This window comes from Streptomyces sp. MI02-7b (assembly GCF_033793585.1).
GTDB lineage: Bacteria > Actinomycetota > Actinomycetes > Streptomycetales > Streptomycetaceae > Actinacidiphila.
The window spans coordinates 1-57,100 of the sequence record NZ_JARAWX010000010.1; the positions used below are offsets into that span (position 1 = coordinate 1).

Genomic DNA, 57,100 nt, shown 5'->3' on the forward strand with positions numbered 1-57,100 from the left:
GCGGCGGGCGCAGGCCCGTTCCGCCCCGTGAGGCGCACGCCCGCGGCAACCCCCCGCCCCGGCAGCGGGGGCGCCGTCCCGCGCCGCGGGGGCCGGTCTCGCCCTCCGGGACGGCGCTGCTGCGGCTGGGCAGGCCGCGTCCCCGGCTGCGGCTGGTGAGCCTGGCGCTCTCCCTGGTGATGATGACCTTCGTGATCCGGCTCTTCCAGGTGCAGGCCGTCGACGCGGCGACGTTCACCGCCAAGGCCGAGATCAACCGGAACTTCAAGGCCACGCTGCCCGCCGAACGGGGCACGGTCACCGACCGCAACGGCATCGACCTGGCCACCACCGTCGACGCGTACGACATCACCGCCGACCCGCTGCTGTTCACCCCCGAGTACGCCAAGGTCAAGGACGCCCCGCAGCGCGCGGCCGAACTGCTGGCGCCGATCGTCGACGGCGACGCGCAGACCATCGCCAAGCAGCTGGCGAACTACCCCAAGTCGCGCAACGAGATCATCGCCCGCCAGCAGTCGCCGCAGGTCTGGAACCAGATCAAGGACCTGCAGAACGCACTGGCCGACAAGGCCGCCAGGGGCGACGACGGCAACTACCTGGCCGGCGTCTTCCGGCTGCGGCACAGCAAGCGGGTCTACCCCGCGGGGGACCTCGCCGCCGGGGTCATCGGCTGGGTCAACGCCTCCGACGTGGGCGGCGGCGGGCTGGAGAACAGCCTGAACAAGCTCCTGGCGGGCAAGGACGGCACGATCACCTACGCCCAGTCGGGCGGCCGCCGGGTGCCCACGGCCAGTGTGCGCGAACAGGCCGCGGAGCCCGGCACGGACGTGGAGCTGACCCTCGACCGGGACATCCAGTGGGCGGCGCAGCGGGCCATCACCGACCAGGTCGCGCAGTCCGAAGCGGACCGCGGCTACGTCGTCGTCCAGGACACCCGCACCGGGCAGATCCTGGCCATGGCCAACTCGCCCGGCTTCGACGCCAACGACCTGTCCCGGGCGGACGCCTCGGCGCTGCACAACTTCGCGATCGAGGACGCCTACGAGCCCGGCAGCGTCAGCAAGCTGATGTCGATGGCCGCCGTCCTCGACGAGGGCGTGGCCACCCCGCAGACCCATGTGACCGTGCCGGGCACGCTGCCCCGCGCCGACCGGGTCTTCCACGACGACGTGGACCACGGCACCTGGTACCTGACGCTGAACGGCGTGCTCGCCAAGTCGAGCAACATCGGCACGATCCTCGCCGCCGAACAGCTCGGCAAGAACCAGAAACAGGCCAATCGCGTCCTCTACTCCTACTTGCACAGGTTCGGCATCGGGCGGCCCACCGGTCTCGACTTCCCCGGTGAGACGCCCGGCATCCTGGCGAAGCCGGACGACTGGAACGCGTCCCAGCAGTACACGATCCCGTTCGGGCAGGGCCTGTCGCTGAACGCCGTGCAGGCCACCTCGGTGTACTCGACGATCGCCAACGGAGGCGTCCGGGTGGAACCCAGCCTGGTGCGCGGGACGACCGGCCCCGACGGGCAGTTCGTGCCCGCCGCGGCGCCGAAGAAGACCCGGGTGGTCAGTACGAAGACCGCGCGGACGCTCGCCACGATGCTGGAGTCGGTCGTCGGCAGCGAGCAGGGCACCGGCGTCAAGGCCCGGATCGCCGGGTACCGCGTGGCGGGCAAGACCGGCACGGCCAACCGGGTGGACCCGGACACCGGCACCTACAGTGGCTACACCGCCTCCTTCATGGGCTTCGCGCCGGCGGACAAGCCGCGGCTGACCGTCTCCTGCGTGATCCAGAACCCCACGCGCGGCAGCTACTTCGGCGGCCAGATCTGCGGCCCGGTCTTCAAGCAGGTCATGGAGTTCGCCCTGAAGTCCCTGCGGGTGCCGCCGAGCGGTACGCGGACGCCGAGCCTGCCGGTCGAGTGGGACCCGTCGAAGTCGTGAAGGAGCATGAAGGGCGCGAAGAGTGCGAACGGCGCGAACCGCGCGAACCGCGCGGAGGGTACGACGGACGCGAACGACGTGAAGGCGGGAAGGGACGGCGGACATGACGCAGGACGGCCCCGCCGCGGCGGGCACGCACGGTCGCGCTGCGGACGCGGAACGTACCGGGCACCCGGACGGGCGAAGTGCCGTGCGGGAAGAGGCGCGGAGGCCTTTTGGCCCCGGGCCCGGCCCGGCGGGTACTCTCACCGCCGTGTCACTCGCTGATCAGTCCCCCACACCCGAACAGCCCCAGCCCGGCGCGCCCCGACCGTCCCGGGTCCACCCCAAGTCGCCCGCGGATCTGGCCGCGAGACTGGGCGCGCAGCCGCCCGCACAGGACGCCGCCCCGGTCACCGGGATCACCCATGACTCGCGTGCCGTCCGCCCCGGCGACCTCTACGCGGCCCTGCCCGGGGCCCGTTTCCACGGCGCCGACTTCGCCGCCCAGGCGGCCGATCTGGGCGCCGTCGCGATCCTCACCGACCCGGCGGGCGCCGAGCGCGCCGCCGCGACCGGACTGCCGGTCCTGACCGTCCCGGACCCCCGGTCCTCGATGGGCGAACTGGCCGCCGAGATCTACGACCGGCCGGGCGAGCACCTGCTGCAGATCGGCATCACCGGCACCTCCGGCAAGACCACGACCGCGTACCTCGTCGAGGGCGGTCTGCGCGCGGTGCACGGCACGCACACCGGCCTCATCGGCACCGTCGAGTCGCGGATCGGCGACGAGCGGATCAAGAGTGAGCGCACCACTCCCGAGGCCACCGACCTGCAGGCGCTGTTCGCGGTGATGCGCGAACGGGCCGTCGGCGCGGTCGTCATGGAGGTCTCCAGCCACGCCCTGGTGCTGGGGCGGGTGGACGGCGCGGTGTTCGACGTCGCCGTCTTCAACAACCTCAGCCCCGAGCACATGGAGTTCCACTCGGGGATGGAGGACTACTTCCAGGCCAAGGCGCAGTTGTTCACCCCGCGCCGTAGCCGGCTCGGTGTGGTCAACATCGACGACGAGTACGGCCGCCGGCTGGTCCGCGAGGCGGGGGTGCCGGTGACGACCTTCTCCGCGGAGGGCCACCCGGACGCCGACTGGCGCGCCGAGCACGTCGAGATCGGCGCGTCGCGCTCCACGTTCACCGTCGTGGGCCCCGGGGGACGGCGCGTGAGTGCCGTCTCGCCGCTGCCCGGCCCCTTCAACGTCGCCAACGCGCTCGCGGCGATCACCGCCCTCGCGGTGGCCGGGATCGACCCGCAGACGGCCGCCGACGGCGTGGCCGCCGTGCCGGGCGTGCCGGGCCGGCTGGAACGGGTGGACGCGGGCCAGCCGTATCTGGCGGTCGTGGACTACGCGCACAAGACCGACGCCGTCGAGTCGGTGCTGCGGGCGCTGCGCAAGGTCACCAAGGGCAGCCTGCACATCGTGCTGGGCTGCGGCGGCGACCGCGACCAGACCAAGCGCGGCCCGATGGGCGCCGCCGCCGCGCGGCTCGCCGACACCGTCGTGCTCACCTCCGACAACCCCCGCTCCGAGGACCCGCTCGTGATCCTCACCGCGATGCTGTCCGGTGCCGCCGGGGTGCCGGCGCACGAGCGGGGCCACGTCGTCGTCGAGCCGGAACGGGCGGCCGCCATCGCGACGGCCGTCGCCCTGGCCCGGCCCGGCGACACCGTACTGGTGGCCGGCAAGGGCCATGAGCAGGGTCAGGACATCGCCGGAGTGGTACGCCCCTTCGACGACCGAGAAGTGCTTCGCGCGGCCATCGGGCACGCCGCGGGCACGCCAGCGCAGGAGAAGGACCAGGACCAGCTGTGATCCCACTCACCCTCGCCGAGGTCGCCCAGGCGGTCGGCGGGAGCACGTACGACATACCGGACCCCGGCCTTCGGGTCACCGGGTCCGTGGAGATCGACTCCCGTCAGGTCCAGCCGGGCGGGCTGTTCGTCGCCTTCCAGGGCGAGCGCGTGGACGGTCACGACTACGCGGAGCGGGCCGTCGCGGCCGGCGCGGTCGCCGTACTGGCCGCCCGGCCGGTCGGTGTGCCCGCGATCGTCGTGGACGACGTCCAGATCGCCCTCGGACGGCTGGCCAAGCACGTCATCGAACGGCTCGGCGCGACCCTCGTGGCGCTGACCGGATCGGCGGGCAAGACCAGCACCAAGGACCTCATCGCCCAGGTGCTCCAGCGGCTCGCCCCGACCGTCTGGACGCCCGGCTCCCTCAACAACGAGATCGGGCTCCCCCTGACCGCGCTGCGGGCCGACGAGTCCACCCGGCACCTGGTGCTGGAAATGGGCGCCCGCGGCATCGGCCACATCCGCTACCTCACCGAGCTGACCCCGCCGCGCATCGGCCTGGTCCTCAACGTCGGGACCGCCCACATCGGCGAGTTCGGCGGCCGCGAGCAGATCGCCCAGGCCAAGGGCGAGATGGTCGAGGGGCTGCCGGAGGCCGCCGAGGGCGGCCTCGCCGTGCTGAACGCCGACGACCCCCTGGTGCGCGCCATGGAATCGCGCACCAAGGCGCGCGTCGTGCTGTTCGGCGAGGCCCCGGACGCCGATGTGCGTGCCGAGAACGTCCGTCTCAACGACCGAGGTCAGGCCGTCTTCACGCTCACAACACCTACCGGGTGCAGCGAAGTGACCTTGCGCCTGTACGGTGAGCACCACGTGTCGAACGCGCTCGCCGCGGCCGCCGTAGCCCGTGAACTCGGCATGCCCACAGACGAGATCGCCATCGCGCTCTCCGAAGCCGGGACGCTGTCGCGCTGGCGTATGGAGGTCGTCGAACGGCCGGACGGCGTGACGGTCGTCAACGACGCCTACAACGCGAACCCCGAGTCCATGCGGGCCGCCCTGCGCGCGCTCGCGGCGATGGGGCGTGCCGCCGAGGCGCGCGGGGGCCGCACGTGGGCGGTGCTGGGCGAGATGGCCGAGCTCGGCGGGGAGTCCCTCGCCGAACACGACGCGGTCGGACGGCTCGCCGTCCGGCTCAACGTCAGCAAGCTGGTGGCGGTCGGCGGCCAGGCGGCCGCCTGGGTGCAAATGGGCGCCTACAACGAGGGTTCGTGGGGTGAGGAGTCGGTGCACGTGTCCGACGCTGAGGCGGCGATCGACCTGTTGCGCAGTGAGCTGCGTCCGGGGGACGTCGTGCTGGTGAAGGCATCGAGGGCGGTCGGACTGGAACGGGTGGCGCTCGCGCTGCTCGACGGCGTCGAGGGTGGGGGCGCTCGGTAATGAACCAGATCCTGGTCTCGGGCGTCCTCGGTCTCTTCCTCTCCCTGATCGGCACTCCGATGCTGATCAAGCTGCTGGCCCGCAAGGGCTACGGCCAGTTCATCCGCGACGACGGCCCCAAGGAACACCACAGCAAGCGCGGTACGCCCACCATGGGTGGCATCGCCTTCATCCTGGCCACGCTCGTCGCGTACGCGCTCACCAAGGTGATCACCTCCGAGCGGCCGACGATCTCCGGCCTGCTGGTGCTCTTCCTCTTCGCCGGCCTCGGCGTCGTCGGCTTCCTCGACGACTACATCAAGATCGTCAAGCAGCGCAGCCTCGGTCTGCGCGCCAAGGCGAAGATGGCCGGCCAGCTGATCGTGGGCATCACCTTCGCGGTGCTGTCGCTGCAGTTCGCCGACTCCCGCGGGGTGACTCCCGCGTCCACGCGGCTGTCCTTCACGCAGGACTTCGGCTGGTCGCTCGGCCCGGTGATCTTCGTGATCTGGGCGCTGTTCATGATCCTCGCGATGTCGAACGGCGTGAACCTCACCGACGGCCTCGACGGCCTCGCCACCGGCGCCTCGGTGATGGTCTTCGCCTCGTACACCGTCATCGGCGTGTGGCAGTACGGCCAGTCCTGCTCCAACGTCGTCACCGCGGGGCCGGGCTGTTACGACGTGCCCCATCCGCTGGACCTCGCGGTGGTCGCCGCCGCGCTCATGGGCGCCTGCTTCGGCTTCCTGTGGTGGAACACTTCGCCGGCCAAGATCTTCATGGGCGACACGGGCTCGCTCGCACTCGGCGGCGCGCTGGCCGGTCTGGCCATCTGCTCGCGCACCGAGATGCTGCTCGCCATCCTCGGCGGCCTGTTCGTCCTCATCACCCTCTCCGTGGTCATCCAGGTCGGCTCCTTCCGCCTGACCGGCAAGCGCGTCTTCCGCATGGCCCCGCTGCAGCACCACTTCGAACTCAAGGGCTGGGGCGAGGTCCTGGTCGTCGTCCGCTTCTGGATCATCCAGGGCATGTGCATGGCCGTCGGTCTCGGCCTCTTCTACGCGGGCTGGGTGGCCGCGCAGTGACGCCGCCCTCCGGGCAGGGATCCGGCGCCGGGCGCGGCGGACCGCGCACGCTTCCCGCGCACGCCGTCGAGGCGGCCCGCGCGCTCGGGCTGCCGGGCCGCCGGGTCACGGTGGCCGGGCTCGGGGTCTCCGGCATCCCGGCCGCCGAGGTGCTCGCCGCGCTGGGCGCGCGGGTCACCGTGGTGGACGGCGGCGACGGCGAGCGGCACCGCGCGCAGGCCGCCGCCCTGGAGGCGCTCGGCGTCGCCGTGCGGCTCGGCGACGGCGCCACCCTGCCCGAGGGCACCGAACTGATCGTCACTTCCCCGGGCTGGAAGCCCACCAGCGCGCTGTTCACCGCCGCCGAGGCGGCCGGAGTCGCGATCTGGGGGGACGTGGAGCTGGCGTGGCGGCTGCGGGAGGCCCCCTCGGCGGGCACGGCGGCCCCCTGGCTCGCGGTCACCGGCACCAACGGCAAGACCACGACCGTGCAGATGCTGGCCTCGATCCTGCGCGCCGCGGGCCTGCGCACCGCGGCCGTGGGGAACATCGGCACCCCCGTCCTGGACGTCGTGCTCTCCGACGAGCCGTACGACGTGCTGGCGGTCGAGCTGTCCAGCTACCAGCTGCACTGGGCGCCCTCGGTGCGCCCGCACTCCGCCGCGGTGCTCAACCTCGCCCCGGACCACCTCGACTGGCACGGCTCGATGGCCGCCTACGCCGCCGACAAGGGCCGCATCTACGAGGGCAACACGGTCGCCTGCGTCTACAACCTCGCCGATCCCGCGACCGAGGCCCTGGTGCGCGAGGCCGACGTCGAGGAGGGCTGCCGCGCGATCGGCTTCGGCCTCGGCAGCCCCCGCCCCTCCGAACTCGGCGTCGTGGACGGCATCCTGGTCGACCGCGCCTTCGCCCCCGAGCGGCACACCACCGCCCAGGAGCTGGCGGAGGTCACCGACGTGAACCCGCCGGCCCCGCACAACATCGCCAACGCGCTGGCCGCCGCCGCCCTGGCCCGGGCCTTCGGCGTCGCGCCGGCCGCCGTCCGCGACGGCCTGCGCGCCTTCCGCCCGGACGCCCACCGCATCGCGCACGCCGGCACGGTCGACGACGTCACGTACATCGACGACTCCAAGGCCACCAACACGCACGCCGCCGAGGCGTCGCTGGCCGCCTACGAGCACATCGTCTGGATCGCCGGCGGCCTCGCCAAGGGCGCCACCTTCGACGAGCTCGTCACGGGCGCCGCCGAGCGGCTGCGCGGCGTCGTCCTGATCGGCGCCGACCGGGCCCTCATCGGCGAAGCGCTCGCGCGACACGCCCCCGAGGTCCCGGTCGTCGACCTCGACCGCACCGACACTGGGGCGATGGCGGCCGCCGTCCGCGCGGCGCGGGACCTGGCCCGCCCGGGCGACACGGTGCTCCTGGCCCCGGCCTGTGCCTCGATGGACATGTTCGCGAACTACAACGTCCGCGGCGACGCGTTCGCGGAGGCCGTACGGGACCTGCGGGTCCCCGGCACCGGGCAGTAGCCGCAGGCCGCTCCGGCACGCACCGCGACCAAGGAGGGGACATGACGGCAGCCGACCACGGTGGTGCCTCCGGTTCTCGTTCCCGCAACGCGCTCGGCGCCCCCGCCCGTCCGGCGCGCCCTGCGGCGGCACTGCCCCGGCCGGGACGCGCGGGGCCACCGGCGCCGCGCCCCCCGAGGGGCCCGTCGCGGGGGAGTGCCCTGCGCGGCGCCAAGGTGGTCTTCGACCGGGCCAAGCGGGCCTGGGACCGCCCGTTGACGGCCTACTACGTGATCCTCGGCAGCAGCCTGCTGATCACCGTCCTCGGCCTGGTGATGGTCTTCTCCGCCTCCCAGATCAAGGCCCTGGAGTACGGGCTGCCCTCCACCTACTACTTCCGCAAGCAGCTCTTCGCGGCCGTGCTGGGCACCGGGCTGCTCATCGTCGGATCCCGGATCCCCGTGCGGCTGCACCGGGCGCTGGCGTACCCGCTGCTGGTGGGCTCGGTCTTCCTGATGGCGCTGGTGCAGGTGCCGGGGATAGGGCAGTCGGTGCACGGCAACCAGAACTGGATCTACCTCGGCGGCCCGTTCCAGCTCCAGCCCAGTGAGTTCGGCAAGCTGGCCCTCGTTCTGTGGGGTGCCGACCTGCTGGCCCGCAAGGACGACAAGAAGCTGCTCGTCCAGTGGAAGCACCTGCTGATCCCGCTGGTGCCGATCGCCTTCCTGCTGCTGGGGCTCATCATGCTCGGCGGCGACATGGGCACCGCCATCATCCTGACCGCGATCCTGTTCGGCCTGCTGTGGATCGCCGGCGCCCCCACCCGGCTGTTCGCGGGCGTGCTGGCGGTGGCCGGCGTCATCGGTTTCCTGCTGATCAAGACCAGTGGCAACCGGATGGGCCGGCTCGCCTGCATCGGAGCCACCGACGTCACTCCCAGTGGCGGCTGCTGGCAGGCCGTGCACGGGATCTATGCGCTGGCCTCCGGCGGATGGTTCGGTTCCGGTCTCGGTGCCAGTGTGGAAAAATGGGGCCAACTGCCGGAACCGCACACCGACTTCATCTTCGCCGTGACCGGGGAGGAACTGGGCCTGGCGGGGACGCTGTCGGTGCTCGCCCTCTTCGCGGCTCTAGGCTATGCGGGTATCCGCGTGGCCGGTCGTACGGAGGACCGCTTCGTCAGGTTTGCCGCGGGTGGGGTGACGACGTGGATCACGGCGCAGTTCGTGGTCAACATCGGTGCGGTGCTCGGCCTGCTGCCGATCGCCGGCGTCCCGCTCCCGCTGTTCTCCTACGGAGGCTCGGCCCTCCTGCCGACCATGTTCGCGATCGGGCTGCTCATCTCCTTCGCGAGGAGTGAACCCGGGGCGCGGGCGGCACTCAAGGCGCGGGGGCCCGGCTACTGGCCGGGGGCAATGACACGGACAATGAGGCGGCTCGTCACACGGCGGCCGTCCAGGGAGCGGTGAATTTCGGTGCATGTCGTACTCGCCGGTGGGGGGACCGCCGGCCACATCGAGCCCGCGCTCGCGCTCGCCGATGCCCTGCGCAGGCAGGATCCGACCGTGGGGATCACCGCGCTGGGCACGGAACGGGGCCTGGAGACCCGGCTCGTGCCCGAGCGCGGTTACGAGCTGGCCCTGATCCCCGCTGTACCGCTGCCGCGCAAGCCCACCCCCGAGCTGATCACCGTACCCGGGCGGCTGCGCGGCACGATCAAGGCCGCGGAGCAGATCCTGGAGCGCACCAAGGCGGACGCGCTGGTCGGCTTCGGCGGCTACGTGGCGCTGCCCGGATACCTGGCCGCCAAGCGGCTCGGTGTGCCGATCGTGGTGCACGAGGCCAATGCCCGCCCCGGCCTGGCGAACAAGATCGGCTCGCGCTACACCGACTACGTCGCGGTGAGCACCCCCGACAGCAAGCTGCGGCACTCCCGTTACGTCGGCATCCCGCTGCGCCGGTCCATCGCCACGCTGGACCGCGTCGCGATGCGGGCCGAGGCGCGGGCCGCCTTCGGGCTCGACCAGGGCCTGCCGACGCTGCTGGTCTCCGGCGGTTCCCAGGGCGCCCGCAGGCTCAACGAGGTGATCGCCTCCGTCGCACCGCGCCTGCAGCAGTCCGGTGTGCAGATCCTGCACGCGGTCGGCCCGAAGAACGAACTCCCGCCGGCCGACAATATGCCCGGCATGCCGCAGTACATCCCGTTGCCCTACCTGGACCGGATGGATCTGGCCTACGCCGCCGCCGACATGATGCTCTGCCGCGCCGGCGCCATGACCGTCGCCGAGCTGTCAGCGGTGGGCCTGCCCGCGGCCTACGTCCCGCTGCCGATCGGCAACGGCGAGCAGCGCCTCAACGCCCAGCCGGTGGTCAAGGCCGGCGGCGGCGTCATCGTCGACGACGCCGAACTCACCGCCGAGTGGGTGCTGGGCCATGTGCTGCCGGTTCTGACCGATCCGCACCGACTGTATGAAATGTCCCGCGCCGCCGCCGAATTCGGCCGCCCGCACGCCGACGAACTGCTCGTCGGCATGGTGCGCGAGGCGATCGCCGCCCGTCGTCGCTGAGCCCGGTGGGTGGGCCCCGGCCCACCCACCGGCGTGCGCCCGCCGGAGAGCCGGGCGGGGCGGCTAGCCTGCTGCGCAGCGGACGAACCCACCCCCAACCCCCGGAGGCGAACGTGGCCGTACCGACGACCGCCGAGCCGGCCGCCGACCAGGACGACGACGAGATCCGGCCGTCGCCGCGATCGGCCCGCCGCCGGCGTGTGATCGCGCTCGCGGCGCTCACGGCCGCCGGCCTGCTGACGGGCACGTCCGCCTGGTTGCTCTACGGCTCGGCCTGGCTGCGGACGACGTCCGTCACCGTGACCGGCGCCGACGTCCTGAGCCCCGACGAAGTGCGGGACGCCGCCGAGGTGCCCGTGGGCGCCCCGTTGGTCTCCGTGGACACCGACGCGGTGGGCGGCCGGCTGCGTGAACGTCTTCCGCGGATCGCGAATGTGACAGTGGAACGTTCATGGCCGCACACGATCGTTCTTAAAGTGACGGAGCGAACTCCCGCCGCCCTGGTGAAAGATGGCGGGAACTTCATCGAAGTGGACGCCGACGGCGTACGGTTCGCGGAGATCCGCGACCTCATCAAGGGTGTCCCCGTCATCGAATTGAGCCCCGACCGCGACTCGGCGAGCTTTCGCCATTTCGGGACAAAGCGCCTCCTCGCCGCGGCCGTCCAGGTCGCCGCCGATCTCCCGAAAGCCGCCTACCAGCAGGCCCGTCTGATCGAAGTGCGCTCCTGGGACGACATCTCGGTGGAGTTGGCGGGCGGACGCACCGTGGTGTGGGGGAGCGTGGAGCGGGGCGAGGAAAAGGCGTTCGCGCTCGCCGCCCTGATGAAAGTCGAAGAGGGTGCGGTCTTCTACGACGTGAGTGCCCCAACAGCCCCTGCGGCGTCGGACGGTTGACGTCCCAGCCTTCAGTTCGACACCCTGGTTGGTCCGGCTCCTGCGTGATCACATAGGGTCAAAAGAAAAACGGGAGGTTCGGCGTGTTCGTTGAACGCGAACCGCTTGTCGATTTAGTGTCCTGTCCCAAAGAACGTGCGGGACAGACATACTGGTAACCCTAAACCTGAGGGTTAGGGTTCGGGTCGGCCGGCACCTCCCGACCGTCCCACAGGTATACGTAACTCGAGGCGAGAGGCCTTCGACGTGGCAGCACCGCAGAACTACCTCGCAGTCATCAAGGTCGTCGGCATCGGCGGCGGTGGCGTCAACGCCATCAACCGGATGATCGAGGTCGGTCTCAAGGGCGTCGAGTTCATCGCGATCAACACCGATGCACAGGCCCTGCTGATGAGCGACGCCGACGTGAAACTCGATGTCGGCCGCGAACTCACGCGCGGCCTCGGTGCCGGCGCCAACCCGGATGTCGGCCGCAAGGCCGCCGAGGACCACCGCGAGGAGATCGAAGAGGTGCTCAAGGGCGCCGACATGGTCTTCGTCACCGCGGGTGAGGGCGGCGGCACCGGCACCGGTGGCGCGCCTGTGGTCGCCAACATCGCCCGCTCGCTGGGCGCCCTCACGATCGGGGTGGTCACCCGCCCGTTCACCTTCGAGGGCCGCCGTCGCGCCAACCAGGCCGAGGACGGCATCGCCCAGCTGCGCGACGAGGTCGACACCCTCATCGTGATCCCCAACGACCGGTTGCTGTCCATCTCGGACCGCCAGGTGAGCGTGCTGGACGCCTTCCGGTCCGCTGACCAGGTGCTGCTCTCCGGTGTCCAGGGCATCACCGACCTGATCACCACACCGGGCCTGATCAACCTCGACTTCGCCGATGTGAAGTCGGTGATGTCCGAGGCGGGTTCCGCCCTCATGGGCATCGGCTCGGCCCGCGGCGACGACCGCGCCGTCGCCGCCGCGGAGATGGCCATCTCGTCCCCGCTGCTGGAGGCGTCCATCGACGGCGCGCGGGGCGTGCTGCTGTCCATCTCCGGCGGCTCCGACCTCGGCCTGTTCGAGATCAACGAGTCGGCCCAACTGGTCAGCGAGGCCGCGCATCCCGAGGCCAACATCATCTTCGGCGCCGTCATCGACGACGCCCTGGGCGACGAGGTCCGGGTCACCGTCATCGCGGCCGGTTTCGACGGCGGCCAGCCCCCGACCCGCAGCAACCGGGACAAGGTGCTCGGCGCGTACGGCAGCTCCCGCGACGAGAGCAGCGGCACCACGACGTCCCCGGTCCGCCCGGCCACCCCGCCGGCCGAGCCGTCGCGTCCGGCCTTCGCCGGCCTGGGCAGCGTCACCCAGCGTGACGAGGAGCCCGCCCAGCCCGAGCCGGTGGCCGAGGTCCCGGCCCAGCCGGCCGCCCCGCAGGTCCCCCCGGCGCGTCCCTACCAGGACACCAGCGCCGAGGAGCTCGACGTCCCCGACTTCCTCAAGTAAGCACAGTCTCACGTGATAACGCACAACCACGCACGTCCGGGCGGCGCCCACTTCGCCTTCACCGACAGGTGGGGCGGGGTGAGCGCCGCTCCGTACGACAGCCTCAATCTCGGCGGTGCGGTCGGCGACGACCCCGCCGCCGTCCTGTCCAACCGCGGCCTCGCCGCCCGTGAACTGGGCCTGGACCCGGCGCACGTGGTGTGGATGAAGCAGGTGCACGGCAACGACGTGGCCGTGGTCGCCGCTCCGTGGGATGAGCACCGGGTACCGGAGGTGGACGCGATCGTCACCACCCGGCCCGGCCTCGCGCTCGCGGTACTGGTCGCCGACTGCGTCCCCGTGCTGCTGGCCGACACCGAGGCCGGAGTCGTCGCCGCGGCGCACGCCGGCCGGCCGGGACTGGTCGCGGGGGTCGTCCCGGCGGCAGTCGAGGCGATGGTCGGACTCGGCGCCAGGCCGGAGCGGATCACCGCCGTCACCGGGCCGTCGGTCTGCGGAGCGTGCTACGAAGTGCCCGAGCAGATGCGGGAGGACGTCGCCTCGGCGGTCCCCGAGGCCCGGGCCACCACCAGCTGGGGCACCCCCTCCGTCGACGTCGCCGCCGGGGTGCACGCCCAACTCGTCCGTCTCGGCGTTCCCGCGGGTGAGAAATCACATATCTGCACCATGGAGTCGGGCGACCACTTCTCCTACCGCCGCGAGCGCACGACCGGGCGGCTCGCCGGATATGTCTGGCTGGACGGCGACCAGTGAGCGACGCACGCGATGACTGACCGAACGGAAGAACGACGGGCCGAACTCGCGGCGAATCTCGCCCGGGTCGAGCAGCGGATCGCCGCGGCGTGCGCGGCGGCCGGCCGGGCCCGGGACGAGGTGACCCTGATCGTGGTCACCAAGACCTATCCCGCCAGTGACGTCCGGATCCTGTCGGAACTCGGCGTCCGCCAGGTCGCCGAGAACCGCGACCAGGATGCCGCGCCCAAGGCCGGGGCCTGCGGGGACCTGCCGCTCACCTGGCACTTCGTGGGCCAGTTGCAGACCAACAAGGTGCGTTCGGTGGTCGGTTACGCCGATGTCGTGCACTCGGTGGACCGGGTCCGGCTGGTCGAGGCGCTGTCCGCCGCGGTCATGAAGTCGCCGCGGGCCGACCGTGAACTGGGCTGCCTGGTCCAGGTCGCGCTGGACGCCGAGTCGGGGGCCCAGGGTACCCGCGGCGGAATCGCACCGGATGCCGTCGAAGGGATCGCCGAAGCGGTGACTGCCGCTCCGGGCCTGCGACTTGACGGCCTGATGACGGTAGCGCCGCTGGCCGGGGCCTACGCCGGTCAACCGCGCGCCGCGTTCGACCGGCTGGCGGAAATCTCATCCTGCCTGCGCGAGATGCATCCTGCTGCGAACATGGTCTCGGCAGGGATGAGCGCGGACCTCGAAGAGGCCGTTGCCGCAGGTGCGACACACGTACGCATCGGTAGCGCGGTACTCGGAGTCCGGACCGGGCTCCGGTAACGTCACCAACCAAGTCGGACCACACAAAAAATATGGTCTTTCCCCGCTGAGAGGACGCAGAGCATGGCCGGCGCGATGCGCAAGATGGCGGTCTACCTCGGCCTCGTGGAGGACGACGGGTACGACGGCCCGGGATTCGACCCGGACGACGAGTTCGAGCCCGAGCCGGAGCCGGAGCGTCCCCGCCGGTCGCACCAGCCGCACCCGTCCCACCAGCCACCGCACCAGACGCAACCGGAAGAGCCGGCACGCCTCGTGCACCCGCCGGTCCCTCGGGAACCGCGGATCGCCCCAGTGGCATCCATCACACAAGAACGCCATAGCCTGGAGAAGAACGCACCGGTGATCATGCCTAAGGTCGTGTCCGAACGAGAGCCGTACCGGATCACGACACTCCACCCCCGGACGTACAACGAAGCCCGTACCATCGGGGAACACTTCCGCGAGGGCACCCCGGTGATCATGAATCTGACGGAGATGGACGACACGGACGCAAAGCGACTTGTCGACTTCGCCGCCGGTCTGGTCTTCGGTCTGCACGGGAGCATCGAGCGGGTGACGCAGAAGGTGTTTCTGCTGTCGCCTGCTAACGTCGATGTCACGGCGGAGGACAAGGCCCGCATCGCCGAGGGCGGGTTCTTCAATCAGAGCTGAGATACGCAACCGCACGAAACCGGCCGCGAGGCCCACGAACAGGCAGAGGAGAGGGACGCGCGATGGACATCGCACTCCAGGTGCTGTGGATCGCGTTGATGTGCTTCCTGCTTGTCCTGATCTTCCGGTTGGTGATGGACTATGTCTTCCAGTTCGCCCGATCGTGGCAGCCTGGGAAGCCCATGGTGGTCGTCCTGGAGACCACCTACACTGTCACCGATCCGCCACTCAAGCTTCTGCGGCGGTTCATTCCGCCGCTGCGTCTCGGGGGCGTGGCGCTCGACCTGTCCTTCTTCGTATTGATGATCATCGTGTACATCCTGCTCACCGTCGTGGGGGGCTTGAGATGACCGATGCGGGCTCCCGATATGTCGACGATCACGTTGAGGTGAAGAGATGCCACTGACCCCCGAGGACGTGCGGAACAAGCAGTTCACGACCGTCCGCCTCCGAGAAGGCTATGACGAGGACGAGGTGGACGCCTTCCTCGACGAGGTCGAGGCGGAACTGACCAGGCTGCTGCGCGAGAACGAGGACCTGCGGGCGAAGCTGGCGGCGGCCACCCGCGCCGCCGCCCAGAACCAGCAGCAGGGCATGCGCAAGCCCGAGCCGCAGGACGGCCGCGGCGGCCCCGGTGCCCCCGTGCCCGCCGCCATATCCGGACCGCAGCCGGTGCCGCCGCAGCAGATGGGCGGCCCCCAGGGACCCGGCAGTGGCCTCGCCCTGCCCGCCGGGCCCAGCGCTCAGCAGGGCCACATGGGGCAGCACCCCATGCAGCAGCAGGGCCCCATGCAGGGCGGCCACCCCATGCAGCAGCAGGGTCCCGGTCCGATGGGCCAGCACCCGATGCAGCAGCAGGGTCCCGGCCACATGGGGCAGCACCCCATGCAGCAGCAGGGCCCCATGCAGGGCGGCCACCCCATGCAGCAGCAGGGCCCCGGCGGCGACAGCGCCGCCCGTGTGCTCTCGCTCGCCCAGCAGACGGCCGACCAGGCGATCGCCGAGGCGCGCGCCGAGGCCAACAAGATCGTCGGCGAGGCCCGCAGCCGCGCCGAGGGTCTGGAACGCGACGCCCGCGCCAAGGCGGACGCGCTCGAGCGGGACGCGCAGGAGAAGCACCGCGTGGCGATGGGCTCCCTGGAGTCCGCCCGCGCCACGCTGGAGCGCAAGGTCGAGGACCTGCGCGGCTTCGAGCGCGAGTACCGCACCCGTCTGAAGTCGTACCTGGAGAGCCAGCTGCGCCAGCTGGAGAACCAGGCCGATGACTCGCTCGCCCCGCCGCGGACCTCCGCGGCCCCCTCCCTGTCCTCCGGTTCCGGCGGCATGGGCGGCGGTATGGGTGGCGGCACCATGGGCGGCGGCATGGCCACGGCCGGAGCCGGCACCATGGGCGGTGGCCAGAGCTACGGCGGTCAGGGCATGGGCGGCCACGGCGGCCCGAACCCCACCTACGGCGGCCAGCAGCAGATGTCCCCCGCCATGACCCAGCCGATGGCACCGGTCCGGCCGCAGGGGCCGGCTCCGCTGCAGCAGGCGCCCACGCCGATGCGCGGGTTCCTCATCGACGAGGACGACAACTAGTCGCGCACAGGCGCCGGCCGCTCGCACGACGCGCACCACGGCACCACACAGGGCCGGGCCCCCAGGGAATCGCTTCCCTCGGGGCCCGGCCCTTTTGTGCCTCCCGCAAGCCCCTGCCCGCGGACGTCGCGCGCACGAGGAAACCGCCCCCGCCCACGGTGACGTGGACGGGGGCGGTTCGGCCTTCCCGGTACCCGGATGGGCTAAGCGGGCCCGCCGGGCTTCCGGTGCATGCTCACCGCTTGCGCAGGTGGAAGGTGAGGCCGAGGGCCTCGTCGGTGAAGGCGGGCCCGTAGCCGTCCTCGGGGCCGCCGGAGGCGAAGTCCGTCGCGAGGACCTCGTCCGCGACGAGTCCCGCGTGCTCCTCCAGCGCCGAGACCAGCTCGGCGTCCGCGGCGGCCCAGCGCAGCGCGATGCGGTCGGCGACGTCCAGGCCGCTGTTCTTGCGCGCCTCCTGGACGAGCCGGATCACGTCACGGGCCAGTCCCGCCCGTCGCAGCTGCGGGGTGACCTCCAGGTCCAGCGCTACGGTCGCGCCGGAGTCGGAGGCGACCGACCAGCCCTCGCGCGGGGTCTCCGTGATGATCACTTCCTCGGCCGAGAGGGCGACCGGCTCGCCGTCCACCACGACGGTGGCCGTGCCCTCGCGCAGACCGAGCGAGAGCGCGGCCGCCTCGCACTCCGCGATGGCCTTGGCGACCGCCTGGACGCCCTTGCCGAAGCGCTTGCCCAGCGCGCGGAAGTTGGCCTTGGCCGTGGTGTCCACCAGGGAGCCGCCGACCTCGCTGAGGGACGCCAGGGAGACGACGTTCAGCTCCTCCGCGATCTGCGCCCGCAGTTCCCCGCCCAGCGACTCGAAGCCCGCCGCGGCCACGAGCGCCCGCGAGAGGGGCTGACGGGTCTTGACGCCGGATTCCGCCCGGGTGGCCCGGCCCAGCTCCACCAGACGCCGTACGAGGGCCATCTGCTCGGACAGGGCGGGGTCGACGAGCGCCTCGTCCACCGTCGGCCAGCTCGCCAGGTGCACGGACTCCGGTGCCCCCGGGGTGACCGGGACGACCAGGTCCTGCCAGACGCGCTCGGTGATGAACGGCACCAGGGGCGCCATCAGCCGGGTCACGGTCTCCACGACGTCGTGCAGCGTGCGCAGCGCCGCCGGGTCGCCCTGCCAGAAGCGGCGACGGGAGCGGCGGACGTACCAGTTGGACAGGTCGTCCACGAAGGAGGAGAGCAGCTTGCCGGCCCGCTGGGTGTCGTACGACTCGAGCGCGCCGGTGACATCCCGCACCAGGGTGCCGAGTTCGCCGAGCAGCCAGCGGTCGAGCAGCGGCCGGTCGGCGGGCGCCGGGTCGGCGCCGCCGGGGGCCCAGCCGGCGGTGCGGGCGTACAGCGCCTGGAAGGCGACGGTGTTCCAGTAGGTCAGCAGCGTCTTGCGGACGACCTCCTGGATCGTGCCGTGGCCGACCCGTCGCGCCGCCCAGGGCGAGCCGCCGGCCGCCATGAACCAGCGCACGGCGTCGGCGCCGTGCTGGTCCATGAGCGGGATGGGCTGCAGGATGTTGCCCAGGTGCTTGGACATCTTCCGGCCGTCCTCGGCGAGGATGTGGCCCAGGCAGACCACGTTCTCGTAGGCGTTCCGGTCGAAGACCAGGGTGCCGACCGCCATCAGCGTGTAGAACCAGCCGCGGGTCTGGTCGATCGCCTCGGAGATGAACTGCGCGGGGTATGCGCCCTCGAACACCTCCTTGTTGCGGTACGGGTAGCCCCACTGCGCGAACGGCATGGAGCCCGAGTCGTACCAGGCGTCGATGACCTCGGGCACGCGCTCGGAGGGGGCCGAGCACTGCGGGCAGGCGAAGGTGACGTCGTCGATGAAGGGCCGGTGCGGATCGAGGCCGGTCTGGTCGGCGCCGGTCAGTTCCGACAGCTCGGCCAGCGAGCCGACGCAGGTGAGGTGGCCCTCCGCGCAGCGCCAGATGGGCAGCGGGGTGCCCCAGTAGCGGTTCCGGGACAGCGCCCAGTCGATGTTGTTGTTCAGCCAGTCGCCGAAGCGGCCGTGCTTGACCGCCTCCGGGTACCAGTTGGTGCGCTCGTTCTCGCGCAGCAGCGCGTCCTTGACCGCGGTCGTGCGGATGTACCAGGACGGCTGCGCGTAGTAGAGCAGCGCGGTGTGGCAGCGCCAGCAGTGCGGGTAGCTGTGCTCGTACGGCAGGTGCCGGAAGAGCAGGCCGCGCTCCTGGAGGTCGGCCACCAGGGCCTCGTCGGCCTTCTTGAAGAACTGGCCGCCGACGAGCTCCAGTTCCTCCTCGAAGGTGCCGTCGGGGCGCACCGGGTTGACCACCGGCAGGCCGTAGGCGCGGCAGGTCCTGAGGTCGTCCTCACCGAACGCGGGCGACTGGTGGACCAGACCCGTTCCGTCCTCGGTCGTCACGTACTCGGCGTTGACGACGAAGTGGGCGCCCTCGATCTCCACGAGGCCGAAGGGCCGGTCGTACGTCCAGCGCTCCATCTCGCGGCCGGTGAAGGACTGCCCGGTGGCCTCCCAGCCCTCGCCGAGCGCCTTGCCGAGCAGCGGTTCGGCGACGACCAGCCGCTCCGTGCCGTCGGTCGCGACGACGTAGGTGACGTCGGGGTGGGCCGCGACAGCGGTGTTGGACACCAGCGTCCAGGGCGTGGTCGTCCACACCAGGAGCGCGGCGTCACCGGCCAGCGGACCGGACGTGAGCGGGAAGCGCACGAACACCGAGGGATCCACCACGGTCTCGTAGCCCTGGGCGAGTTCGTGGTCGGACAGGCCGGTGCCGCAGCGCGGGCACCAGGGCGCCACGCGGTGGTCCTGGACGAGCAGGCCCTTGTCGAAGATCTGCTTCAGCGACCACCAGACGGACTCGATGTACTCGGGGTCCATCGTGCGGTAGGCCTCGTCGAGGTCGACCCAGTAGCCCATACGGGTCGTCAACTCGGCGAAGGCGTCGGTGTGGCGGGTCACCGACTCCCGGCACTTGGCGTTGAACTCGGCGATGCCGTACGCCTCGATGTCCTTCTTGCCGGTGAAGCCGAGCTCCTTCTCGACGGCGAGCTCCACCGGGAGGCCGTGGCAGTCCCAGCCGGCCTTGCGGGTCACGTGGTGGCCCTGCATGGTCTTGAAGCGGGGGAAGACGTCCTTGAAGACGCGGGCCTCGATGTGGTGCGCGCCGGGCATGCCGTTGGCGGTCGGGGGGCCTTCGTAGAAGACCCATTCGGGCTTGCCCCGGGTCTGCTCCAGCGAGCGGGCGAAGACCTTGTTGTCCTGCCAGAACGCGAGCACGTCGTGCTCCAGCGCGGGCAGGTCGACCTGGGCGGGGACCTGGCGGTACTGCGTCATCGGATTCTGCCTCCGGCGGACACGTCATTGGTGCGTGCGTATTCCGTCGGAGGGACGAGAGCCGGTTGCTGCGCCGGTCCCGCGGTACCACCCTCCTTGGCGGCGGGCGGCCCCTCGCGGGGTCGTTCCGCAGCCCCCTCATTGGGGTCGCGCTGCCGGTTCTACTCGCCCTCGCGGGCTTTCTTCCGGCGGCTCGGGGGTGATCTTCACGTCGCGCACACCCCCGGGCTTCCACCGCCCCCGGGTCGCTATGGGCTGCGTGCGGCGCTACTCGTCCCCTTCCACGCCTTTCGCTCCGCCCAGTGTACGGGGCCGGGGGGCGCCGTGTCGGCCGGGTTTTCCGCGGGGCGGGAGTGACCCGAATGGCCCGGTGCGCACCTCGTTACCGGTTGGTACCGGAATACCTGGCGGAGAGCTGGGCACAACGGATGCAGACCTGCCTCCCGGCCGGGCAAGGCGGGCGAATCCGGCGGCGTGCCCCGTTGCCGCGGGTCCGGAGCCGATTTATCGTTCCGGCACGATTCGCGAGCAAGATCACAATATGTGAAGGGGCCGCGACCATGGTGGGGAAGAAGACCACCGCCACGAAGAAGGCGACGGCGAAGAAGGCGACACCTGTGGGCGCTTCCGCGGACCGCGGGAAGGCCGCACCCGGGGTCGCCCCCGAACGCCCCGCCCTCTCCGCGCCCGCACGCGGGAAGGCCGCCGCGGCCGGGAAGGCGGCCAGGGCCGGGAAGGCGGCCAGGGCCGGGAAGTCCGGCACGGCCGCGTCCCCGGCATCCCGCACCAAGGCACCGGCCGCTGTGCAGGCGCCCGCGAAGACCCCCGCGAAGAGCCGCGCGAAGCCACTGGCCACGACCGCCCCCACGACGGTTTCGCAGGGCGGCGGGAAAAAGGCGGCGTCCTCCGGAAAAGCGGAATCCGTCACAAAGGCGGCATCCTCGAAGGGGGCGTCCGTGAGGCCGCCCGCCAAGAAGACGGCGGGTGCCGTGAAGCAGACCGCGGAAGGCACGCGGAAGACCGCGGCTCAGGCCGCAGGGAAGAGAGCTGCCGTGGCGGAGGCTGACAAGACCACGACGACGGCGCCCGCACGCACCAAGGGCCAGTCGGGCAAGGCCGGTACGGCGACGGGACGCGCGGCGCGCAAGACCGCGCCCCCGGCGAAGAAGACCGCCCCCGCGGCGGAGAAGGCGCCGGCGGCCAAGAAGGCCGCCCCGCCGAAGAAGACCGTGAAGGCGGGCCGGACGGCCGAGCCCGCCGAGGAGTCCGGGCCGGCGAACGCCGGCACGACCGCGAAGGCCACGAAAAAGGGAGCCAAGAAGGTGGTAGCGAAGAAGACCGCGGCCGGTACGGCCGCAACAGGGGGACCCGCCTCCGCGGTGCCCACGGCGCGCATCGCCCGGCCGACCGGCGTCGTGGCCCCGGGCGACCTGGCGGTCCGGCCCGACGAGGAGCCCTGGTCCGCCGAGGAGGTGGACGCGGCGCGCGCCGAGCTGCTGGCCGAGATGGGCCGGCTGCGGACGGAGATCACGACCTCGGAGGACGCCATCACCGGCCTGCTGCGCGACTCCGGTGACGGCGCGGGGGACGACCAGGCCGACACCGGCACCAAGAACATCACCCGCGAGCACGAGATGGCGCTCACCGCCAACGCCCGCGAGATGCTCGCCCAGACCGAGCACGCACTGGAACGGCTCGACTCCGGCACGTACGGGCTCTGCGAGTCCTGCGGCAAGCCCATCGGCAAGGCGCGCATGCAGGCCTTCCCCAGGGCCACGCTCTGCGTCGACTGCAAGCAGCGACAGGAGCGTCGCTACTGAGTTTTCGCGGGGGCCGCGCCCGGCCGCCCCCGCTGTTCGGACGTGTGTGCCGTAACCTCGTCAGCGTCAGGATCAGGCCTGGCCGGGACATCGGGGCTGAAGGACTCACATGGCGAAGGCACAGGAGACGGCGACGGACACGGCGGACGAGCCGACCGGCGGCACGGACGTGACCGTCCCCAAGGGACCGCGGCGCATCGCCGTGCTGCTCGGCGTGGCGGCGCTGGCGTACGCCCTGGACCTGCTCTCCAAGATCTGGGTGGTGACGCGCCTGGAGGGGCATGAGCCGATCGACGTGATCGGCTCCTACCTGCGCCTGGAAGCGGTCCGCAACGCGGGCGCGGCCTTCGGCTTCGGGCAGGGCATGACGATCGTGTTCACCGTGATCGCGGTCACGGTGATCGTCGTGATCGCCCGCATCGCGCGGAAGCTGCACAGCGTGCCGTGGGCGATCGCGCTCGGGCTGCTCCTCGGCGGCGCCTTCGGCAACCTCACCGACCGGGTGTTCCGGGCGCCGGGCTTTCTGCAGGGGCACGTGGTCGACTTCGTAGCGCCCGCCCACTTCGCGGTCTTCAACCTCGCCGACTCGGCGATCGTCTGCGGCGGCATCCTGATCGTCCTGCTGTCCTTCCGCGGCCTCGACCCGGACGGCACCGTCCACAAGGACTGACGCGGCCGCCCGGCCGCCGGGAGGGGCCGGAACGCGTGAGCGGGAAAGCGCCGGTCACCCATCCGGCATACTCGACCAGGTGAGTATGTCTGCCGAAGTTCGGTCCCTCCCTGTTCCCGACGGTCTCGAAGGCGAACGTGTCGACGCCGCCATCGCCCGTATGTTCGGATTCTCCCGGACCAAGGCCGCCGAGCTGGCGGCGGCGGGGAAGGTGACGATCGACGGCAGCACCGCCGGGAAGTCCGACCGCGTCTCCGGCGGCGCCTGGCTGGAGGTCGAGCTGCCCGCCCCGCCGCGTCCCGTGGAGATCGTCGCGGAGCCGGTGCCGGGCATGCGCATCGTCCACGACGACGAGCACGTGGTCGTCATCGACAAGCCGGTCGGCGTGGCGGCGCACCCCAGCCCTGGCTGGACCGGCACCACCGTCATCGGCGGGCTGGCCGCGGCCGGCTACCGGATCTCCACCTCCGGCGCCGCCGAGCGCCAGGGCATCGTGCACCGGCTGGACGTCGGCACCTCCGGGCTCATGGCCGTGGCCAAGTCGGAGATCGCCTACAGCGACCTCAAGCAGCAGTTCCGCGAGCGCACCGTCGACAAGCGCTACCACGCCCTCGTCCAGGGCCACCCCGACCCGCTCAGCGGCACCATCGACGCGCCGATCGGCCGCCACCCCACCCACGACTACAAGTGGGCCGTCACCGCGGACGGCAAGCCCAGCGTCACGCACTACGACCTGGTCGAGGCGTTCCGCGCGGCCTCGCTGCTGGACATCAAGCTGGAGACCGGCCGCACCCACCAGATCCGCGTGCACATGGCCGCGCACCGCCACCCCTGTGTCGGCGACCTCACCTACGGCGCCGACCCGACGATCGCCAAACGGCTGGAGCTCGGGCGCCAGTGGCTGCACGCCGTGCGCCTGGGCTTCACGCACCCCGGGGACGGCCGCTGGGTCGAGTTCGAGAGCGACTACCCCGAGGACCTCCAGCACGCCCTCGACATCGTGCGGGGCGACAGTGCCTGAGGCGTACACGATCCGGGTGCCCGAGGGCCCCGACGACCTGAAGGCGTACTTCGCCGTACGGCACGAGGTCTTCGTGCTGGAGCAGAAGGTGCCCGCAGACCTGGAGTACGACGAGTTCGACGCGACCGCCGTCCATGTGGTGGCGATCGGTCCCGACGGCGCGCTGGGCGCCGGCCGGCTGCTCCCCGGCGCGGACGGCACCGGCGTCCTGGGCCGTCTCGCGGTGCTGTCGCGGGCCCGCGGGCTGGGCGTGGGAGCGGCACTGGTGCGGGCCGTGGAGGAGCAGGCCCGGCTGCTGGGGCTGCGCGTCGTCGAACTGCACGCGCAGGTCCACGCCCTCGGCTTCTACGAGCGCCTGGGCTACGAGCCCTTCGGCGAGGAGTACGAGGAGGCGGGCATCGCCCACCGTTCCATGAGGCGCGCGCTGTGACGCGCTGACCCGAGTGGGCTCCGCGGACATGTCACGCTAGGGGCGTGGATCAACTCGCGCTGTTCTTCGCCCTGATGCTCGCGGCCATCATCATGGTCCCGCTGGGCGACCGGCTGGGGCTGCCGTCGCCCGTTCTCATGACACTGCTCGGGGTCGTCCTGGCCCTGCTGCCGTTCGTGCCCAACGTGCAGATCAACCCGGCGCTCATCCTGCCGCTCGTGCTGCCGCCGCTGCTCTACGCCTCCGTGCAGCGCACCTCGTGGCGGCAGTTCGCCGCCAACAAGAGGGCGATCTTCCTGCTCGCCGTCGCCCTGGTGCTCATCACCACGGCGGCCGTGGGCGGCATCGCGAACGCCGTCCTCCCCGGGATCTCCCTGGCCGGCGCCGTCGCGCTCGGCGCGCTCGTCGCCCCTCCGGACCCCGTGGCGGCCACCGCCGTGGCCGGGCGGCTCGGCCTGCCCCGGCGCATGATCTCCACCCTGGAGGGCGAGGGGCTGTTCAACGACGTCACCGCGATCGTGGTCTACAACGTGGCCGTCGCCGCGGCCGTCACCGGCTCGTTCTCCTGGCCCGAGGCACTCGGCGAGCTGCTGCTGTCGGCGGTCGTCGCGGTCGTGGTCGGCTTCGCCCTGGGCTGGATGGCCTCCAAGCTGATGGGGGTCGTCGGCGACCCGACCCTCCAGATCGGGCTGTCGCTGCTGGTCCCCTTCGCGGCGTACGCCATCGCCGACGAGGCGCACGGCTCGGGCGTCCTCGCCGTGCTCACCACGGCGCTCTTCCTGGCCGAGCACGCCGTGGACGCCGACGACGTGACGGGGCGACTGGTCGGCGCCACCTTCTGGGAGGTCGTCGACACCCTGGTCACCGGCGTCGCCTTCGGCCTCATCGGCCTGGAGCTGCACAACGTCTTCGGAGTCGGGGCCGGCCGCTGGGGGACGATGGTCGGCCACGCGGCACTCGTCGTCGGCGCCGTGATCGTCGTCCGGCTCGCCTACCTGCTGCCCGCGGCATACGCCGCCAGGAAGCTGCACAAACGGCGCGACCTGGACGAGGACATCCCCATGAGCGGGCGGGAGACCGTCGTCATGTGGTGGTCCGGCATGCGCGGCGTGGCGTCCGTCGCGCTGGCCCTGGCCATCCCGCACACCATCGACAACGGCGACCCCTTCCCGGCCCGCGACGAGATCCTCTTCATCGCGTTCTCCGTCGTCCTGACCACCCTGGTCCTCCAGGGCCTCACCCTGCCGTGGGTCGTCAGACGGCTCGGGGTCAGCAGCGACACCCAGATCGAGCACGACATGGAGATGCTGCTCGCGCTGCGCGCCATGGCGGCGGCCAAGCAACGGCTGAAGGAGGTCGAGGCGACCGAGAGCTTCCCCGAGGAGGTCTCCGAACTCCTGCACCGCCGGGCCTTCGACGTCGGGGCGCGGATCTGCCCCGACATCGTCGACGACGACAAGCGCGACCGGCACACCGCGCGGGTGAGCCGCATCAGGACCCTCGAACGCGTCCAGCGGGACATGCTCTCCGCGGCCCGGCACGAGGTCCTCGCGGCGCGCAGCGAACCCGGCTACGACCCGGAGATCGTCGACCGGGTGCTGCGCCAGCTCGACGTCCGCAGCCTGCGGGTGTCCCGCTAGGGGTCGCGGGCGCCCCCCGGGGCCCGCTAGCGGGCCCCCGGACCCGGCCCGATGTCGCTCGCGCCCGGCGTCGCCTGCTGCCGGTCCGGAGCGTCGGCGAGCCCCGGCGCCGGGGCCGTGTTGATGCGGGGCAGGGCGTACGGGTGCTCGCGGCGCAGCCACTCGATCATCTGCTCGCGCACCACGCAGCGCACCGTCCAGATGTCGTCCGCGTCCTTCGCCGTGGCCAGCGCCCGCACCTGGATCGTGGACGGGGTGGTGTCCGTCACCACCAGCCCCCAGGCGCGGCCGTCCCACTGCTCGCACTCCTTGAGGACCTGCAGCAGCCGTTCGCGCATCAGGTCCACCGGAGTGGTGTGGTCCAGGTGGAAGTAGACGGTGCCCGTCATCCGGGCGGTGCCGCGCGACCAGTTCTCGAACGGCTTGCTGGTGAAGTACGACACCGGCATGGTGATCCGCCGCTCGTCCCAGGTGCGGACCACGAGGTAGGTGAGGGTGATCTCCTCGACCGTCCCCCACTCGCCCTCCACCACCACGGCGTCGCCGATCCGCACCATGTCGCCGAAGGCGATCTGCAGCCCGGCGAACAGGTTCCCCAGCGTCGACTGGGCGGCGATACCGGCGACGATGCCGATCAGACCCGCGGAGGCCAGCATGGAGGCGCCGAAGCCGCGCATCGCCGGGAACGTCAGCAGCATCGCCGCCACCGCGACGACACCCACCACCGCCGACACCACCCGCTGGATCAGCGACACCTGGGTGCGCACCCGGCGCACCCTCGCCGCGTCCTGCGCCCCGGAGGCGTACCGCGAGTACGAGGCCTCCACGACGGCCGCCGCCACCCGGACCACCAGCCAGGCGCAGGCCCCGATCAGTACCAGGGTCAGCACCTGGCCGATCGCCCGGGTGTGGCCGCGGGCGAGGTGCGCCTGCTCGTAGGAACCCCGCAGCAGCGAGCTGCAGATCACCAGTTGGAGCGGCAGCCGGGCGCGCCGCAGCAACTGCCACAGAGGGGTCTCGGGATGACGGGCGTCGGCGCGGCGCAGCGCGTGGTCGACGGCCCAGCCCACGGCCAGAGTCACGATGAGGGAGCCGCCCACCACGCCCAGCGGCCGTACGACGGAGTCCATGGTTTCGACGGTAACGGGCATGATGGAGCCCGTACCCCGATCGTGCGGCCCCTATGGGATGTGAATTGTGACCTCCGGCATGACCATCGTGCTCTTCCACTCGGCCTACGGGCTCCGCCCCGCCGTGCACGCCGCCGCCGACCGGCTGCGCGCAGCCGGGCACGAGGTGCACGTGCCCGACCTGTACGAGGGCCGCACCGCCGAAACCGTCGAAGAGGGCATGGCCATCAAGGACGAGATCGGCCGCGACGAGCTGCTGATGCGGGCCGTCACCGTCTCGGGACCGCTCTCCGAGCGCGGGCTGGTCTACGCGGGCTTCTCCCTCGGCGGCTCCATCGCGCAGAACCTCGCCCTCGCCGACGACAAGGCCCGCGGCCTCCTGCTGCTGCACGGCACCTCCGACATCGCCGACGACGCGGCCACCGACATGCCCGTCCAGCTGCACGTCGCCGAGCCGGACCCCTTCGAGCCCGACGACTGGCTGAACGCCTGGTACCTGCGCATGCGCAAGGCGGGCGCCGACGTGGAGGTCCACCGCTACCGCGGCGCGGGCCACCTGTTCACCGACCCCGGTCTCGACGACTACGACGCCGAGGCCGCCGAGCGTGCGTGGGCGATCGCCCTGGACTTCCTCGCCGACATCGCGGCGGACGCGGAGTGACCGGGGGCTGAGGGCTCGGGACGGGCAACTGCCCTGCTCGCACACGGCGTTGTCAGTGCCGGATGGGATCATCCGGCCATGGGTGTTCTCTACGGCTACTACTCCGCCGGTGACGACCGGGACGCGGTCCGCGCCGTGGTCCGTGCCGAGGTCCACGACGACGGCGCGGCCCTCGCCCCCGACTACGACCAGCTGGTGATCAAGGGTGTCGACCCGGTGCTCGAACTCCTCCCCGCCGAGGTGCTGATCACCGGCCGCGCCGCCGAGGACGTCCAGACAGACCCCCGCCGCGGCGCCCTCGTCGGCATGGCCGGGGACGGCCAGGTCGTCGCCGTCTCCCTCACCGACACCTTCCGCGACGCCCTCGCGGCCTTCGACCCCCGCCTCCTCGACGACGTCGCCGTCGGCTGGGCCCGCACCTCGCGCACCCCGGCCGTCTCCGGGTCCTCCCGCGGCGAGTTGGACCCCCACGCCCGCGGCCGCTTCCTCAAGGACCTGGCCGCCCTGGCCGGCCGCGCCTCGTCCGGCGGACGCCGCCTCTACTGCTGGATCTGCCCCTGACGCGCCGGGCGGCCCGGGCGGCCCGGGACCTGCGATGGGGCCACCAAGGGCTGACAGGGGGGAGAGCCGCTGTGGCCGGCGTTCTTCGGGACGTTTCCGGTCGTCGAGCTCCTGCGCCGCGGCGCCTCCCGCACGGAGAACGCCGACGGCCTCCTCATCGAACAGGCCCGCCGGGAGCAGGCCCACGGTGACCGCTTGTCGTACAACTCGCTCACGCCGCACAACATCCCCTACCCGTGGGGGGACTCGCCCCGCGGCCAGGCGTGGCCACGCGTGACCGGGCCGGGGGCGAACGTAGAGTCGGCGCGTGCTGATGACTCGCGAGAAGACCCACTTCGTCCTGGGCCCCGTTCCGTTGCTCCTGCTGGCCGAGGCCCCGATCCACGACGGCCTGCCGGTGCTGCACGCGCCCGAGGGCCGCATGCCGTCGTGTCCCGAGTGGCGGATCATGCCGCGGCTCACCATGTCGGTGGTGGACGGCCCCGGAGACGCGGGATGCCTCGTGCAGGGCGCCCGGTCGCAGGAGGAGGCCGAGGACATGGCCCGGTGGTGCGGCGCCGTGGAACAGGCCGGCGGAGCCGTCGTCGTCTCCCTCGACTCCTTCGACGCACTGCCCGGGGAGATCGACTGGGACGAGCTGTTCACCGGTGGCCGGTCCCGGGGCGGATTCGTCGCCATGGCGTGAGGGCGCCGTGTCCCGGGCCCCGGCGCCCGGCGACTCGGCTCCCGTCGGGAACCCGCGGACGCCCGGGCGGACAACGGCATCGTCCGGGATGCCGAGGGGGATGTCGTCCCGTTCCCCGATGCAGGAGCAGGCGGGTCGGTTCACCGGCGTCGGCCCTGGCCCCGGTGTGGAACTCGCCGATGCGGTCGGTGGTGGAGAACTGGCCCCTCGCCGGGCCGTGTGCTCAGCGACCGGCCAGTCGGGGAAGCCGGGTTCGGTCGCGTCGGTCGCGTCGGTCGCGTCGGTCGCGTCGGGCCCGACGGAAGACCGATGCGGCTGTGGGAGATCGTCCACGCGGCGACGGGCCCGGCCCCGAAGACCCCCTGCCGCAGGCCGAGCGCGTCCGCCGCCTCCTCGGGCCCGACGTCCCGGACCGCGCGCCACGACGTCTCGCAGCCGATGCCCAGGTTCCCCGCCCCCCCGCGCACGTTCTAGAGGTGCCGCATCCACAGATTGGTCTCGGCGTAGACGCCCTGGTCCCGCTCGCGATCGATCTCGACGGGATCGAGGGCGTCCGGAACGACATAGCGCCCGGTCTGGGGGAAGGCCATCGAGGTCCACTGCTCCCACTGCGCGACGGTCCCAGGGATGACCATGGAACGCGGGGCGGGGGCGAGAACGGTCGCCCCGAGGCGCTGGTGGGTGCGGATCCACGGATCGAGGTGCAGGCCGTCGTCACGCGTCCAGCGGGCGAAGTCCTCCATCGAGGTCAGGGGATACCTCGCCTTGAGGGCCGGCCGCACGGGAGCGATCACGCGTCGCAGCCCGGCTTCGACAGCGCGTCGGCGCAGCGCGGTGAGTGCCTCCCCGGCCAGCCCGCGGCCCGAGTGGCCGGGCAGCACGGTGGCGGCCATGATGCACAGAGTGTCGGGCGCGACGGACGCCTCGTCCTCCGTCACCGCCTGCTCCAGGGCGCCGTCGTAGCCGGACGGCAGCGTGTCCACGTTCCCGTCCCAGCGCAGGGCCACGCCCGCGGCGTTGGCGACCACCTTGCCGTCCTGCACCAGCAGCACGTCGAAACGGGGAAAGCAGGTCGTCGCACGACGCCGGTAGTTCTTCGAGAACGGGTCGTGCAGGACAAAAGTCGGCCAAACGTCGCGGAGCGCGGCCTTGGCCTGCTGATACAGGTCGGGTCGCTCACTGGTCGTCATGATCTCTGTCGTGGGCACCCGTGGATCCTAGAGCGACGGGTCGGGACGGGCGGGGAGTTGGGGCTCTCCGAGTGCGACGCTCCCGGGGGACGCCGTGGACGCGGTCGCCGATGTACCGTGCCCACGTGATCGTCTGTCCGCTCCGGCACGTCGGCCATCAGAACGAGGCCGGCCCCGACGGCGCCACGGTGCACGTCGACGAGAGCGGCAGCCTCCACATCGACGAGCAGGACGGCGATGACGTGAAGCTCCTGGGCATCTACCCGACCGAGCAGAGAGCCGAGGAGCGCGTCCGTCGCGCGCACGTCCTACCGGGGTTCCGCGGAGAACCTGAATGCTCCCTGATCGTCCCGTATCTCCTCGACGAGGACACGTGGACGGAGGGCTTCGTCCGCATCCCCCGCGGCGAGTAGTCGCGGCGGAACGAGCACATGGCCGGGCTCAGCTCCCACCGGCCGGGTGGCGGGCCGCGTCGCGCGCCTGCGTGATGCGGGTCTGCACTCCCATGACCACGTCGTGGAGGCGCCCCGGCCGGACGAGTTCGCGCGCCATCCACGCGTCGAGGCGAGGACGCAGATACCGGACCGCCCAAGCACCGTGGCGCCGCAGGACCGAGCGGCTGATCGAGATCTCCTCCTGGATCTCCCGACGCAGGTCGTCGGTCCAGCCCTGTTCGCGGTCGGCAGGGTCCAGCGGGGCTTTGAGGACGCTCACGGCCTCGGCGAGAAATTCCGGAAGATCCATCGGATGACGCCGGTCAGCCGGCGGCGAGGATCTCGGGGAGGCTCACCGCGGGGCAGCCGAGCAGCGCTGTCAACGCGCGCTGCTGACGGCCGCTCAAAGCGGCCACGAAGACCGCCGCATCGGCGTCCGCCCGCTCGCAGGCCTCGGCCACATCGAGGACCTTCCCGTGGCTCAGCAGGGTCCGCGAGGAAAAGGGCAGAGCCATCTTCTGCACCCCGCCGTCCGAGACCCCTCGTCGTTGCACGATCTGCCCGACGACCCGAGCGCCGCGAACCGCCAGTCCGGTGGCCGCCGTGTTCATGAGCGTGACGAAGTCCTTCTCCTTCGCGGAGAAGTAGCCGACCACCACGACATCGGCCCCCATGACCGTGAGCCGCGATGCCTGTCGCCGGATCGGCTCCGGTCGCGCGCGGCGCGCCGGGCGGCGGTCGCGTCGTGGGGGCTGATGCATGCGGCACAGGCTAGAGGTCCGGCCGTCCGCGGCGACACGTGATTTCCCCGCGGGCGGGCGCAGAGAGGAGGCGGACGCAGGGTACGAGAGTGCCGCACCGGGGAGGCCGGCATTCACGCGCGCGTGTCGACGCCGAGTTCGGTGAGCAGGCCCTTGATGCGCTGTTCGATCTGGTCGCGGATGGGGCGGACGGCGTCGACGCCCTGGCCGGCGGGGTCGTCGAGCGTCCAGTCGAGGTAGCGCTTGCCGGGGAAGACGGGGCAGGTGTCGCCGCAGCCCATGGTGACCACCACGTCGGAGGCCTGCACGGCTTCGGTGGTGAGCACCTTGGGCACTTCGGCGGAGATGTCGATGCCGGCCTCCTTCATGGCGTCGACCACCGCGGGGTTGACCGTGTCGGCGGGGGCGGAGCCGGCCGAGCGGACCTCGACGCGGTCGCCGGCGAGGTGGGTGAGGAAGGCGGCGGCCATCTGGGAGCGGCCGGCGTTGTGCACGCAGACGAACAGCACGGACGGGACGGCGGGAGTACTCACAAGTCTTCCTTGTTCAGTGGCTGGTGGTGAGGAGTTCGGGTTCGCCAGGGGACGCGGCGGCCGCCGCGGGTGCGGCCCGGGCGGAGGGGCCGAAGAGGACGGCGGCCAGCGCGAGGCCGATGGCGGCGCCCGCCAACTGGGCGGCGATGAAAGGCGTCACGGAGGTGGGGGCGATGCCGGCGAAGGTGTCGGAGAAGGCGCGGCCGATCGTCACGGCGGGATTGGCGAAGCTGGTGGAGGAGGTGAACCAGTAGGCCGCGCCGATGTAGCAGGCGACCGCGGCCGGGCCGACGCGCTGCTGCCCGGTACGGCCGAGACCGAGGACGAGCAGGACCAGACCCGCGGTCGCCACGACCTCGCCCAGCCACAGGTGCCCGGCGGACCGGTCATGGGTGGAGAAGCGCACCAGGGGTTCGGCGAACATCGCGTTCGCCAGCATGGACCCGCCGATGGCGCCGGCGGTCTGGGCGGACAGGTAGGCCGCGACATCGCGCGGGGCCGGTCCGTCGTCGGTGGCGCGGCCGGTCCACCAGGCGACGAGGGTGACCACCGGGTTGAAGTGCGCGCCGGAGACCGGACCCAGCAGCGCGACGAGCGCACCCAGGCCGAACACGGTGGCCAGCGAGTTGGCGAGCAGCTGCACGCCCACGTCGCGGGAGAGTTCGGTGGCCTGGATGCCGGAGCCCACCACGACCGCGACGAGAGCGGCCGTGCCGATGAACTCCCCGGCGGCACGGCGACCGAGTGGAGAACCTGAGTTCATCAGCAGGCCCCGGCCCCGGCCCCGGCCGACTCGGCCGGGGTCCGCAGGAGCGAGGACAGGCGTGCGAGCGCGACGGGCAGCACCCAGTAGTAGACCCAGGTCCCGCGCCGCTCCGAGCCCACGAGGCCTGCTTCCCGCAGCACCTTCAAGTGGTGCGAGATGGTCGGTTGGGACACGTCGAAGGGCCCGGTCAGGTCGCATACGCAGGCTTCGCCGCCCTCGTAGGAGGCGATCAGCGACAGCAGCCGCAGCCGCACCGGATCCGCCAGCGCCTTGAACATGCGCGCCAGATCGACGGCGTCCGCCTCGCCGAGCGGTTCCCGGACCATCGGCGAGCAGCACGCCGCTTGATCGTCCTGACCCAGCACGGTCAGCTCTGATTTCGACATGTGTCTATGTTGACGCTTGTCGAATCAGGTGGCAACCTCGGATCCGTCGAGCTGTATCGACAACTGTCGATACAGAACCTGATGAGGGAGATCGCCATGTCCCGTGTTCAGCTCGCCCTGCGCGTCCCCGACCTCGAGGGCTCCATCGCCTTCTACTCCCGGCTCTTCGGCGCCGAGCCCGCCAAACTCCGCCCCGGCTACGCCAACTTCGCCATCACCGAGCCCCCGCTCAAGCTCGTCCTGATCGAGGGCGGGGACGGCCGGGACACCCGGCTGGACCACCTCGGCGTCGAGGTCGAGTCCACCGGACAGGTTGCCGCGGCCACCGGCCGACTCCGGGAAGCGGGTCTGGCGACCTTCGAGGAGAACGACACCTCCTGCTGCTACGCCCTCCAGGACAAGGTCTGGGTCACCGGCCCCGGTAAGGAGCCCTGGGAGGTCTACGTCGTCAAGGCCGACGCCGACACCGCGCCGCCCGCTTGCTGCGGCGTCGACGAGCAGTCCGAGCCGGCGGCCGCCGCGTGCTCGTGCGGCAGCCGGCGCGACCGGCAGGACGCGCGGTAGGCGTCATCACCGTGTACGGGACGGGGATGCCCGTCGCCGGATGCGACCTCGGGTGCCGAAAATTAGGCTGGTGGGGGGATGCCCGACTATGTCGAGGTGAGTATCCGTGCCGACCTACATCTCGCTGCTGAACTGGACCGAGCAGGGCATTCGCGCCTGCAAGGACACGGCGACCCGTGCCGACGCGTTCGCGGCCGCGCTCGAAAGGCTCGGCGCCAGGCTCGTGACCATGTACTGGACCGTCGGTTCGTACGACCTCGTGGCGGTCCTTGAAGCACCCGACGACGAAACGGCAGCCGCCGCGCTCCTCCAGCTCGGCGAGGCGGGCAACGTCCGCAGCACGACCATGCGAGCGTTCGGCCGAGACGAGATCGAAGGCGTCATCGCCAGGGCATCCATGTGAGGCCCGTAGCGCCGTCCGTTCGTGTCGAGAGGGCCACGAGGGCGTCGCCCTGCCGCTCTCGTGGGGCGGGGGAGGAAGCGGGTGCCGCGGTTCTGGCCCTGCCGGGCGCCAGCGAGAAGGCACCGGACCGGTCACGGTCCGGTGCCTTCGGGCGGTGGTGATGTGGGGCTGCCGGGACGACCCTTTTGCCGCCAGCCTCCGCAGTGGTGGGGGGTCAGGCCGGGGTGCCGGCGTCCTGCGTGGAGGCCGTGAACGCCTCGGGGCCCTGCTCCGCCGCTGCCGGGTCCATCCACATGACCTGCCAGCCGTGGCCGTCGAGATCGAAGAAGCTGCGTGAGTACATGAAGCCGTAGTCCTCGGCGCCGTCCGCCTCGGAGCCGCCCGCCGCGAGCGCGGCGGCGCTGACCACGTCGACCTGGTCGCGGGACGACACGCTGAAGCAGTACAACGCCAGCGTGTGCGTGGTGGGGTCGGCCATCGGCAGTTTCGCGAACTCCGCGAACTTCTCGCGGCTCAGCAGCATGACGAAGGCATGCTCGCCGACCGGCATGCAGGCGGCGGTCTTGTCGGTGAAGTTCGGGTTGAAGCCGAACCCGAGCTCGGCGAAGAACGCCTTGCTGCGCTCGAGGTCCGCTACGGGGATGTTGACGAACAGCATGCGGCCGGGGTGTGCGGGAGTCGTCATGGTGGGTCTCCAGTCGGTGGCTCGACGGCGTACGTACGGAGGGACCGGCCCTACCGGCGGAACTCATCGGTGTACCTTCGCCGGCCACCCGAAACAGCGGACACCGTCGCCCGGATGTCCTCGTTGCCATCGCTGCCACGACGGCCGCCACTGCTGTCGGCAACGAGGAGCGGTGGCCCTACGATCTTGCGGTGAGCTACGACATCTACTTTCTGAGCCGACGCGACGGCCAGTCCTGGGATGAGGTCCTGGAGGCCATGGAGGACGCAGCCCAAGACAGCGGGCCCATCCCCGCTGAGCTCCTCGCAGCATGGCAGCGAATAGTGCCGCAGGCCCGAACCCTGCTCGGCGATGTGGAGATCGCGGAGGATGAGCAGGAGTCGCGGGACCTGAGCCACTCCGGTACTGGTGTCGACCTTTCAGTGTTCGGTGACGAGGTCAGCATCACCGTGCCCTACTGGCACGTCGGGGACGGTGCCGCAACGGTGCTCGGCAAGGTCTTTGGCCTCTCCGCGATCGTGGAGAAGGAGACCGGCCTGACTGCCTATGATCCCCAAGTGGAGATGCCATTGGCGGAGATGCCCCCGCAGCAGGCAACGGGCATCATGTCGCGGGTCACGTCGGACCTCCGAAACCGCTACGGGGGTTGAGGGCCCCGTGCCCGGTCCGTGCCCGCGGGAGCGGCAAGCCACGGTCAACAGCGGGTGTCAGGGAGAGCCTCCGCTACACCCTGGAACCCGTTCTCGCAGGTCAGGCTGTAGTCGAGGCCCAGAAGCCCGGTGATTCCCAAGCTCAGGTGAGATTCACCGCTGTGCCCGCCTGGCGGATCGGCTGCCCAAGAACCTTATCGACCTCCGTTGATACGGCGTCGAGGAGTGAATCGCTCCGGCCGTCGCCCGAGTCGTCGGCAGCAGGCAGCGTGGAGCCGGGCTGAACTTACAAGTCAGGGATCAGCAACGACGCTGGCCTCGGACCGGGCCACTGTCCTCTCGTGCCGATGGGAACGGTCGGGTGCGGCGCCGACGGGATTCGAACCCGCGCGCAAGGTAGGGCAAGGGCCGCCCGGACCCGCACTGGAGTCGTCGCAGGAGGGACCTCCCCTACGACGATCGCAATCGACCGCTCTGCCACGGCGCCGCAACCTACGGGACCGCGCGATCCCGCTTCGGCGAGCGTAGAGGCAGTCTCGTGCAATGGGCGACCACATTATTCGCGGATGCCGGCCCAGCTCAGAGAACGCGAACGTGCGATCCTCGCTGAGGGGCGCGCAGGACTTGTTCTGTGCCGCATCGGGCGGTCAGTAGGCCGCTCCAATAGGAGCCTTCCGACAGGTCGCACCCGGGCTTGGCCAGAACTGACAAGGCAGGTGTCGGCGGCGACGTTGGGGGCCCCAGACGCCATGCAGGCCGGCGCGGCGGCCCGGTGAACGACATCTGCAGGCAACGTGTCAGCCGCGAGGTTCGGCCAGGACGCATGCCAGCAGATCCGAGGGTGGGACGCTTGCGCCATGACGAATGCCACCGCCGACGATTACCGCTGGTTCGAAGCGGACTTTGCCCGTCTTGCCGAGGCGTACTGCATCACGCTGGTCCGCGGGATCACGCCAGTGAAGGTGCTCCAAGTACTTAGGGCTGAGGTGCGAGGGCACGGCATTGGAGTGGCAACGCTGGACGAGCACGCCTACGAAACGGCCCAGGTGCACGAGGGCACCCATGGTTACCTCGGAGTGGCGCCCCTCCACGGCTGGACGGTGATGGTGGAACCCAACGGCTACATAGGGACGCTCGACGGAGCCCTGTCGCATCTGTCGGCCGGGGGCACGGTGGTGTCCCACTTTCGGAACGTCAACGCGGTCGATCATTTCAACTGGTTCGAGCACGGCAAGCTAAGGCTGCACTTCGAGCCGCTGTTTGCCTACTACCGAGACGGCAGCGACCCCGAGAGCTTGGTGACAGCCATGCGCGAGGTGGGCTTCGCCACGGAGGAAGGAAGCTCAGATGGCCTGGACGTGGTCACCGCTGCCACCTTCGCTCTCGCCGAGCGCGTCACCGGGATCCGACTGACTCCGGAATTTCTGGAGAGCACCCAGTTCATCGAGGGCCTGGCGCCGATACCCAGCGGCTGACCAGATCTGGCCAGCCCGAACGGGATGCGGGTGCTCTGTGGCTCCTGACGGCAGAAGATGACGGCAACAGTGCCGTACACATGAGGACCTTGGCGGCAACAGGGGACCAGCGCAGAGCCGGTTCAGTGTCAACGCGCCAGCGCCCACGTGGCCACGAACGAACTCCTAAAGGGGTGTCGCCCTGCAAGTTGAGCATCGTCGCCGGGCCGTCCCTGGGCCGTGGAAGGTGGACCAGCGCTGACCAACGTTGACAACCAGTGACAGCGCCACCGCTGATCGGCGGGCCGTTCCGTCCGGAGCAGCGGCCCACCCGGCAGGCGGCTCAGTAGACCGATATGTGCACGTGGTCGAAGTGGTTCTGGGTGATGGAGCCGCGGTCCTCCATGAGCTTCCAGCCCTGCTGGGGGAGGCGGCTGGACCATATGTGCTGTTCGTAGATCACGTACCATATGCCGAATTCGTCCGCGTGCTCGCGGACCCAGGCGACGATGTCGTCGCCGAGGGCCTCGGGTCTGCCGGTGACCTTGTGGCCGGCGGGCATGAGCATGAAGTCGCAGGCACGGCCCAGGGGGTGTTCGCCGCCGCCGGCGATGCCGCCGTCCTCGCGGTAGCAGCCGGGGGCGCCGCGGAGGCCGCGGGGGCCGAACTCCTTGACGACGGCGTCGCGGACGGCCTTCATGCGCGCGGTGATGTGGTCGGGGCCCTGGGGGGCCTCCTCGGGCCAGTTGGCCGCCCGCACTTGGGCGGAGAGCGTGGGCCAGGCCACGGCCGCCAGTACGAGGGCGCCGATCACGAGCAGCCCGAAAACGGTGCGGCGGACGCTGCGGCCGCGTGTGGTGTCCCGCCCCCTGGTGGTGTTCATCGCCCCCCACAACGCCCGGCGCGAGCGGTAAGTGCCCGGCTGGACCAGCGGCGTCGGTGACGCGAATATCACGTCCCGCCGGGGGCCCGGCCCGGTGACGCGGGCGTACGCTCCTGCGTTGACCCGTCGACGGGGAGCCGACACACGTACAGCCAGGAGGCGCAGGACAGATGGCCACAGGTCTCACGAGTGACGAGCAGCGCGGGGAGCGGATCGTCGAGGTCTTCGGGACCGCCTTCGGCGAGCTGCTCGCGGCGGATCCGGCGGCCTTCCGGGTCAAGTTCCGCAAGATGGCGGCCTCGGCGTTCGCGTTCTACCGCGGCACGGCCTGCCTGTACTACGCCGACCTCGCCGAGGAGAAGGACGGCAGCCCCTTCGTGGACGAGCGCACCTCCCGGGTGTGGATCCACGGGGACCTGCACGCCGAGAACTTCGGCACCTACCTGGACGCCAACGGCCGGCTGATCTTCAACGTCAACGACTTCGACGAGGCCTACGTCGGCCCCTTCACCTGGGACCTGCAGCGCTTCGCCGCCTCCATCGCGCTGATCGGCTACAGCAAGGCGCTGGCCGACGACGTGATCTCCGGCCTGGTGCGCACCTATGCCACCGCCTACCGCGAGCGCATCCGTGCCCTCGCCCAGGACGAGGCCGTGCCCTCGCTCACCCTGGACACCGCGGAGGGCACGTTGCTGGACGCACTGCGCCACGCGCGCGCCCAGACCCGGGTGGGCCTGCTGGACTCGATGACCGAGATCCGCGAGTGGGACCGCCGCTTCACCCCCGACGGCGGCGCCGTCGAGCTGGACGAGGCGACCCGCGCCAAGGTGCTGCGGGCCTTCGAGGGGTACCTGGAGACGCTGCCGGAGACCAGCCTGATCAACCCCGACAGCCACCGGGTCAAGGACGTGGTCGGCCGCCGCGGCGTCGGCATCGGCAGCGCGGGCCTGCCCTCGTACAACCTCCTCCTCGAGGGGCACACCGACGCCCTGGAGAACGACGTCGTGATCTACATGAAGCAGGGCCAGACCCCCGCGGTCTCCCGGCACATCACCGACGAGGCGGTCCGCTCCTACTTCCGGCACGAGGGCCACCGCACGGTGATCTCGCAGCGCGCGCTCCAGGCGCACGCCGACCCGTACCTGGGCTGGACGGAGCTGGACGGTGTCGGCCAACTGGTCGCCGAGGTGTCGCCGTACGCCGTGGACCTGGACTGGTCGGACATCGACGACCCCGCCCAGATCGAGGCGGTCGTGGCCGACCTCGGCCGGGCGACGGCCGCCATGCACGCGGCGGCGGACGACGAGAGCGGCCACTCCCTGGTGCCGTTCTCGACGGAGGACGCGATCGACGAGGCCATCGCGCGCGACGAGGAGGGCTTCCCCGGGATGCTGGTGGACTTCGCCCACTCCTACGGGGCGCGGGCCCGCGAGGACCACCAGATCTTCGTGGACCTGTTCCGCAACGGCCGTTTCCCGGGGCTGTGATCGGGGCTGCGATCCCGGGTTTTCGGGGCTTTAGGCATTGCTTACCCACCGGCATGGCACACTCAGCGCCATGGATGGGACCGGGCCTCAGCTGAGGGCGTTGCGCGCGGCGTGTTTCGCCGCGCTGTGCGTCACGCTGTCCGCGACCGCCCACATCCTGCTCTCGCACGAGCCCCTGCCGCTGGTGACCACGGCGGGGGCGGCCGTCGGCGTCTTCGCCGTCGCCTACGCCCTCGGTGGCCGGGAGCGCGGCTACTGGCCGATCGCCGGCCTCCTCGTCCCGCTCGAACTGGCCGTGGACACGCTGTTCACGGCCGGACAGCAGACCTGTTACGGCCCGGCCGGCGGGCCCGTCACGGGCTCGTGGCGCTCGATCAACGAGGCCCTGGCCTGCCACGGCGGTGACGTCGGCGGCCCGCTCGCCGGCGCCGCCGGGAGCCCCGGCCACTCGGCCTCGCCCTGGCTGCTGCTCGTCGTGCACGTCGCCGTGGGCCTGGCCGCCGCCTGGTGGCTGCGGCGCGGCGAGGCCGCGCTGCACGGCCTGCTGCGCATCGTCTTCCGGCCGCTGATCGTCGCGGTCGCCGCCTTCCGCGGCACCGCCCGGCCGCGGGCCGCCGCCCGCCGCTTCGTGCCCGCGGCCGCCGTCGCGCCCGCGCTGCCGCTGCTGCTCCACACCGTCGTACGCCGAGGGCCCCCGGTCGTCGCCGCCGCTCGCTGAGCCGCGCCGCGCACGACCCGTCCCACCCCCGCACATCCCCTCACGCATGTCACGACGACACGGAGAACCCACCACCATGAGCAAGAGGAACAGCCAGACCGCCAAGACCGCCGCCCGCGAGCGTCTGCGCGCGGAGCGGGAGCGCCAGGCGAAGCGCGACAAGGTCCGCCGCCAGTTCATCGTCGGCGGCGCCGTGGTCGGCGTTCTGGCGCTCGGCGCCGGCATAGCCGTGGCCGTGGTCAAGATGAACGCGCCCTCCTACTGGGAGAAGGCCGCTGACCAGAAGCTGGTGGCGCCGGCGAACTCCACGGGCAAGAACGGCACGTCCATCGAGATCGGCGACGCGAACGCCAAGCACACGCTGAAGGTGTACGAGGACCTGCGCTGCCCGGTCTGCGCGCAGTTCGAGCAGACCTCCGGCGAGGAGGTCCAGAAGGACGCCAAGGACGGCAAGTACAAGATCTCGTACACCATGGGCGCCTTCCTGGACGACGCCCTCAAGCAGGGCCAGGGCTCGAAGAACGCGCTGAGCGCGCTCGGCGCGGCGCTGAACGTCAGCAAGGACGCGTTCGTCCAGTACCACGCGCTGCTGTACTCCAAGGACGTCCACCCCGAGGAGACCAAGGACGACTTCGGCAGTGACGCCAAGCTGATCGAGATCGCGCAGAAGGTCGACGCCCTCAAGGGCAACAAGACCTTCGAGAACGCCGTCCGCAACGGCACCTACGACAAGTGGGCGCTGACGATGGCCAAGCAGTTCGACACGGACGGCATCCAGGGCACGCCGACCGTGAAGCTGGACGGCAAGACGATCGAGAACGTGCAGACCATGACGCCGCAGCAGTTCACGGCGGCGGTGGACGCGCAGATCGGCGCCAAGCAGTAGGCGGCGCACGGCACTTGATCGCCCCCCGGTCCCCGGCGACGTGCCGGGGACCGGGGGGCGAAGTCTTCGCCAACAGTTGCCGGGAGGGGTGCCGGAGAGCGGTTACTGACGCGTAATCTGATCCGCCGTGACCGAGACCTCTGCATCCTCACAGACCTCTCCGAGAACACCGAGCCGCCGTTCGGTGGTCAAGGCCGGCGCCGTCGTGACGGGCGCCGCGCTCATACCGCTCGCCGCCACCGCCGGCCAGGCGCAGGCGGCGTCCGCGGCCGCCTTCCTGCACGGTGTGGCCTCCGGCGACCCGCTGCCCGACGGCATCCTGCTGTGGACCCGCGTGACCCCGGTCCCCGAGGCGGTCCCCGGCTCCGGGCTCGGCCCGGCGACCGAGGTGACCTGGACCGTCGCCACGGACAAGGCGCTCACCTCCGTCGTCGCCAGTGGCACGGCCACCGCGACCGCGGCGTGCGACCACACCGTCAAGGCCGATGTGCGCGGCCTGCGGCCGGCTACGGACTACTGGTACCGCTTCACCGCGGGCGGCGTGGACTCGCCGGTCGCCCGGACCCGTACCGCCCCGGCCGACAACGCCACCGCCGCCCGCCTGCGCTTCGGCGTGGTGTCCTGCTCGAACTGGGAGGCGGGGTACTTCGCCTCCTACCGGCACCTGGCCGCGCGCGGCGACCTGGACGCCTGGCTGCACCTGGGCGACTACATCTACGAGTACGCCAGCGGCGGCTTCGCCGCCCGCGGCACCGTCGTCCGCCCGCACGCGCCGGCGCACGAGATCACCACGCTGGCCGACTACCGCACCCGGCACGGCCGCTACAAGACCGATGCCGACCTCCAGGCGCTGCACGCCGCCGCCCCGGTGGTCGCGATCTGGGACGACCACGAGTTCGCCAACGACGCCTGGTCCGGCGGTGCCGAGAACCACACCGAGGGCGCCGAGGGCACCTGGACCGCCCGGGTGGCGGCCGCCAAGCAGGCCTACTTCGAGTGGATGCCGGTGCGCCCCTCGATCGCGGGGACGACCTACCGCCGGCTGCGCTTCGGCAGGCTCGCCGACCTGTCGCTGCTCGACCTGCGCTCCTTCCGCTCGCAGCAGGCCGCTGTCGGCAGCGGCTCGGTGGACGACCCCAACCGCTCGATCACCGGCCGGGCACAGCTGGACTGGCTCAAGGCGGGGCTGAAGGCCTCGGACACCACCTGGCGGCTGATCGGCAACTCGGTCATGATCTCGCCGGTCGCCTTCGGCGCGCTGCCCGACTACCTGCTCGCGCCGCTGGCGAAGCTGCTCGGCCTGCCCGGCGAAGGTCTGGCGATCAACCCCGACCAGTGGGACGGCTACACCGACGACCGCCGTGAGCTGCTGGCGCACCTGCGGGACAACGGCATCCGCAACACCGTCTTCCTGACCGGCGACATCCACATGGCGTGGGCCAACGACGTCCCGGTCAAGGCGGCCACGTACCCGCTGTCGGCGTCGGCGGCGACCGAGTTCGTGGTCACCTCCGTCACCTCGGACAACCTGGACGACATCCTCAAGGTCGCACCGCGCACCGTCTCCCCGATCGCCGAGGCCGCCGTCAAGGTCGCCAACCGGCACGTGAAGTGGGTGGACATGGACTCGCACGGCTACGGCGTGCTGGACATCACCGCCGAGCGGGCGCAGATGGACTACTACGTCCTGTCCGACCGGACCGACGCCGGCGCCACGTCCACCTGGGAGCGTTCGTACCGCACGCTGTCCGGCACCCAGAGGGTGGAGCGGGCCGACTCGCCGGTGCGCTGAGCGGCTCAGGGCGCCGCTCACCGGCAGGCGTCCCGCGGTGCGCGCCGCGCAGCGCGGGACGCCGCCCTGCCCGGTCCGGGTACGCCCCGTGGCGCGGGACCGGGTCCGCCGTCGCACGGACATCGGCTACGACTCGCGGAGGCGCCGGAACCCCGCCGGCCGGGCGTGTCGCGGGGGGAGCACCCGGGCCGCCCGCCCGGCGCGCCGGTGCCGGCCGGCGGGCCGGCCGCGGTCACCCGCCCGGCATGGACCGTCCCGGCCGTGGTTGTCGGACCCCCGGCGTAGGATTCCCCTCGCCGCCAGATGACCACCGATGCCGGAGGTGTCGCTTCCCGTGACCACGCCCTTCACCCATCTGCATGTTCACACCCAGTACTCGCTGCTGGACGGAGCGGCGCGGCTGAAGGACATGTTCAAGGCCTGCGGTGAAATGGGCATGACGCACATCGCCATGACCGACCACGGCAACCTGCACGGCGCCTACGACTTCTTCCACCAGGCCAAGGGCGCCGGGGTCACGCCGATCATCGGCATCGAGGCGTACGTCGCCCCCGAGTCGCGGCGGAACAAACGCAAGATCACCTGGGGCCAGCCGCACCAGAAGCGGGACGACGTCTCGGCCTCCGGTTCGTACCTGCACAAGACGATCTGGGCGGCGAACCGGACGGGCCTGCACAACCTCTTCCGGCTCTCCTCCGACGCCTACGCCGAGGGCTGGTTGACGAAGTACCCCCGGATGGACAAGGAGACCATCGCCCAGTGGTCCGAGGGCCTGATGGCCTCCACGGGGTGCCCCTCCGGCGAGGTGCAGACCCGGCTGCGGCTCGGCCACTTCGACGAGGCGCTCAAGGCGGCGGCGGAGTACCAGGACATCTTCGGCAAGGAGCGCTACTTCCTGGAGCTGATGGACCACGGCATCGAGATCGAGCGCCGGGTCCGCGACGGGCTGCTGGAGATCGGCAAGAAGCTCGGCATCCCGCCGGTCGTGACCAACGACTCGCACTACACGTACGCCAGCGAGGCCGACGCCCACGACGCCCTGCTGTGCATCCAGACCGGCAAGAACGTCTCCGACCCGGACCGCTTCCGCTTCGACGGCACGGGCTACTACCTCAAGACGACGGAGGAGATGCTCGCCATCGATTCCTCCGACGCCTGGCAGGAGGGCTGCCGCAACACCACGCTGCTGGTCGCCCAGCAGGTCGACACCGAGGGCTGGTTCCAGGAGAAGAACCTGATGCCCCGCTTCGACGTGCCCGACGGGTACACCGAGGTCACCTGGTTCCGCGAGGAGACCCTGCGGGGCATGCACCGCCGCTACCCCGGCGGGATCCCGGACGACCGGATGAAGCAGGCCGAGTACGAGATGGACACCATCATCCAGATGGGGTTCCCCGGCTACTTCCTCGTCGTCGCCGACTTCATCATGTGGGCCAAGAACAACGGCATCGCCGTCGGCCCCGGCCGCGGCTCCGCGGCCGGCTCGATCGTGGCGTACGCCATGGGCATCACCGACCTCGACCCGATCGAGCACGGCCTGATCTTCGAGCGCTTCCTCAACCCCGAGCGCGTCTCCATGCCCGATGTCGACATCGACTTCGACGAGCGCCGGCGCGCCGAGGTGATCCGGTACGTCACCGAGAAGTACGGCGCCGACAAGGTCGCCATGATCGGCACCTACGGCACCATCAAGGCCAAGAACGCGATCAAGGACTCGGCCCGGGTGCTGGGCTACCCCTACGCGGTCGGCGACCGGCTCACCAAGGCGATGCCCGCCGACGTCCTGGGCAAGGGCATCCCGCTCAACGGCATCACCGACCCGACGCACCCGCGCTACAGCGAGGCCGGCGAGATCCGCGGGATGTACGAGAACGAGCCGGATGCCAAGAAGGTCATCGACCTCGCCCGCGGCGTGGAGGGCCTGGTCCGGCAGATGGGCGTGCACGCGGCCGGCGTGATCATGTCCAGCGAGACGATCACCGACCACGTTCCGGTCTGGGTACGGCACTCCGACGGAGTCACCATCACCCAGTGGGACTACCCGAGTTGCGAGTCGCTCGGCCTGCTGAAGATGGACTTCCTCGGCCTGCGCAACCTCACGATCATGGACGACGCCGTCAAGCTCGTGAAGACCAACAAGGGCATCGACATCGAGCTGCTCGCGCTGCCGCTGGACGACCCCAAGACCTTCGAACTGCTCGGCCGCGGTGACACCCTCGGCGTCTTCCAGTTCGACGGCGGCCCCATGCGCTCCCTGCTGCGCATGATGAAGCCCGACAACTTCGAGGACATCTCCGCCGTCTCGGCCCTGTACCGGCCGGGCCCGATGGGCATGAACTCGCACATCAACTACGCCCTGCGCAAGAACAAGCAGCAGGAGATCACCCCGATCCACCCGGAGCTGGAGGAGCCGCTCAGGGAGGTCCTCGACATCACCTACGGCCTGATCGTGTACCAGGAGCAGGTGCAGAAGGCCGCCCAGGTGCTCGCCGGTTACTCGCTCGGCCAGGCCGACCTGCTGCGCCGCGCGATGGGCAAGAAGAAGCAGGAGGTCCTCGACAAGGAGTTCATCCCCTTCCAGAAGGGCGCGCGCGAGCGCGGCTACTCCGACGAGGCCATCCAGGCGGTGTGGGACGTGCTGGTCCCCTTCGCCGGCTACGCCTTCAACAAGGCGCACTCCTCGGCCTACGGCCTGGTCTCCTACTGGACCGCCTACCTCAAGGCCAACTACCCGGCCGAGTACATGGCCGCGCTGCTCACCTCGGTGCGCGACGACAAGGACAAGTCGGCGATCTACCTCAACGAGTGCCGCCGCATGGGTATCAAGGTGCTCCCGCCGAACGTGAACGAGTCGGACGCCAACTTCACCGCGCAGGGCGACGACGTGATCCTCTTCGGCCTGACCGCCGTCCGCAACGTCGGCCAGAACGTGGTGGACTCGATCATCCGCTGCCGCAAGGCCAAGGGGAAGTACACCGCCTTCCCCGACTTCCTCGACAAGGTCGAGGCGGTCGTCTGCAACAAGCGCACCATCGAATCGCTGATCAAGGCGGGCGCCTTCGACGAGATGGGCCACACCCGCAAGGGCCTGACCGAGCACTACGAGCCGATGATCGACAACGTGGTCGCGGTCAAGCGCAAGGAGGCCGAGGGGCAGTTCGACCTCTTCGGCGGCATGGGCGACGACGCCGCGGCCGACGAACCGGGCTTCGGGCTCGACGTCGTCTTCTCCGACGTCGAGTGGGACAAGACGTATCTGCTCGCGCAGGAGCGGGAGATGCTCGGTCTCTATGTCTCCGACCACCCGCTCTTCGGCATCGAGCACGTCCTCAACGACAAGGCGGACGCGGCCATCGCGGCCCTCGCCGGCGACTACGCCGACGGCTCGATCGTCACCATCGGCGGCATCATCTCCGGTCTGCAGCGCAAGATGACCAAGCAGGGCAACGCCTGGGCGATCGCCACCGTCGAGGACCTCGGCGGCTCCATCGACTGCATGTTCTTCCCGGCTACTTACCAGCTGGTATCGACGCAGCTGATCGACGACGCCGTGGTCTTCGTCAAGGGCCGCCTGGACAAGCGCGAGGACATCCCGCGGCTGGTCGCCATGGAGTTGATGGTCCCCGACCTCAGCGACGCGGGCACCAACGCACCCGTGACGATCTCCATCCCGACGGTCAAGGTGACCCCGCCGCTGGTCGCCCGGCTCGGTGAGGTGCTGGCCAGCCACAAGGGCAGCACCGAGGTGCGGGTGCGGTTGCAGGGCGCCCGCTCGACCACCGTGCTGCGGCTGGACCGCCATCGGGTCACTCCCGACCCGGCACTCTTCGGTGACCTCAAGGCCCTCCTGGGCCCCGCCTGTCTCGGCGCGGCCCAGCAGCAGGCGAGCTGATCGCCCGCCCTGCCCTCTCCCTCCCGATCCCTGCGATCACCCTCCGTGCACAGGGGAGATACGCATCAAGGGTGGCACCCCCGAGCGGGATGCCACCCTTGATCGCTGCCGTCCGGCGCTAGTTGTGGCCGAACTTCTTCTGCCGCTTCTGCGACACGTGCGGCTCGGCCCCCGGGGCCGTCATGATGTGCTCGCGTCCGGCGCTCTTCGCGTGCTCTTCGGTGGTCGCGGAGGTGCCCCGCTCGGATCGCTGGCCGGTGCGCTCGCCCCGGTTCTTGTTCTTGCCCACGATGTTCCTCCTTGGGGGAAATCACGGAATGGGCCGCACTCAGGCTTGCACGGGAGTACGAAGGTCGCATTTCGGGCAGTTGCCCAGTGTGGCGCGCCGGTGATCGCCCAACAGGTCACAACGAGCCGGTGTTCGGGCAGACTCGGGGAAACGTCGGGGGGACGGACGACAGGACTCCGGAAAAGAGGGTGAGACCGATGGACCGCTGCGTCGTCCTGGTGGACGCCGGTTATCTGCTCGGCGCCGCCGCGAGCCTGCTGGCCGGAGAGCCCTCGCGCTCCCGGATCCTGGTCGACCACGCGGAGATCGTCGCGGGCCTGCGTGAACGGGCCGAGAAGGAGACCGGGCAGCCGCTGCTGCGGATCTACTGGTTCGACGGCGCCCCCGACCGCGTACCGCAGCCGGAACACCGGCGGTTGCGGGTCATGCCACGTGTCACCGTGCGGCTCGGCGCGCTCACCCGTACCGACGGACGCTGGGCCCAGAAGGGCGTGGACGCGGCCATGCACGCCGAACTGTCCGAGCTCGCCCGCAACCGGGCCTGCTCCGACGTGGTGCTCGTCACCGGCGACGGCGATCTGCTGCCCGGCATGATGTCGGCCAAGGAGCACGGCGTCGCCGTCCACCTGTGGGCCGTCCAGGCCGCCGACGGGGACTTCAACCAGTCCGAGGACCTGGTCGCCGAGGCCGACGAACGCCGGGTGCTGGACCGCGAGTGGATCACCCGGGCGATCCGGGTCCGGGAGCCCGCCGGGGTCTGCGCCCCGCCCACCCCGCGCCCCGAGATCGCCGCCATCCTCTCCGCCCCGCTGCCCGAACCCGCCCCGGCCAAGCCGCAGCCCGTCGCGGCGGAGGAGCCGACCGCGGCCGAGCCCGTCGTGGCCACCGCCGCGCAGAACGGCTCCGGCCTCCTCGCCGATCCCCCCGCGGCCGCCGGCAAGGGCCTGGTGCCCACCCCCAAGGACCTGGCCGGGATCGTGCACCGCGGCCACTCCGCCCCGCACCCCTCCTCCGCCGCGGCAGGCGCCACACTGCGCTGGTCCTCCGACCGCGGCATGGTCGGCGGCAGCGACGCCGTGGACGCCGGGCTGCCCACCCTGGCCCAGCTCACCAGCGCCGAGCAGCGCTGGGCCGACCGCGAGGAGGACATCACCGACGTCAGCGGCGACCCGTACGAGGTCGGGCAGGTCTTCGCCCGGCGCTGGATCGGCCGGCTCACCGAGGGCCTGCACCTGCAGCTGCTCTCCGCCGAGTACCCGCGCGTGCCGCACCGCATCGACGGCGAGCTGCTGCGCTACGCCGCCCGCTTCGGACTCCTCGCCCACAAGGACGACCAGATCGACGAGCACGACCGTTACGCCATCCGGGCGGGCTTCTGGCGCGAGGTCGACGCCCGCGCGGTCGTCGCACGGCCGCCCGCGGCGGAGTGAACGCGCCCCGGACCGACCCTGAGGCGCATACCGGCCGGGATGGAGCGTAGTCTCGACCCTCGTGAGTACGGGCACGGGACAGGACACCGCCGCGCGCACGGCGGTGGTCGTGACCGTGCGCGGGCTCGTCAAGACCTATCCGGCCGGGCGCGGACGCCGCGCGGCGGCGAAACCGGCCGTGCGGGCCAACGACGGCATCGACCTCGACGTCCGCGGCGGCGAGATCTTCGGGCTGCTCGGCCCCAACGGCGCCGGGAAGACCACCCTGGTGCGGCAGTTGACCGGGCTGCTGCGCCCGGACGCCGGGAGCGTCGACCTCCTCGGCCACGACCTGGTACGCCACCCCGAGCGGGCCTCGCGCCTCGTCGGCTACCTCGGACAGGAGTCCAGCGCGCTGGACGAGCTCACCGTCGCCCTCGCCGCCGAGACCACCGGGCGGCTGCGCGGACTGGACGTGCGGTCCGCGCGGGCCGAACGGGACGCCGTCCTGGAGGAGCTGGGGCTGACCGGGCTCGCCTCGCACCCGCTGCGCAAGCTCTCCGGCGGGCAGCGCCGGCTGGCCTGCCTCGCCACCGCGTTGGTGGGGGAGCGGCCGGTGCTGGTGCTGGACGAGCCGACGACCTCCATGGACCCGGTCGCCCGGCGTGCTGTGTGGGCGGCGATCGACCGGCGGCGCGCGGAGCGCGGCGTCACCGTCCTGCTGGTCACCCACAACGTGCTGGAGGCCGAGACCGTACTGGACCGCGTCGCGGTCATCGACGAGGGCCGGGTCATCGCCTGCGACACCCCGGCCGGCCTCAAGGCGCTTGTCGCCGACGAGGTGCGGCTGGACCTGGTCTGGCGGGACGAGCCCCCGCTGTCGGTGCCAGGCATCGCGGGGCTGCGCGAGAGCGCGCGGATCACCGGGCGCCGCTGGACGCTGCGGCTGCCCCAGGAGCGCGCCCGCGCGGTGGTCGCCGAGGTGACCGGCGGACCGGCCTTCGCCGCGCTCGACGACTTCACGCTGGCGACACCGAGCCTGGAGGATGTCTACCTGGCCCTCGGCGGCCGCCGGAGGGGACTGGTCAAGGCGTGAACGGCGGCAACGGCGGCAACGGAGCCATGAGGGGAACGGCCGTGAACGAGATCCTGGACGCCATCGCGGGGGAACGGGGCGGCGCGGCGTGACCATCGTCTCCGCGGGAGCGGACACCACCGCGGCGGCGGCCCCGACGACGGCCCCCGCCGGACCCTTCACCGGCGCGGCCGCGCCGCTCGCGCCCCGCGCCCGGCTGCTGCCGGCGATGATCGCGGTCTACCGGGCGCAGCTGTCGCGCGCGCGGGTCGCGCGCATCCCGCTGCTCTTCGTCGCGACGTTCCAGTCGGTCGGGATCATGGTGCTCATGCGCGGTGTCGTGCACGGCGGCCCGGCCGCCCGCGCGGTGGTCGCCGGCTCCAGCGTCCTCGTCGTCGCCTTCGTCGCGCTCAACCTGCTCGCCCAGTACTTCGGCCAGCTGCGCGCCTCCGGGGGCCTCGACCACTACGCGACGCTGCCGGTGCCGCCCGCGGCGGTGGTGCTCGGCGCGGCGGGCGCGTACGCGTCCTTCACGGTGCCCGGGACGCTGGTGACCGCCGGCATCGGCTGCGGCCTCTTCCAGCTCCCGTTCACCCATCTGTGGGTACTGGCCGCCGTCATCCCGCTGGCCGGTGCCGCCCTGTCCGGTCTCGGGGCGGCGCTCGGGCTGCTCGCCCCGCGCCAGGAGCTGGCCACGCTCGCCGGACAGCTCGGCATGTCGGCCGCGCTGCTCCTGGGCGTCCTCCCGGCGGGCAATCTGCCCGCGCCGATCGGGTACGTGCGCGACCTGCTGCCGTCCACGTACGGCGTCGAGGCGTTCATCCGCAGCTTCGACGCCCACCCGGACTGGCTGGCCGTGATCGCGGACCTGTCGGTGTGCGCCGCCGTCGGCCTCGTCTCGCTGGCCGTGGCCACGTGGGCGTACCGCAGGGCGGCCTCCCGGTGAGGGGCCGGTGGGGCGGGTGCGAGGTGCCGGTGGCGCGTCCCGCGGGTGTACCTGGCACGATGGCAGGGTGACCGCACCTCTGACGCCGCACGATCACTGGCCCTCCATGCCACTGCCGTCGCCCCAGGGCGACGACGCGCGCATGGCCCCCGCGCAGGAGCTCAAGAACGGCGCGCTGACCGCCGTGCTCGTGGCGGTGGCGGGGGTGCTGCTGGGGCTTCTGTGGCTCTGGCTGGCGCCGCGGGTGCCGCTGATCTCCGACGGCAAAGCGGTCTACCTCAAGGACACCGAGGGCGAGCAGGCCGTCGGCGGCGACGGCACCTTCGTGCTGCTCGGGCTGGGCATGGGCGTCCTGACCGGCGCGCTGGCCTTCTGGCGGGTGAAGCGCGGGGGAGTGGGCGTGGTGCTCGGCCTCGCCCTGGGCGCGGTGGTCGGTTCCGTGATCGCCTGGCGGCTGGGGATCTCGCTCGGCCCGACCTCCGACCTGATCGCGCACGCCAAGGCCGTCGGCCCGAAGAAGGTCTTCGACGGCCCCCTCCAGCTCCAGGCCAAGGGCGCCCTGCTGGCCTGGCCCGTGGGCGCCGTGCTCACGCACCTGCTGCTGACCCTGGGCCTCGGCCCGCGCGACCCCGAGCCGCCGCTGCTGCCGTACTGGGACACCCCGGCTTCGCACCTGCCCCCGAAGGGCTGACGCGGGCGCTCAGCCGCGGCCGATCGGCGCCGTGACCGCGTCCGTCAGCCTGACCAGGTCCTGCGGGGCCAGCTCGACCTCCAGGCCGCGCTTGCCCGCCGAGACGAAGACCGTGGTGTGGTCCAGGGCGGAGGCGTCCACCACGGTGCGCAGCCGCTTGCGCTGTCCCAGCGGGGAGATCCCGCCCCGTACGTAACCGGTCGTGCGCTCGGCGGCCGCCGGGTCGGCCATCGCCGCCCGCTTGCCGCCCGCCGCGGTCGCCAGCGCCTTGAGATCCAGCGAACCGGCGACCGGGACGACCGCGACGGTCAGCGCGCCGTCCACGTCGGCGACGAGGGTCTTGAACACCCGGTCGGGAGAGGTGCCGAGCGCCTGCGCGGCCTCCTCGCCGTAGCCGAGTTCCGAGGCGGGGTCGTGTGTGTAGGCGTGCACGGTGAAGGCGGCTCCCGCCTTCTCCAGGACGACGGTGGCGGGCGTACCGCCGGACGGTGACTGCTTCTTCTTGGCCATCAGTGAATTGACTATCCGTCAGTTGAGGCTCGGAGCCTGGCGGGTGAGGTCCACGGCGGGCAGGGTCTGCAGCTTGTCGATGACGGCGGCCTCCCGGCGCAGCAGCCGCAGCTCCCGCTCCAGCCGGGTCGCGGTGTCCGCGGCCTCCAGCAGTTGCTGCTTGGCCGGGGTGTCGACGACGGCCGCCGCGGCCACGAGGTACGACAGCACGGTCGGGTCGTCCGGGAGCTCCCGGGCGCCCGCGATGCTGGACTCGCGTGCCCCGGCCAGCCGCTTCTGGTACGTGCGGAAGGCCCGCGCGACGCCGGCCGCCAGCGCGCCGGAGCCGCTGCCGCTCTCCTCCGGCACGTCCTCGACCTCGCCGACGAGGTACGGGCCCGTGGTGTCCACCGACACCAGCCGGAAGCGGGTCGTCCCGGTCGCCACGACCTGGAAGCCGCCGCCCTCGCGCTCCCCGATCGTGGCCGCCTCCGCGGTGCAGCCCATCGTGAACAGCGACGCCGCCAGGTCCGGGGCGAAGCCCGCCGCCGCTCCGTCCTCCCCGCCCGCGGGCGCCACCTCGTGACCGTCCCGGATCGCCACGACCCCGAACCGGCGCGGTGCCTCCTCCGGCAGTTCGAGCAGGTCGCGGAAGAGGGCGCGGTACCGCTCCTCGAAGACGTTCAGGGGCAGGACGAGGCCGGGGAAGAGCACCGAGCTCAGGGGGAACAGCGGAAGGCGAGCGGTCACGTCGAGCAAGCCTAGGGCCTGGCGGCCCGGCCTTTCGTGGGGGTGCGGCTCCGCTGCGCTTGCTGTACCGGGTTTTTTCCCCGCCCGCCCTCCCGGGTGCCCTGTGAAGTCAGTGACCCCGGCGCGCGTGTGGGGTGGGCCGGGTGCGGGGCCTCCGGGGCTGCACGTCCTGGACTGGGATATTTACGCGCGTTTCCAGCACCTGCTCATCCCGTCCCTGCCCGGATGGTGCGCACAAATATCCCGCAGCGTCCAGAACATCCACCCCTCCGACCCCGCCCCTCCGTCTCCATATGCGCCTGATCCCCGGTGGGGGGTGTGGGGGCGGTCCGGGGTGACCGCGGTTGCCTGACTCCACCCCTTCGGCCTGCCGCGCGAGGGCTGGCCCCTCGGACCGCGCCGGTGGGGGGGTGGGGGGCGGTCCGGGTGACCCCAGTCGCCTCACTCTTGCCCCCGAGGCCTGCCGCGCGAGCGCTGGCCCCGCGGACCGCGCCGGTGGGGGGTGTGGGGGCGGTGCGGGTGACCCCGGTTGCCTCACTCCACCCCGGCGGCCTGCCGCGAGACAGCGGGCCCCCTCGGACCGCGCTGCGCCAACGGGCGGCCCCAGGCACGGTGCCGCCACTACCCCCCACCGGGGATCAGGCGCGATACGAAACGGAGGGGGCGGGGTCGTAGGGGTGGGTGTTCTGGACTGTGGAGCATATTTGGGTGCATGACCCGGGGTGATCAGTTGAGGGTGCTTGAGGCACCTAAATGTGCTGTCCAGAATGGCCGGCCCCGGAGGCCCCGCACCCGGCCCCCACGAAACGCGCGTCGGGGGTGACTGACCGCGCCGGGCTGGGGGCACTCCCGGCCGAAGGTTGAGGGAGGGAGGGCGGGAGGGCGGGAAAGGATCTTGCCTGGTCGGGACGCGAAGCGTCAGCCGCGGCGGAGGAGGCGCGACGCACCCGCGGCGACCGTCGTCGCGAGGATCCAGCCGAGCATCGTGAGGAACGCGGCAGCCCACTGCGCGTCGCCGGCCAGGCGCCACGCGTTGTCCTGCCCGAGATTGATGACCGGGAGCAGCAGGTCGAGGGCGAACAGCGGCGCGTTCCAGTTCGGGAAGGCACCGCCGTCGACCGGCTTCGGCTCGCCGTGGATCTGGAAGAAGACCGCCCCGAGCGCCCAGAGCAGGGCCATCCAGATCGCCGCGCGGCCGGGCCGGTAGCCGTAGCCGACGGTGATGTCCTGGAGGAAGCCCCAGAGCTTGCCGGCGATCGGGAGGGTCTCGCGGCGCCGTCGCTGCTTGGCCAGCTGGACCTCGCGGGCGTCGGCGTCCTCGCCGCTCGCGCGCAGGGCGGCGGACAGGTGCTCGTAGGGCTCGGGGCTGTACTCGGGGGTCGCCGCCGCGAGCCAGGCGATGCGGGCGCGGAGCGGGAAGGAGCCCTCGGGGCTGAGCGAGCCGTAGCTGAAACCGGTCAGGTCCATGCCGCCCGTGCCGGGCCAGCAGGCGTGGTTGTCGGTGAGGTTGCCGACCCGCGCGCCGGCCAGGGAGATCGCGCCGGTCGGCGGCTGGTCGAGGGTGAGCCGCAGTTCCGGGGTCTGGACGCGGCGCAGGGACAGCTGCTGGCCGTCGGCGAGCCGGAACCGGGCCCGGTGGATGATCACGCCGTTGCCGAAGCGCCCGTCGTCCAGCCGGACCCCGCCGTCGCTGCTGAAGGGCCGGACCCCGCCGGAGCTGAGGTACAGCGTGTGCTCGACGGTCACCCGGGCCGCGTTGAGCGCGTAGCGCCCCTCCGGATTGCGCAGCCGGCTGCCGCGCAGGCTGAGGCGGCCGCCGATGCGCGCGCTGCGCAGGCTGATCTCGCCGGTCGCCTCCATCAGTTCGGCCTCGACGTCCTGGGCGACGCTCAGCCCGTCGGCGGCGAGCGCCCGGCCGTGCCGGTCCTTGCGCAGGGTGATCTGGTTGAGCAGCAGGTCCGTGCCGATGTGGGCGTCGGTGAGCCGGACTCCGCCCTCGATCGTGCACTGGGGCAGGTGCAGGTCGCCGGAGGTGTGCAGCCGGGCGGCCTCCAGCCGCGGTATGGCGCAGCGCACCATGCGCAGCGTGGTGAAGCTGCACTCCGCGAGCAGCACCTGCTCCTCGAAGCGGCAGTCGTGCAGCTCCACGTACGGCACTACCGTGCCGCCGGAGAGGTTGAGCTGCCCGCTGATCTGCGCGCCCGACAGCTTCACGCACGAGACACGCCCGGACGCGGCCTGCGGTCCGTCCAGCAGCAGCCGGGCGATCGTGTCGGCGCGCACGGTGCGGTCCGGGCCCCAGAAGAGGTCGGCGGCCGGGTCGTCCCGCTCGGGTATTCCGGTGCGCAGGTCGTACAGCTCGCCGAGGCGGAAGGCCCGCCACAGGCCCTGTTCCACCGGGGTCCAGTCGTGCGGCGGCGCGATGTCCGGCGGCTCGGTCACCGAGATCCCTCCCCTGGCTGGCGACGACGACGGAAACGCTAGCGGGGATGATCAGCGCTGGGGAACCGTAGGCGTATCAGGGACTGATACTCGGCGGAGCCGCCGTGGGCGGTTCTCTACACTTGGGAGGGTGATCTCCCGAATCGATCTGCGCGGCGACGCCTTCCCCGAGGACGGCATCGACCGCGATCTGCTGCCCCGTGCCGAGCTCGACGTCGAGGCCGCCCTGGAGAAGGTGCGCCCGATCTGCGACGACGTGAAGCATCGTGGCACGGCGGCACTGATCGACTACGCGGAGAAGTTCGACGGCGTCGCCATCGACCGGGTGCGCGTCCCCGCCGAGGCGCTGACCCGGGCCCTGGCGGAGCTCGACCCGAGGGTCCGGGCCGCGCTGGAGGAGTCGATCCGCCGCGCGCGGCTCGTCCACCGGGAGCAGCGCCGCGCCGACCACACCACGCAGGTCGTGCCGGGCGGCACGGTCACCGAGCGCTGGGTGCCGGTGGAGCGCGTGGGCCTGTACGTGCCCGGCGGCCGCTCGGTCTACCCGTCGTCCGTGGTGATGAACGTGGTGCCCGCGCAGGAGGCCGAGGTCGGCTCGATGGCCGTCGCCTCGCCGCCGCAGAAGGAGTTCGGCGGGCTCCCGCACCCGACGATCCTCGCCGCGTGCGAACTGCTCGGCGTGGACGAGGTCTACGCCGCGGGCGGCGCCCAGGCCGTCGCGATGTTCGCGTACGGCACCGAGGAGTGCCGTCCGGTGAGCATGGTCACCGGCCCCGGCAACATCTACGTCGCCGCGGCCAAGCGCCTGCTCAAGGGCCGCATCGGCATCGACGCGGAGGCCGGCCCCACCGAGATCGCCATCCTCGCCGACGCCACCGCCGACCCGGTGCACGTCGCCGCCGACCTGATCAGCCAGGCCGAGCACGACCCGCTGGCCGCGGCCGTCCTGGTCACCGACTCCGTCGACCTCGCCGAGGCGGTGGAGAAGGAGCTCCAGACGCAGGTGGCGGCCACCAAGCACGTCGAGGACCGGATCGCCCCGGCCCTGTCCGGCCGCCAGTCCGGCATCGTGCTGGTCGACGGGATCGAGCAGGGCCTGCGGGTCGTGGACGCCTACGCGGCCGAGCACCTGGAGATCCAGACCGAGAACGCGAGCGCCGTCGCCGCCCGGGTGCGCAACGCGGGCGCGATCTTCGTCGGCGCCTACGCCCCGGTCTCGCTGGGCGACTACGCGGCCGGCTCCAACCACGTCCTGCCCACCGGCGGTTGCGCCTGCCACTCCTCGGGCCTGTCCGTGCAGTCCTTCCTGCGCGGCGTCCACGTCGTCGACTACACCCGCGAGGCGCTGGCGGAGGTCGCCGGCCACGTGGTGACCCTCGCCGACGCCGAGGACCTGCCGGCGCACGGTGCGGCGGTGCGGGCACGATTCGATTGGACGGTACCGGGTTCGTGACCGGCATCGACGACCTGCCCATCCGGGACGAGCTGCGCGGCAAGTCCCCGTACGGGGCGCCGCAACTCGACGTCCCCGTACGGCTGAACACCAACGAGAACCCGTACCCGCTGCCCGAGGCGCTGGTCGAGCGGATCGCCGAGCGGGTCCGCGAGGCCGCCCGCGACCTCAACCGCTACCCCGACCGGGACGCGGTGGAGCTGCGCACCGCTCTGGCGGCCTACCTGACCCGCACCGCCGGGCATCCGGTGGGCCTGGCCAACGTGTGGGCGGCCAACGGCTCCAACGAGGTCATCCAGCAGCTGCTGCAGACCTTCGGCGGCCCCGGCCGCACCGCGATCGGCTTCGAGCCCTCGTACTCGATGCACGGCCTGATCTCGCGCGGCACCGGTACCGCCTGGCTCCCCGGCCCCCGCAGGGACGACTTCACCATCGACGTGGCCGCCGCCGGGCGGGCCATCGCCGAGCACCGGCCGCACGTGGTCTTCATCACCTCGCCGAACAACCCCACCGGCACCGCGGTCGCGGCCGACACCGTCCTGGCCCTCTACGAGGCCGCGCAGGCCGCCCGGCCCTCGCTGGTCGTGGTCGACGAGGCGTACGGCGAGTTCAGCCACTCGCCCTCGCTGCTGCCGCTCATCGAGGGCCGGCCCAACATGGTGGTCAGCCGGACCATGTCCAAGGCCTTCGGCGCCGCCGGCCTGCGGCTGGGCTATCTCGCCGCGCACCCGGCGGTCGTGGACGCCGTGCAGCTGGTGCGCCTGCCGTACCACCTGTCGGCCGTCACCCAGGCCACCGCGCTCGCGGCCCTGGAGCACACCGATACGCTGCTCGGGTACGTCGAACAGCTGAAGGCCGAGCGGGACCGCCTGGTCGCGGAGCTGCGCGCGATCGGGTACGAGGTCACCGACTCGGACGCCAATTTCGTGCAGTTCGGCCGCTTCGAGGACAGCCACCGCGCCTGGCAGGCGATCCTCGACCGCGGCGTCCTCGTCCGCGACAACGGCGTACCGGGCTGGCTGCGGGTGACCGCGGGCACCCCGGCCGAGAACGACGCGTTCCTCGAAGCGGTGCGCGAGCTGAAGAAGGAGCGGTAACCACATGACACGCGTCGGCCGCGTGGAGCGCACGACCAAGGAGACGTCCGTCGTCGTCGAACTCGACCTCGACGGCACCGGCAGGACCGAGATCTCCACCGGAGTCGGCTTCTACGACCACATGCTCGACCAGCTCGGCCGCCACGGCCTCTTCGACCTCACGGTCAAGACCGAGGGCGACCTGCACATCGACACCCACCACACCATCGAGGACACCGCCCTCGCGCTCGGTGCCGCCTTCAAGCAGGCGCTCGGCGACAAGGTGGGCATCTACCGCTTCGGCAACTGCACGGTGCCGCTGGACGAGTCCCTCGCCCAGGTCACCGTGGACCTCTCCGGCCGCCCCTACCTGGTGCACACCGAACCGGAGAACATGGCGCCGATGATCGGCTCCTACGACACGACGATGACCCGGCACATCCTGGAGTCCTTCGTCGCCCAGGCGCAGATCGCGCTGCATGTCCACGTGCCGTACGGGCGCAACGCCCATCACATCGTGGAGTGCCAGTTCAAGGCGCTGGCCCGGGCCCTGCGCTACGC

Annotated in this window: 54 protein-coding genes and 1 tRNA gene (1 of these 55 cut by a window edge); 39 read left to right on the forward strand and 16 right to left on the reverse strand. The window is 71.6% G+C overall.

Annotated features, from left to right (window positions below; translation table 11 throughout):
- The 14 genes from PV364_RS17940 to PV364_RS18005 all read left to right on the forward strand — a co-directional run.
- On the forward strand, positions 1 to 1,943 hold a 1,943-nt coding region (locus PV364_RS17940), incomplete at its 5' end, for a penicillin-binding protein 2 (protein ID WP_319661038.1).
- A gap of 103 nt (positions 1,944 to 2,046) precedes the next feature.
- Complete coding sequence (locus tag PV364_RS17945) at positions 2,047 to 3,792, forward strand: UDP-N-acetylmuramoyl-L-alanyl-D-glutamate--2,6-diaminopimelate ligase (protein WP_401974720.1); 1,746 nt, start codon at positions 2,047 to 2,049, stop codon at positions 3,790 to 3,792.
- Positions 3,789 to 5,213 (forward strand): UDP-N-acetylmuramoyl-tripeptide--D-alanyl-D-alanine ligase, encoded by a 1,425-nt coding sequence (locus PV364_RS17950; RefSeq protein WP_319661040.1) that lies wholly within the window; start codon positions 3,789 to 3,791, stop codon positions 5,211 to 5,213. The genes PV364_RS17945 and PV364_RS17950 overlap by 4 nt, the downstream gene beginning before the upstream one ends.
- Positions 5,213 to 6,277, forward strand: a complete 1,065-nt coding sequence (gene mraY / locus PV364_RS17955; RefSeq protein ID WP_319661041.1) for a phospho-N-acetylmuramoyl-pentapeptide-transferase — start codon at positions 5,213 to 5,215, stop codon at positions 6,275 to 6,277. The genes PV364_RS17950 and mraY overlap by 1 nt, the downstream gene beginning before the upstream one ends.
- 89 nt (positions 6,278 to 6,366) lie before the next feature.
- Entirely contained in the window at positions 6,367 to 7,788 is a 1,422-nt protein-coding gene (gene murD / locus PV364_RS17960; RefSeq protein ID WP_319661308.1) for a UDP-N-acetylmuramoyl-L-alanine--D-glutamate ligase, read from the forward strand.
- A 41-nt stretch (positions 7,789 to 7,829) separates the two neighbouring features.
- Positions 7,830 to 9,236 (forward strand): putative lipid II flippase FtsW, encoded by a 1,407-nt coding sequence (gene ftsW / locus PV364_RS17965; protein ID WP_319661042.1) that lies wholly within the window; start codon positions 7,830 to 7,832, stop codon positions 9,234 to 9,236.
- A 6-nt stretch (positions 9,237 to 9,242) separates the two neighbouring features.
- Positions 9,243 to 10,334, forward strand: coding sequence for an undecaprenyldiphospho-muramoylpentapeptide beta-N-acetylglucosaminyltransferase (murG, locus tag PV364_RS17970; protein ID WP_319661043.1), 1,092 nt, complete (start codon positions 9,243 to 9,245; stop codon positions 10,332 to 10,334).
- Between the two features lie 113 nt (positions 10,335 to 10,447).
- Complete coding sequence (locus PV364_RS17975; protein WP_401974714.1) at positions 10,448 to 11,230, forward strand: cell division protein FtsQ/DivIB; 783 nt, start codon at positions 10,448 to 10,450, stop codon at positions 11,228 to 11,230.
- A 246-nt stretch (positions 11,231 to 11,476) separates the two neighbouring features.
- Entirely contained in the window at positions 11,477 to 12,712 is a 1,236-nt protein-coding gene (gene ftsZ / locus PV364_RS17980; RefSeq protein WP_319661045.1) for a cell division protein FtsZ, read from the forward strand.
- A 15-nt stretch (positions 12,713 to 12,727) separates the two neighbouring features.
- On the forward strand, positions 12,728 to 13,465 hold the full coding sequence (gene pgeF, locus PV364_RS17985) for a peptidoglycan editing factor PgeF (protein ID WP_319661309.1): 738 nt from the start codon (positions 12,728 to 12,730) through the stop codon (positions 13,463 to 13,465).
- 12 nt (positions 13,466 to 13,477) lie between these two features.
- On the forward strand, positions 13,478 to 14,218 hold the full coding sequence (locus tag PV364_RS17990; RefSeq protein WP_319661046.1) for a YggS family pyridoxal phosphate-dependent enzyme: 741 nt from the start codon (positions 13,478 to 13,480) through the stop codon (positions 14,216 to 14,218).
- Between the two features lie 63 nt (positions 14,219 to 14,281).
- On the forward strand, positions 14,282 to 14,872 hold the full coding sequence (locus PV364_RS17995) for a cell division protein SepF (protein WP_319661047.1): 591 nt from the start codon (positions 14,282 to 14,284) through the stop codon (positions 14,870 to 14,872).
- 62 nt (positions 14,873 to 14,934) lie between these two features.
- On the forward strand, positions 14,935 to 15,222 hold the full coding sequence (locus PV364_RS18000) for a YggT family protein (RefSeq protein ID WP_319661048.1): 288 nt from the start codon (positions 14,935 to 14,937) through the stop codon (positions 15,220 to 15,222).
- 46 nt (positions 15,223 to 15,268) lie between these two features.
- Entirely contained in the window at positions 15,269 to 16,453 is a 1,185-nt protein-coding gene (locus PV364_RS18005; RefSeq protein ID WP_319661049.1) for a DivIVA domain-containing protein, read from the forward strand.
- A gap of 235 nt (positions 16,454 to 16,688) precedes the next feature.
- On the opposite strand, the gene ileS is transcribed toward PV364_RS18005, so the two are convergent.
- Both ileS and PV364_RS18015 read right to left on the reverse strand, forming a co-directional pair.
- The gene (gene ileS, locus PV364_RS18010; RefSeq protein ID WP_319661050.1) at positions 16,689 to 19,817 is read right to left on the reverse strand and encodes an isoleucine--tRNA ligase; all 3,129 of its coding nucleotides are present in this window, start codon (positions 19,815 to 19,817) and stop codon (positions 16,689 to 16,691) included.
- Positions 19,818 to 20,199: 382 nt separating this feature from the next.
- Positions 20,200 to 20,829, reverse strand: a complete 630-nt coding sequence (locus PV364_RS18015; protein WP_319661051.1) for a hypothetical protein — start codon at positions 20,827 to 20,829, stop codon at positions 20,200 to 20,202.
- A 40-nt stretch (positions 20,830 to 20,869) separates the two neighbouring features.
- On the opposite strand from PV364_RS18015, the gene PV364_RS18020 reads away from it, so the two are divergent.
- The 5 genes from PV364_RS18020 (at position 20,870) to PV364_RS18040 (ending at position 25,398) form a co-directional block, all read left to right on the forward strand.
- Positions 20,870 to 21,637, forward strand: a complete 768-nt coding sequence (locus PV364_RS18020) for a TraR/DksA family transcriptional regulator (protein ID WP_319661052.1) — start codon at positions 20,870 to 20,872, stop codon at positions 21,635 to 21,637.
- 109 nt (positions 21,638 to 21,746) lie between these two features.
- Positions 21,747 to 22,307: a signal peptidase II gene (gene lspA, locus PV364_RS18025; protein ID WP_319661053.1), complete on the forward strand. Its 561-nt coding sequence runs from the start codon at positions 21,747 to 21,749 to the stop codon at positions 22,305 to 22,307.
- A gap of 85 nt (positions 22,308 to 22,392) precedes the next feature.
- On the forward strand, positions 22,393 to 23,328 hold the full coding sequence (locus PV364_RS18030) for an RluA family pseudouridine synthase (protein ID WP_401974705.1): 936 nt from the start codon (positions 22,393 to 22,395) through the stop codon (positions 23,326 to 23,328).
- On the forward strand, positions 23,321 to 23,758 hold the full coding sequence (locus PV364_RS18035) for a GNAT family N-acetyltransferase (RefSeq protein ID WP_319661056.1): 438 nt from the start codon (positions 23,321 to 23,323) through the stop codon (positions 23,756 to 23,758). The genes PV364_RS18030 and PV364_RS18035 overlap by 8 nt, the downstream gene beginning before the upstream one ends.
- Positions 23,759 to 23,802: 44 nt before the next feature.
- Positions 23,803 to 25,398 carry a Na+/H+ antiporter gene (locus PV364_RS18040; protein WP_319661057.1) on the forward strand — a complete coding sequence of 532 codons (1,596 nt, stop codon included), beginning with the start codon at positions 23,803 to 23,805 and terminating at the stop codon, positions 25,396 to 25,398.
- Between the two features lie 26 nt (positions 25,399 to 25,424).
- Here the strand turns inward: PV364_RS18040 and PV364_RS18045 are convergent, their stop codons facing one another.
- Positions 25,425 to 26,528 (reverse strand): mechanosensitive ion channel family protein, encoded by a 1,104-nt coding sequence (locus PV364_RS18045; RefSeq protein WP_319661058.1) that lies wholly within the window; start codon positions 26,526 to 26,528, stop codon positions 25,425 to 25,427.
- Between the two features lie 79 nt (positions 26,529 to 26,607).
- Here PV364_RS18045 and PV364_RS18050 point away from each other — a divergent pair, with 79 nt between their 5' ends.
- The 3 genes from PV364_RS18050 to PV364_RS18060 all read left to right on the forward strand — a co-directional run bounded on the left by PV364_RS18050 (position 26,608) and on the right by PV364_RS18060 (position 28,435).
- Complete coding sequence (locus tag PV364_RS18050; RefSeq protein WP_319661059.1) at positions 26,608 to 27,189, forward strand: dienelactone hydrolase family protein; 582 nt, start codon at positions 26,608 to 26,610, stop codon at positions 27,187 to 27,189.
- 78 nt (positions 27,190 to 27,267) lie between these two features.
- The gene (locus PV364_RS18055; protein ID WP_319661060.1) at positions 27,268 to 27,750 is read left to right on the forward strand and encodes a hypothetical protein; all 483 of its coding nucleotides are present in this window, start codon (positions 27,268 to 27,270) and stop codon (positions 27,748 to 27,750) included.
- Positions 27,751 to 28,063: 313 nt separating this feature from the next.
- Positions 28,064 to 28,435: a hypothetical protein gene (locus PV364_RS18060; protein ID WP_319661310.1), complete on the forward strand. Its 372-nt coding sequence runs from the start codon at positions 28,064 to 28,066 to the stop codon at positions 28,433 to 28,435.
- Between the two features lie 470 nt (positions 28,436 to 28,905).
- Here PV364_RS18060 and PV364_RS18065 read toward each other — a convergent pair whose 3' ends face one another.
- The gene (locus PV364_RS18065; protein ID WP_319661061.1) at positions 28,906 to 29,643 is read right to left on the reverse strand and encodes a hypothetical protein; all 738 of its coding nucleotides are present in this window, start codon (positions 29,641 to 29,643) and stop codon (positions 28,906 to 28,908) included.
- A 107-nt stretch (positions 29,644 to 29,750) separates the two neighbouring features.
- Here PV364_RS18065 and PV364_RS18070 point away from each other — a divergent pair, with 107 nt between their 5' ends.
- A complete protein-coding gene (locus tag PV364_RS18070; RefSeq protein WP_319661062.1) occupies positions 29,751 to 30,038 on the forward strand; it encodes a hypothetical protein in 288 nt (95 codons plus the stop codon).
- Positions 30,039 to 30,066: 28 nt separating this feature from the next.
- Here the strand turns inward: PV364_RS18070 and PV364_RS18075 are convergent, their stop codons facing one another.
- The 5 genes from PV364_RS18075 to PV364_RS18095 all read right to left on the reverse strand — a co-directional run bounded on the left by PV364_RS18075 (position 30,067) and on the right by PV364_RS18095 (position 32,505).
- Positions 30,067 to 30,369 (reverse strand): hypothetical protein, encoded by a 303-nt coding sequence (locus tag PV364_RS18075; protein WP_319661063.1) that lies wholly within the window; start codon positions 30,367 to 30,369, stop codon positions 30,067 to 30,069.
- 13 nt (positions 30,370 to 30,382) lie between these two features.
- Positions 30,383 to 30,733, reverse strand: coding sequence for a hypothetical protein (locus PV364_RS18080; protein WP_319661064.1), 351 nt, complete (start codon positions 30,731 to 30,733; stop codon positions 30,383 to 30,385).
- A 200-nt stretch (positions 30,734 to 30,933) separates the two neighbouring features.
- Positions 30,934 to 31,353 (reverse strand): arsenate reductase ArsC, encoded by a 420-nt coding sequence (locus tag PV364_RS18085; protein WP_319661065.1) that lies wholly within the window; start codon positions 31,351 to 31,353, stop codon positions 30,934 to 30,936.
- 13 nt (positions 31,354 to 31,366) lie between these two features.
- The gene (locus PV364_RS18090) at positions 31,367 to 32,116 is read right to left on the reverse strand and encodes an aquaporin (RefSeq protein ID WP_319661066.1); all 750 of its coding nucleotides are present in this window, start codon (positions 32,114 to 32,116) and stop codon (positions 31,367 to 31,369) included.
- Positions 32,116 to 32,505, reverse strand: coding sequence for a metalloregulator ArsR/SmtB family transcription factor (locus tag PV364_RS18095; RefSeq protein WP_319661067.1), 390 nt, complete (start codon positions 32,503 to 32,505; stop codon positions 32,116 to 32,118). Before PV364_RS18095 ends, PV364_RS18090 begins: the two co-directional genes overlap by 1 nt.
- Before the next feature lie 96 nt (positions 32,506 to 32,601).
- Between PV364_RS18095 and PV364_RS18100 the strand changes: the two genes are divergently transcribed.
- The gene (locus tag PV364_RS18100) at positions 32,602 to 33,069 is read left to right on the forward strand and encodes an ArsI/CadI family heavy metal resistance metalloenzyme (RefSeq protein ID WP_319661068.1); all 468 of its coding nucleotides are present in this window, start codon (positions 32,602 to 32,604) and stop codon (positions 33,067 to 33,069) included.
- A 106-nt stretch (positions 33,070 to 33,175) separates the two neighbouring features.
- Positions 33,176 to 33,472 carry a GYD domain-containing protein gene (locus tag PV364_RS18105; protein WP_319661069.1) on the forward strand — a complete coding sequence of 99 codons (297 nt, stop codon included), beginning with the start codon at positions 33,176 to 33,178 and terminating at the stop codon, positions 33,470 to 33,472.
- A 214-nt stretch (positions 33,473 to 33,686) separates the two neighbouring features.
- On the opposite strand, the gene PV364_RS18110 is transcribed toward PV364_RS18105, so the two are convergent.
- The gene (locus tag PV364_RS18110) at positions 33,687 to 34,157 is read right to left on the reverse strand and encodes a VOC family protein (protein WP_319661070.1); all 471 of its coding nucleotides are present in this window, start codon (positions 34,155 to 34,157) and stop codon (positions 33,687 to 33,689) included.
- Positions 34,158 to 34,348: 191 nt separating this feature from the next.
- On the opposite strand from PV364_RS18110, the gene PV364_RS18115 reads away from it, so the two are divergent.
- Positions 34,349 to 34,807: a hypothetical protein gene (locus PV364_RS18115; protein ID WP_319661071.1), complete on the forward strand. Its 459-nt coding sequence runs from the start codon at positions 34,349 to 34,351 to the stop codon at positions 34,805 to 34,807.
- A 364-nt stretch (positions 34,808 to 35,171) separates the two neighbouring features.
- Here PV364_RS18115 and PV364_RS18120 read toward each other — a convergent pair.
- Positions 35,172 to 35,294 (reverse strand) — tRNA-OTHER (locus tag PV364_RS18120).
- 370 nt (positions 35,295 to 35,664) lie between these two features.
- On the opposite strand from PV364_RS18120, the gene PV364_RS18125 reads away from it, so the two are divergent.
- Positions 35,665 to 36,282, forward strand: a complete 618-nt coding sequence (locus tag PV364_RS18125; protein WP_319661072.1) for a DUF6461 domain-containing protein — start codon at positions 35,665 to 35,667, stop codon at positions 36,280 to 36,282.
- A 322-nt stretch (positions 36,283 to 36,604) separates the two neighbouring features.
- Here PV364_RS18125 and PV364_RS18130 read toward each other — a convergent pair whose 3' ends face one another.
- On the reverse strand, positions 36,605 to 37,144 hold the full coding sequence (locus PV364_RS18130) for a hypothetical protein (RefSeq protein ID WP_319661073.1): 540 nt from the start codon (positions 37,142 to 37,144) through the stop codon (positions 36,605 to 36,607).
- A 170-nt stretch (positions 37,145 to 37,314) separates the two neighbouring features.
- On the opposite strand from PV364_RS18130, the gene PV364_RS18135 reads away from it, so the two are divergent.
- From PV364_RS18135 to dnaE, 5 genes are all read left to right on the forward strand, one after another.
- Positions 37,315 to 38,631: a DUF2252 domain-containing protein gene (locus PV364_RS18135; RefSeq protein ID WP_319661074.1), complete on the forward strand. Its 1,317-nt coding sequence runs from the start codon at positions 37,315 to 37,317 to the stop codon at positions 38,629 to 38,631.
- A 70-nt stretch (positions 38,632 to 38,701) separates the two neighbouring features.
- Positions 38,702 to 39,349 (forward strand): hypothetical protein, encoded by a 648-nt coding sequence (locus tag PV364_RS18140; protein WP_319661075.1) that lies wholly within the window; start codon positions 38,702 to 38,704, stop codon positions 39,347 to 39,349.
- A 76-nt stretch (positions 39,350 to 39,425) separates the two neighbouring features.
- Positions 39,426 to 40,235 (forward strand): thioredoxin domain-containing protein, encoded by an 810-nt coding sequence (locus PV364_RS18145; RefSeq protein ID WP_319661076.1) that lies wholly within the window; start codon positions 39,426 to 39,428, stop codon positions 40,233 to 40,235.
- Positions 40,236 to 40,362: 127 nt separating this feature from the next.
- A complete protein-coding gene (locus PV364_RS18150) occupies positions 40,363 to 42,027 on the forward strand; it encodes an alkaline phosphatase D family protein (RefSeq protein ID WP_319661077.1) in 1,665 nt (554 codons plus the stop codon).
- Positions 42,028 to 42,340: 313 nt separating this feature from the next.
- Positions 42,341 to 45,919 carry a DNA polymerase III subunit alpha gene (dnaE, locus tag PV364_RS18155; RefSeq protein ID WP_319661078.1) on the forward strand — a complete coding sequence of 1,193 codons (3,579 nt, stop codon included), beginning with the start codon at positions 42,341 to 42,343 and terminating at the stop codon, positions 45,917 to 45,919.
- Between the two features lie 118 nt (positions 45,920 to 46,037).
- On the opposite strand, the gene PV364_RS18160 is transcribed toward dnaE, so the two are convergent.
- Complete coding sequence (locus PV364_RS18160; protein ID WP_319661079.1) at positions 46,038 to 46,208, reverse strand: hypothetical protein; 171 nt, start codon at positions 46,206 to 46,208, stop codon at positions 46,038 to 46,040.
- 197 nt (positions 46,209 to 46,405) lie between these two features.
- Here PV364_RS18160 and PV364_RS18165 point away from each other — a divergent pair, with 197 nt between their 5' ends.
- From PV364_RS18165 to PV364_RS18180, 4 genes are all read left to right on the forward strand, one after another.
- Positions 46,406 to 47,638, forward strand: a complete 1,233-nt coding sequence (locus PV364_RS18165) for an NYN domain-containing protein (protein ID WP_319661080.1) — start codon at positions 46,406 to 46,408, stop codon at positions 47,636 to 47,638.
- A gap of 61 nt (positions 47,639 to 47,699) precedes the next feature.
- Positions 47,700 to 48,713, forward strand: coding sequence for an ABC transporter ATP-binding protein (locus PV364_RS18170; RefSeq protein ID WP_319661081.1), 1,014 nt, complete (start codon positions 47,700 to 47,702; stop codon positions 48,711 to 48,713).
- A gap of 88 nt (positions 48,714 to 48,801) precedes the next feature.
- A complete protein-coding gene (locus tag PV364_RS18175; protein WP_401974672.1) occupies positions 48,802 to 49,638 on the forward strand; it encodes an ABC transporter permease in 837 nt (278 codons plus the stop codon).
- A gap of 67 nt (positions 49,639 to 49,705) precedes the next feature.
- A complete protein-coding gene (locus PV364_RS18180; protein ID WP_319661082.1) occupies positions 49,706 to 50,329 on the forward strand; it encodes an ABC transporter permease in 624 nt (207 codons plus the stop codon).
- A 9-nt stretch (positions 50,330 to 50,338) separates the two neighbouring features.
- On the opposite strand, the gene ybaK is transcribed toward PV364_RS18180, so the two are convergent.
- From ybaK to PV364_RS18195, 3 genes are all read right to left on the reverse strand, one after another.
- Positions 50,339 to 50,839 (reverse strand): Cys-tRNA(Pro) deacylase, encoded by a 501-nt coding sequence (ybaK, locus tag PV364_RS18185; protein ID WP_319661083.1) that lies wholly within the window; start codon positions 50,837 to 50,839, stop codon positions 50,339 to 50,341.
- 18 nt (positions 50,840 to 50,857) lie between these two features.
- Positions 50,858 to 51,568, reverse strand: a complete 711-nt coding sequence (locus PV364_RS18190) for an LON peptidase substrate-binding domain-containing protein (protein ID WP_319661084.1) — start codon at positions 51,566 to 51,568, stop codon at positions 50,858 to 50,860.
- A gap of 918 nt (positions 51,569 to 52,486) precedes the next feature.
- Positions 52,487 to 54,010, reverse strand: coding sequence for an oxidoreductase (locus PV364_RS18195; RefSeq protein ID WP_319661085.1), 1,524 nt, complete (start codon positions 54,008 to 54,010; stop codon positions 52,487 to 52,489).
- Positions 54,011 to 54,140: 130 nt separating this feature from the next.
- On the opposite strand from PV364_RS18195, the gene hisD reads away from it, so the two are divergent.
- The 3 genes in view from hisD to hisB are tightly spaced (at most 4 nt apart) and all read left to right on the forward strand, a layout consistent with a single transcriptional unit that may run on beyond the window.
- Positions 54,141 to 55,463: a histidinol dehydrogenase gene (gene hisD / locus PV364_RS18200; RefSeq protein ID WP_319661086.1), complete on the forward strand. Its 1,323-nt coding sequence runs from the start codon at positions 54,141 to 54,143 to the stop codon at positions 55,461 to 55,463.
- Positions 55,460 to 56,560 carry a histidinol-phosphate transaminase gene (locus PV364_RS18205; RefSeq protein WP_319661087.1) on the forward strand — a complete coding sequence of 367 codons (1,101 nt, stop codon included), beginning with the start codon at positions 55,460 to 55,462 and terminating at the stop codon, positions 56,558 to 56,560. Before hisD ends, PV364_RS18205 begins: the two co-directional genes overlap by 4 nt.
- Before the next feature lie 4 nt (positions 56,561 to 56,564).
- Positions 56,565 to 57,100, forward strand: partial view of an imidazoleglycerol-phosphate dehydratase HisB gene (gene hisB / locus PV364_RS18210; RefSeq protein ID WP_319661088.1) — the 5' portion only. Its footprint extends 58 nt past the window's final position; 536 of the gene's 594 nt are visible here — the first part of the coding sequence; it begins with the start codon at positions 56,565 to 56,567; its stop codon lies beyond the right edge, outside the window.

Excerpts from the sequence above, each read along its gene's own strand:
- PV364_RS17945 (WP_401974720.1), top strand. The coding sequence starts at position 2,047 with ATGACGCAGGACGGCCCCGCCGCGGCGGGCACGCACGGTCGCGCTGCG.
- mraY (WP_319661041.1), top strand. The coding sequence starts at position 5,213 with ATGAACCAGATCCTGGTCTCGGGCGTCCTCGGTCTCTTCCTCTCCCTG.
- ftsW (WP_319661042.1), top strand. The coding sequence starts at position 7,830 with ATGACGGCAGCCGACCACGGTGGTGCCTCCGGTTCTCGTTCCCGCAAC.
- PV364_RS17990 (WP_319661046.1), top strand. The coding sequence starts at position 13,478 with ATGACTGACCGAACGGAAGAACGACGGGCCGAACTCGCGGCGAATCTC.
- PV364_RS17995 (WP_319661047.1), top strand. The coding sequence starts at position 14,282 with ATGGCCGGCGCGATGCGCAAGATGGCGGTCTACCTCGGCCTCGTGGAG.
- PV364_RS18000 (WP_319661048.1), top strand. The coding sequence starts at position 14,935 with ATGGACATCGCACTCCAGGTGCTGTGGATCGCGTTGATGTGCTTCCTG.
- PV364_RS18005 (WP_319661049.1), top strand. The coding sequence starts at position 15,269 with ATGCCACTGACCCCCGAGGACGTGCGGAACAAGCAGTTCACGACCGTC.
- ileS (WP_319661050.1), bottom strand. The coding sequence starts at position 19,817 with ATGACGCAGTACCGCCAGGTCCCCGCCCAGGTCGACCTGCCCGCGCTG.
- lspA (WP_319661053.1), top strand. The coding sequence starts at position 21,747 with ATGGCGAAGGCACAGGAGACGGCGACGGACACGGCGGACGAGCCGACC.
- PV364_RS18030 (WP_401974705.1), top strand. The coding sequence starts at position 22,393 with ATGTCTGCCGAAGTTCGGTCCCTCCCTGTTCCCGACGGTCTCGAAGGC.
- PV364_RS18045 (WP_319661058.1), bottom strand. The coding sequence starts at position 26,528 with ATGGACTCCGTCGTACGGCCGCTGGGCGTGGTGGGCGGCTCCCTCATC.
- PV364_RS18050 (WP_319661059.1), top strand. The coding sequence starts at position 26,608 with ATGACCATCGTGCTCTTCCACTCGGCCTACGGGCTCCGCCCCGCCGTG.
- PV364_RS18055 (WP_319661060.1), top strand. The coding sequence starts at position 27,268 with ATGGGTGTTCTCTACGGCTACTACTCCGCCGGTGACGACCGGGACGCG.
- PV364_RS18060 (WP_319661310.1), top strand. The coding sequence starts at position 28,064 with ATGACTCGCGAGAAGACCCACTTCGTCCTGGGCCCCGTTCCGTTGCTC.
- PV364_RS18075 (WP_319661063.1), bottom strand. The coding sequence starts at position 30,369 with ATGGATCTTCCGGAATTTCTCGCCGAGGCCGTGAGCGTCCTCAAAGCC.
- PV364_RS18080 (WP_319661064.1), bottom strand. The coding sequence starts at position 30,733 with ATGGGGGCCGATGTCGTGGTGGTCGGCTACTTCTCCGCGAAGGAGAAG.
- PV364_RS18090 (WP_319661066.1), bottom strand. The coding sequence starts at position 32,116 with ATGAACTCAGGTTCTCCACTCGGTCGCCGTGCCGCCGGGGAGTTCATC.
- PV364_RS18095 (WP_319661067.1), bottom strand. The coding sequence starts at position 32,505 with ATGTCGAAATCAGAGCTGACCGTGCTGGGTCAGGACGATCAAGCGGCG.
- PV364_RS18100 (WP_319661068.1), top strand. The coding sequence starts at position 32,602 with ATGTCCCGTGTTCAGCTCGCCCTGCGCGTCCCCGACCTCGAGGGCTCC.
- PV364_RS18110 (WP_319661070.1), bottom strand. The coding sequence starts at position 34,157 with ATGACGACTCCCGCACACCCCGGCCGCATGCTGTTCGTCAACATCCCC.
- PV364_RS18125 (WP_319661072.1), top strand. The coding sequence starts at position 35,665 with ATGACGAATGCCACCGCCGACGATTACCGCTGGTTCGAAGCGGACTTT.
- PV364_RS18130 (WP_319661073.1), bottom strand. The coding sequence starts at position 37,144 with ATGAACACCACCAGGGGGCGGGACACCACACGCGGCCGCAGCGTCCGC.
- PV364_RS18135 (WP_319661074.1), top strand. The coding sequence starts at position 37,315 with ATGGCCACAGGTCTCACGAGTGACGAGCAGCGCGGGGAGCGGATCGTC.
- PV364_RS18140 (WP_319661075.1), top strand. The coding sequence starts at position 38,702 with ATGGATGGGACCGGGCCTCAGCTGAGGGCGTTGCGCGCGGCGTGTTTC.
- PV364_RS18145 (WP_319661076.1), top strand. The coding sequence starts at position 39,426 with ATGAGCAAGAGGAACAGCCAGACCGCCAAGACCGCCGCCCGCGAGCGT.
- dnaE (WP_319661078.1), top strand. The coding sequence starts at position 42,341 with ATGCCGGAGGTGTCGCTTCCCGTGACCACGCCCTTCACCCATCTGCAT.
- PV364_RS18165 (WP_319661080.1), top strand. The coding sequence starts at position 46,406 with ATGGACCGCTGCGTCGTCCTGGTGGACGCCGGTTATCTGCTCGGCGCC.
- ybaK (WP_319661083.1), bottom strand. The coding sequence starts at position 50,839 with ATGGCCAAGAAGAAGCAGTCACCGTCCGGCGGTACGCCCGCCACCGTC.